This window comes from Vibrio bathopelagicus, from assembly GCF_014879975.1.
In the GTDB taxonomy this organism is placed as follows: domain Bacteria; phylum Pseudomonadota; class Gammaproteobacteria; order Enterobacterales; family Vibrionaceae; genus Vibrio; species Vibrio bathopelagicus.
Window position 1 is genome coordinate 692,060 of the sequence record NZ_CP062500.1, and the last position, 57,671, is coordinate 749,730.

Annotated in this window: 47 protein-coding genes, 1 other RNA gene and 1 pseudogene (2 of these 49 running past the window's edge); 28 read left to right on the forward strand and 21 right to left on the reverse strand. The window is 43.0% G+C overall.

Annotated elements, in window-relative coordinates:
- The 8 genes from ispG to IHV80_RS03145 form a co-directional block, all read left to right on the forward strand.
- Positions 1 to 795 carry the 3' portion of a flavodoxin-dependent (E)-4-hydroxy-3-methylbut-2-enyl-diphosphate synthase gene (ispG, locus tag IHV80_RS03110; RefSeq protein ID WP_009848294.1) on the forward strand. It extends 327 nt beyond the left edge of the window, so 795 of the gene's 1,122 nt are visible here — the last part of the coding sequence; its start codon lies beyond the left edge, outside the window; the stop codon is at positions 793 to 795.
- A 70-nt stretch (positions 796 to 865) separates the two neighbouring features.
- Entirely contained in the window at positions 866 to 2,134 is a 1,269-nt protein-coding gene (gene hisS / locus IHV80_RS03115; protein WP_192890023.1) for a histidine--tRNA ligase, read from the forward strand.
- Positions 2,135 to 2,213: 79 nt separating this feature from the next.
- On the forward strand, positions 2,214 to 2,828 hold the full coding sequence (locus IHV80_RS03120; RefSeq protein ID WP_017106479.1) for a YfgM family protein: 615 nt from the start codon (positions 2,214 to 2,216) through the stop codon (positions 2,826 to 2,828).
- Positions 2,829 to 2,838: 10 nt separating this feature from the next.
- Positions 2,839 to 3,999 carry an outer membrane protein assembly factor BamB gene (bamB, locus tag IHV80_RS03125; RefSeq protein WP_192890024.1) on the forward strand — a complete coding sequence of 387 codons (1,161 nt, stop codon included), beginning with the start codon at positions 2,839 to 2,841 and terminating at the stop codon, positions 3,997 to 3,999.
- A gap of 158 nt (positions 4,000 to 4,157) precedes the next feature.
- Complete coding sequence (der, locus tag IHV80_RS03130; protein WP_102438035.1) at positions 4,158 to 5,639, forward strand: ribosome biogenesis GTPase Der; 1,482 nt, start codon at positions 4,158 to 4,160, stop codon at positions 5,637 to 5,639.
- A 135-nt stretch (positions 5,640 to 5,774) separates the two neighbouring features.
- Entirely contained in the window at positions 5,775 to 6,677 is a 903-nt protein-coding gene (locus IHV80_RS03135; RefSeq protein ID WP_192890025.1) for an alanyl-tRNA editing protein, read from the forward strand.
- Between the two features lie 289 nt (positions 6,678 to 6,966).
- Positions 6,967 to 7,968, forward strand: a complete 1,002-nt coding sequence (locus tag IHV80_RS03140; RefSeq protein ID WP_192890026.1) for a sensor domain-containing diguanylate cyclase — start codon at positions 6,967 to 6,969, stop codon at positions 7,966 to 7,968.
- A gap of 36 nt (positions 7,969 to 8,004) precedes the next feature.
- Positions 8,005 to 8,244 (forward strand): zinc ribbon domain-containing protein, encoded by a 240-nt coding sequence (locus tag IHV80_RS03145; protein ID WP_192890027.1) that lies wholly within the window; start codon positions 8,005 to 8,007, stop codon positions 8,242 to 8,244.
- Positions 8,245 to 8,370: 126 nt separating this feature from the next.
- Here IHV80_RS03145 and IHV80_RS03150 read toward each other — a convergent pair whose 3' ends face one another.
- The 4 genes from IHV80_RS03150 to xseA all read right to left on the reverse strand — a co-directional run bounded on the left by IHV80_RS03150 (position 8,371) and on the right by xseA (position 16,352).
- Entirely contained in the window at positions 8,371 to 11,019 is a 2,649-nt protein-coding gene (locus IHV80_RS03150; protein WP_192890028.1) for an Ig-like domain-containing protein, read from the reverse strand.
- Between the two features lie 21 nt (positions 11,020 to 11,040).
- Positions 11,041 to 12,072: an outer membrane beta-barrel protein gene (locus tag IHV80_RS03155; protein ID WP_192890029.1), complete on the reverse strand. Its 1,032-nt coding sequence runs from the start codon at positions 12,070 to 12,072 to the stop codon at positions 11,041 to 11,043.
- A 473-nt stretch (positions 12,073 to 12,545) separates the two neighbouring features.
- Positions 12,546 to 14,315 carry an EAL domain-containing protein gene (locus IHV80_RS03160; RefSeq protein WP_192890030.1) on the reverse strand — a complete coding sequence of 590 codons (1,770 nt, stop codon included), beginning with the start codon at positions 14,313 to 14,315 and terminating at the stop codon, positions 12,546 to 12,548.
- A gap of 696 nt (positions 14,316 to 15,011) precedes the next feature.
- Entirely contained in the window at positions 15,012 to 16,352 is a 1,341-nt protein-coding gene (gene xseA, locus IHV80_RS03165; RefSeq protein WP_192890031.1) for an exodeoxyribonuclease VII large subunit, read from the reverse strand.
- A gap of 269 nt (positions 16,353 to 16,621) precedes the next feature.
- Here xseA and guaB point away from each other — a divergent pair, with 269 nt between their 5' ends.
- The 5 genes from guaB to IHV80_RS03190 all read left to right on the forward strand — a co-directional run bounded on the left by guaB (position 16,622) and on the right by IHV80_RS03190 (position 24,831).
- Complete coding sequence (guaB, locus tag IHV80_RS03170; RefSeq protein ID WP_192890032.1) at positions 16,622 to 18,085, forward strand: IMP dehydrogenase; 1,464 nt, start codon at positions 16,622 to 16,624, stop codon at positions 18,083 to 18,085.
- 202 nt (positions 18,086 to 18,287) lie between these two features.
- Positions 18,288 to 19,841 (forward strand): glutamine-hydrolyzing GMP synthase, encoded by a 1,554-nt coding sequence (guaA, locus tag IHV80_RS03175; RefSeq protein WP_192890033.1) that lies wholly within the window; start codon positions 18,288 to 18,290, stop codon positions 19,839 to 19,841.
- A 306-nt stretch (positions 19,842 to 20,147) separates the two neighbouring features.
- Entirely contained in the window at positions 20,148 to 21,860 is a 1,713-nt protein-coding gene (locus IHV80_RS03180; protein WP_192890034.1) for a chitinase, read from the forward strand.
- Between the two features lie 275 nt (positions 21,861 to 22,135).
- Positions 22,136 to 23,686 (forward strand): Na+/H+ antiporter NhaC family protein, encoded by a 1,551-nt coding sequence (locus IHV80_RS03185; protein WP_192890035.1) that lies wholly within the window; start codon positions 22,136 to 22,138, stop codon positions 23,684 to 23,686.
- A 551-nt stretch (positions 23,687 to 24,237) separates the two neighbouring features.
- Positions 24,238 to 24,831, forward strand: a complete 594-nt coding sequence (locus IHV80_RS03190) for an acetate uptake transporter (protein WP_192890036.1) — start codon at positions 24,238 to 24,240, stop codon at positions 24,829 to 24,831.
- A gap of 159 nt (positions 24,832 to 24,990) precedes the next feature.
- Here the strand turns inward: IHV80_RS03190 and IHV80_RS03195 are convergent, their stop codons facing one another.
- From IHV80_RS03195 to IHV80_RS03210, 4 genes are all read right to left on the reverse strand, one after another.
- Positions 24,991 to 26,538, reverse strand: a complete 1,548-nt coding sequence (locus IHV80_RS03195) for an alanine/glycine:cation symporter family protein (RefSeq protein WP_192890037.1) — start codon at positions 26,536 to 26,538, stop codon at positions 24,991 to 24,993.
- Positions 26,539 to 26,994: 456 nt separating this feature from the next.
- Positions 26,995 to 28,350 (reverse strand): MBL fold metallo-hydrolase, encoded by a 1,356-nt coding sequence (locus IHV80_RS03200; RefSeq protein WP_192890038.1) that lies wholly within the window; start codon positions 28,348 to 28,350, stop codon positions 26,995 to 26,997.
- A 146-nt stretch (positions 28,351 to 28,496) separates the two neighbouring features.
- Positions 28,497 to 29,264: a 1-acylglycerol-3-phosphate O-acyltransferase gene (locus tag IHV80_RS03205; RefSeq protein WP_192890039.1), complete on the reverse strand. Its 768-nt coding sequence runs from the start codon at positions 29,262 to 29,264 to the stop codon at positions 28,497 to 28,499.
- A 197-nt stretch (positions 29,265 to 29,461) separates the two neighbouring features.
- Positions 29,462 to 30,400, reverse strand: a complete 939-nt coding sequence (locus tag IHV80_RS03210; RefSeq protein WP_192890040.1) for a hypothetical protein — start codon at positions 30,398 to 30,400, stop codon at positions 29,462 to 29,464.
- A 256-nt stretch (positions 30,401 to 30,656) separates the two neighbouring features.
- Here IHV80_RS03210 and IHV80_RS03215 point away from each other — a divergent pair, with 256 nt between their 5' ends.
- The 4 genes from IHV80_RS03215 to IHV80_RS03230 all read left to right on the forward strand — a co-directional run bounded on the left by IHV80_RS03215 (position 30,657) and on the right by IHV80_RS03230 (position 35,304).
- The gene (locus IHV80_RS03215) at positions 30,657 to 31,451 is read left to right on the forward strand and encodes a YeeE/YedE thiosulfate transporter family protein (protein ID WP_192890715.1); all 795 of its coding nucleotides are present in this window, start codon (positions 30,657 to 30,659) and stop codon (positions 31,449 to 31,451) included.
- Positions 31,452 to 31,497: 46 nt separating this feature from the next.
- Positions 31,498 to 32,226, forward strand: coding sequence for a DUF429 domain-containing protein (locus tag IHV80_RS03220; protein ID WP_192890041.1), 729 nt, complete (start codon positions 31,498 to 31,500; stop codon positions 32,224 to 32,226).
- Between the two features lie 82 nt (positions 32,227 to 32,308).
- On the forward strand, positions 32,309 to 33,118 hold the full coding sequence (locus tag IHV80_RS03225) for a M15 family metallopeptidase (protein ID WP_192890042.1): 810 nt from the start codon (positions 32,309 to 32,311) through the stop codon (positions 33,116 to 33,118).
- A gap of 305 nt (positions 33,119 to 33,423) precedes the next feature.
- Positions 33,424 to 35,304, forward strand: coding sequence for an ATP-dependent zinc protease family protein (locus IHV80_RS03230; RefSeq protein ID WP_192890043.1), 1,881 nt, complete (start codon positions 33,424 to 33,426; stop codon positions 35,302 to 35,304).
- A gap of 373 nt (positions 35,305 to 35,677) precedes the next feature.
- On the opposite strand, the gene IHV80_RS03235 is transcribed toward IHV80_RS03230, so the two are convergent.
- Together IHV80_RS03235 and IHV80_RS03240 are read right to left on the reverse strand one after the other, a co-directional pair.
- Positions 35,678 to 35,872, reverse strand: coding sequence for a hypothetical protein (locus IHV80_RS03235; protein WP_102333737.1), 195 nt, complete (start codon positions 35,870 to 35,872; stop codon positions 35,678 to 35,680).
- A 103-nt stretch (positions 35,873 to 35,975) separates the two neighbouring features.
- Positions 35,976 to 36,809: a hypothetical protein gene (locus IHV80_RS03240; protein ID WP_102333738.1), complete on the reverse strand. Its 834-nt coding sequence runs from the start codon at positions 36,807 to 36,809 to the stop codon at positions 35,976 to 35,978.
- Positions 36,810 to 37,022: 213 nt separating this feature from the next.
- Between IHV80_RS03240 and IHV80_RS03245 the strand changes: the two genes are divergently transcribed.
- Together IHV80_RS03245 and IHV80_RS03250 are read left to right on the forward strand one after the other, a co-directional pair.
- Positions 37,023 to 37,367 carry a hypothetical protein gene (locus tag IHV80_RS03245; protein WP_102333739.1) on the forward strand — a complete coding sequence of 115 codons (345 nt, stop codon included), beginning with the start codon at positions 37,023 to 37,025 and terminating at the stop codon, positions 37,365 to 37,367.
- 666 nt (positions 37,368 to 38,033) lie between these two features.
- Positions 38,034 to 38,966: a hypothetical protein gene (locus IHV80_RS03250; RefSeq protein ID WP_108117924.1), complete on the forward strand. Its 933-nt coding sequence runs from the start codon at positions 38,034 to 38,036 to the stop codon at positions 38,964 to 38,966.
- 155 nt (positions 38,967 to 39,121) lie between these two features.
- Here the strand turns inward: IHV80_RS03250 and IHV80_RS03255 are convergent.
- Positions 39,122 to 39,280: pseudogene (locus IHV80_RS03255) on the reverse strand (transposase); the annotation flags it as partial.
- A 74-nt stretch (positions 39,281 to 39,354) separates the two neighbouring features.
- Positions 39,355 to 40,824, reverse strand: coding sequence for a KAP family P-loop NTPase fold protein (locus IHV80_RS03260; RefSeq protein ID WP_108117923.1), 1,470 nt, complete (start codon positions 40,822 to 40,824; stop codon positions 39,355 to 39,357).
- Between the two features lie 170 nt (positions 40,825 to 40,994).
- Between IHV80_RS03260 and IHV80_RS03265 the strand changes: the two genes are divergently transcribed.
- Complete coding sequence (locus tag IHV80_RS03265) at positions 40,995 to 41,837, forward strand: hypothetical protein (protein WP_192890044.1); 843 nt, start codon at positions 40,995 to 40,997, stop codon at positions 41,835 to 41,837.
- A 341-nt stretch (positions 41,838 to 42,178) separates the two neighbouring features.
- Here the strand turns inward: IHV80_RS03265 and IHV80_RS03270 are convergent, their stop codons facing one another.
- The 6 genes from IHV80_RS03270 to smpB all read right to left on the reverse strand — a co-directional run bounded on the left by IHV80_RS03270 (position 42,179) and on the right by smpB (position 47,383).
- A complete protein-coding gene (locus IHV80_RS03270) occupies positions 42,179 to 42,469 on the reverse strand; it encodes a hypothetical protein (protein WP_192890045.1) in 291 nt (96 codons plus the stop codon).
- Between the two features lie 43 nt (positions 42,470 to 42,512).
- Positions 42,513 to 43,565: a helicase RepA family protein gene (locus IHV80_RS03275; protein ID WP_102333742.1), complete on the reverse strand. Its 1,053-nt coding sequence runs from the start codon at positions 43,563 to 43,565 to the stop codon at positions 42,513 to 42,515.
- A 106-nt stretch (positions 43,566 to 43,671) separates the two neighbouring features.
- Complete coding sequence (locus IHV80_RS03280; RefSeq protein WP_102333743.1) at positions 43,672 to 44,910, reverse strand: site-specific integrase; 1,239 nt, start codon at positions 44,908 to 44,910, stop codon at positions 43,672 to 43,674.
- A gap of 176 nt (positions 44,911 to 45,086) precedes the next feature.
- On the reverse strand, positions 45,087 to 46,367 hold the full coding sequence (locus tag IHV80_RS03285) for a site-specific integrase (RefSeq protein ID WP_192890046.1): 1,281 nt from the start codon (positions 46,365 to 46,367) through the stop codon (positions 45,087 to 45,089).
- A 97-nt stretch (positions 46,368 to 46,464) separates the two neighbouring features.
- Positions 46,465 to 46,831: a transfer-messenger RNA gene (gene ssrA, locus IHV80_RS03290) on the reverse strand.
- 66 nt (positions 46,832 to 46,897) lie between these two features.
- The gene (smpB, locus tag IHV80_RS03295) at positions 46,898 to 47,383 is read right to left on the reverse strand and encodes an SsrA-binding protein SmpB (protein WP_004735156.1); all 486 of its coding nucleotides are present in this window, start codon (positions 47,381 to 47,383) and stop codon (positions 46,898 to 46,900) included.
- A 119-nt stretch (positions 47,384 to 47,502) separates the two neighbouring features.
- Between smpB and IHV80_RS03300 the strand changes: the two genes are divergently transcribed.
- Genes IHV80_RS03300 through IHV80_RS03310 form a run of 3 tightly spaced genes read left to right on the forward strand, consistent with a single transcriptional unit; the run spans position 47,503 to position 48,459 of the window.
- Positions 47,503 to 47,931, forward strand: a complete 429-nt coding sequence (locus IHV80_RS03300; RefSeq protein ID WP_004735157.1) for an SRPBCC family protein — start codon at positions 47,503 to 47,505, stop codon at positions 47,929 to 47,931.
- A gap of 3 nt (positions 47,932 to 47,934) precedes the next feature.
- Positions 47,935 to 48,246 carry an RnfH family protein gene (locus IHV80_RS03305; protein ID WP_004735158.1) on the forward strand — a complete coding sequence of 104 codons (312 nt, stop codon included), beginning with the start codon at positions 47,935 to 47,937 and terminating at the stop codon, positions 48,244 to 48,246.
- A 12-nt stretch (positions 48,247 to 48,258) separates the two neighbouring features.
- Entirely contained in the window at positions 48,259 to 48,459 is a 201-nt protein-coding gene (locus IHV80_RS03310) for a hypothetical protein (RefSeq protein WP_192890047.1), read from the forward strand.
- On the opposite strand, the gene bamE is transcribed toward IHV80_RS03310, so the two are convergent.
- Together bamE and recN are read right to left on the reverse strand one after the other, a co-directional pair.
- Positions 48,456 to 48,815 (reverse strand): outer membrane protein assembly factor BamE, encoded by a 360-nt coding sequence (bamE, locus tag IHV80_RS03315; protein ID WP_004735159.1) that lies wholly within the window; start codon positions 48,813 to 48,815, stop codon positions 48,456 to 48,458. The genes IHV80_RS03310 and bamE overlap by 4 nt on opposite strands.
- Positions 48,816 to 48,982: 167 nt before the next feature.
- On the reverse strand, positions 48,983 to 50,647 hold the full coding sequence (gene recN, locus IHV80_RS03320; RefSeq protein WP_192890048.1) for a DNA repair protein RecN: 1,665 nt from the start codon (positions 50,645 to 50,647) through the stop codon (positions 48,983 to 48,985).
- A 326-nt stretch (positions 50,648 to 50,973) separates the two neighbouring features.
- Here recN and IHV80_RS03325 point away from each other — a divergent pair, with 326 nt between their 5' ends.
- The gene (locus IHV80_RS03325) at positions 50,974 to 51,261 is read left to right on the forward strand and encodes a GIY-YIG nuclease family protein (protein WP_192890049.1); all 288 of its coding nucleotides are present in this window, start codon (positions 50,974 to 50,976) and stop codon (positions 51,259 to 51,261) included.
- Between the two features lie 259 nt (positions 51,262 to 51,520).
- Here the strand turns inward: IHV80_RS03325 and nadK are convergent, their stop codons facing one another.
- Complete coding sequence (gene nadK / locus IHV80_RS03330) at positions 51,521 to 52,405, reverse strand: NAD(+) kinase (RefSeq protein ID WP_017106601.1); 885 nt, start codon at positions 52,403 to 52,405, stop codon at positions 51,521 to 51,523.
- A gap of 143 nt (positions 52,406 to 52,548) precedes the next feature.
- Between nadK and grpE the strand changes: the two genes are divergently transcribed.
- From grpE to dnaJ, 4 genes are all read left to right on the forward strand, one after another.
- Positions 52,549 to 53,130, forward strand: coding sequence for a nucleotide exchange factor GrpE (gene grpE, locus IHV80_RS03335; RefSeq protein WP_065104990.1), 582 nt, complete (start codon positions 52,549 to 52,551; stop codon positions 53,128 to 53,130).
- A 391-nt stretch (positions 53,131 to 53,521) separates the two neighbouring features.
- Positions 53,522 to 54,796, forward strand: coding sequence for a dicarboxylate/amino acid:cation symporter (locus tag IHV80_RS03340; RefSeq protein WP_017106603.1), 1,275 nt, complete (start codon positions 53,522 to 53,524; stop codon positions 54,794 to 54,796).
- A 501-nt stretch (positions 54,797 to 55,297) separates the two neighbouring features.
- Positions 55,298 to 57,211 (forward strand): molecular chaperone DnaK, encoded by a 1,914-nt coding sequence (dnaK, locus tag IHV80_RS03345; RefSeq protein ID WP_017110244.1) that lies wholly within the window; start codon positions 55,298 to 55,300, stop codon positions 57,209 to 57,211.
- A 282-nt stretch (positions 57,212 to 57,493) separates the two neighbouring features.
- A protein-coding gene (gene dnaJ, locus IHV80_RS03350; protein WP_192890050.1) for a molecular chaperone DnaJ crosses the window boundary here: on the forward strand, positions 57,494 to 57,671 show its 5' portion. The gene runs 971 nt beyond the window's last position; the window shows 178 of its 1,149 coding nt (coding positions 1-178); its start codon is at positions 57,494 to 57,496; the stop codon falls past the right edge of the window.

A 57,671-nucleotide genomic window follows, 5' to 3' on the forward strand; every position in this document is an offset into this window, starting at 1 on the left:
GGTAACATCGGTAACGAAAGCCGCATTCGCTCTGTTGTGGATTGTGCTCGTGATATGAATATCCCGATTCGTATTGGTGTTAACGGCGGTTCTCTTGAAAAAGAGATCCAAGAGAAATACACAGAACCGACAGCAGAAGCACTTGTTGAATCCGCAATGCGTCACGTAGATATCCTAGACCGTTTGAACTTTGATCAATTTAAAGTCAGCGTTAAGGCTTCTGATGTATTCCTAGCCGTCGGCTCTTACCGTTTACTTGCAAAGCAGATTGATCAACCTCTTCACCTTGGTATTACAGAAGCGGGTGGTGCACGAGCTGGGTCTGTGAAATCAGCTGTAGGTTTGGGTATGCTTCTTTCTGAAGGTATCGGCGATACGCTGCGTATCTCGCTAGCGGCCGACCCTGTTGAAGAGATCAAAGTAGGCTTTGATATTCTTAAATCTTTGCGCATCCGCTCGCGTGGCATCAACTTCATTGCATGTCCGAGCTGTTCTCGTCAAGAATTCGATGTTATTAACACCGTTAACGCTCTTGAAGAGCGCTTAGAAGATGTTATTACCCCAATGGATGTATCAATCATTGGTTGTGTGGTTAACGGCCCTGGTGAAGCTGAAGTGTCTCACTTAGGTTTAGCTGGTAGTGCACGCAAGAGTGCTTTCTACGAAGACGGTAAACGTCAGAAAGAGCGTTTTGACAACGATGACCTTGTCGACAAGCTTGAAGCGAAGATCCGAGCAAAAGCATCGGTGCTTGATAAAGCAAATCGCATTGATGTAGAAAACTTAGAAGATTAATACAACGCGATGAGGTGTGTTTGTCTATTCGCACTAACACCTGGTCGTGAGAAATTACGGAATAAATACTGTGGCTAAAAATATCCAAGCAATTCGAGGCATGAACGACTGCCTTCCAACTCAATCACCACTGTGGCAGAAAGTAGAAAGTGCAGTTAAAAGTGTGGTGAGTGCATACGGTTACAACGAAGTACGTATGCCTATCGTTGAAGAGACGAACCTATTTAGCCGTGCGGTTGGTGAAGAAACTGATGTTGTTTCAAAAGAGATGTACACCTTTGATGACCGTAATGGCGATAGCCTAACGCTGCGCCCAGAAGGCACAGCAGGTTGTGTACGTTCATGTATTCAAAACAGCCTTATCAACCGTGATGAACAGCGCCTATGGTACATGGGGCCAATGTTCCGTCATGAGCGTCCTCAAAAAGGCCGTTACCGTCAATTCCACCAATGTGGTGTTGAGGTGTTTGGTCTAGATGGTCCAGATGTAGACGCTGAACTTATTATGATGACAGCACGTTTATGGCGTGAGCTGGGCATCGACAAGCACGTTCGCCTAGAACTGAACTCAATTGGTTCTCAAGAAGATCGCGTAAGCTACCGTACTGCGCTAGTGGCTTTCCTTGAGCAACACATCGATGTGCTAGATGAAGACTGCAAACGTCGCATGCACACTAACCCTTTACGTGTACTTGATACTAAGAACCCGGATGTTCAAGCTATCCTAGGTGACGCACCTCGACTATCTGAATATTTAGGTGAAGAATCAAAGCAACATTTTGCTGGTTTGTGTGAACTTCTTGACGCTGTTGGTATCGAATACCAAGTTAACGAGCGTCTAGTACGTGGCCTAGATTACTACAACCGCACAGTATTTGAGTGGATCACTGACAGCCTTGGTGCACAAGGTACAGTATGTGGTGGTGGCCGTTACGATGGTCTTGTTGAGCAACTAGGCGGTAAAGCAACTAATGCGGTTGGTTTTGCAATGGGTCTAGAGCGTCTGGTTCTAATGATGGAAACGCTAGAGCTTACAGAAGTTCGCCGTAGCGTTGACGTATACATAGTTGCTGCTGGCGAAGGTACTATGATCGCGGGCATGCAGTTAGCGAATCAATTGCGCGACACCGTTAAAGGCGTACGCGTGATGAACCACTTCGGTGGTGGTAACTTCAAGAAGCAATTCAAACGTGCTGACAAAGTAGGTGCTGTTGTAGCACTTGTACTTGGTGAGAACGAAGTTGCTGACAATACAGTTGTGCTAAAAGATTTGGTTGGTGGCGTGCAAGAAACCGTGTCTCAAACGGAAGTTGCAGAGAAAGTTGCTGCGCTAATCTAGTTAGCCATTGAGCAAACGCTCATCATGAATATTAACGTCAGCACTATGCTGGCGTTTAAAGAATTAAAGAGGACAGGAAGTGGAACTTTACGATAGCGAAGAGCAACAAGTTGAAGCCATTAAAGATTGGTGGAAAGAGAACGGTAAAGCCGTAATCTTTGGTGCGGTTATTGGTTTAGGTGGTCTATTTGGCTGGCGCTATTACCAAGATTCAGTCGTTGAAGCGCGTGAAGCAGCTTCAGAAAGCTACACCTCTGTAATTTCAGCTCTTGATACTAAGGGCGTTGATGCTCAATCTGATATTCAAGCTTTCATCGACGCAAACAAAGATGCTGAATACTCTGTTCTTGCTGCTATGCAGTTAGCTAAAGCACAAGTTCAAGCGGGTGACCTTGCAGCAGCACTTGAACAGCTTGAGTGGGCAAAATCGGCAACTAAGGACGCGGCATTAGCGCCATTACTTACTTACCGTGTTGCTCGTATCAAAGCTGAGCAAGGTGAATTTGACGCAGCGTTGACTGATCTTGAAGCGATGACTGACGAATCTTGGAAAGGCCGTGTTGCTGAACTACGTGGTGATATCTCACTTCGTAAAGGCGATACAGATGCCGCTTACAGTGCTTACTCTGAAGCACAACAAGCTGCTGATGCGAGCCAAACGCTTCAAATCAAACTTGACGACCTAGCTAAATAAGGCGCTTTGAATGAAGAAGATGTTTCCAAAAGCGGCGTTGTGTGCGATTGCTCTTGGCCTGTTAGCGGGTTGTGCGGGTGAAGAAGACACCGTAATCATGGCTCCAGTACCAACAGTAAACAGCGAGTTCACTCCTAAGCAGGAATGGTCTACGTCGGTTGGTGATGGTGTTGGTCATTACTTTTCAAAATTAACGCCAGAGCTTGCTTACGACAAAGTGTTTGTCGCAAGTCGCGAAGGTATTGTTAAAGCGCTTGATCCTGAAACGGGTAAAAAGTTGTGGGAAACCGATCTTGAAAAAGAAGTGCTCGCACGCTTATCAGGTGGCCTAACAGCGGCTTACGGCAAAGTGTTCTTAGGCTCTGAAAATGGCGAAGTGATCGCGTTAGATGAATCGACCGGTGAAGAACTGTGGCGTGTATCAGTGAACGGTGAGGTGCTTGCATCTCCTGCGACTGAAAACAACATGGTACTGGTTCATACCAGTCGCGGCATGATGATCGCTTTGGATCAAGAAAGCGGTGAACAGAAGTGGACGATTAGCACTGAAGTTCCAAGCCTAACATTACGTGGTGATAGCGCTCCCGTTGCTGTTTCTGGTGGTGTTTTCTGGGGAACTGCAAATGGTCGTTTGGCTGCTGCTATCGTTGACCGTGGTCAGCTGATTTGGCAACAACCGGTTGGTACACCAAAAGGCGCAACGGAGATTGACCGCTTGGTTGATGTTGATGCGTCACCTGTTGTTCTTGGCGGCACCTTGTATACCGTTGGTATTAATGGTCAGTTGATTGCTATCGATCTTCGTTCTGGTAAGCCAGTTTGGAAGCGTAACTACTCGTCAGCGATTGATTTGGCGAGCGATGGTAGTCGTTTGTTCGTAGTAACAGACAAAGACCACGTGGTTGCAGTAGATGCGCGTAGCGGCACTGAACTATGGAGCACTCCATTGTTAGAAAACCGCTTACTAACCGCACCTGCTATTATTAATGGTTATGTAGTCGTGGGTGATACAGAAGGTTATCTGCACTGGTTAGATCGTTCATCGGGTGAGTTTGTTGCCCAGCAGTTAGTTAATGATAGCGGCTTTGCGGTTGCGCCTATTGAATTACCTGAAGGCTACTTAGTGACTACTCGCAATGGCGATGTAAAGAAACTAACGATTAGCCAATAAAAGCGTGATACAATTCACAGTCGGCTCCTGGTTGGTAACAGCTAGGAGCCGTTTTGTTGTTATAAATTAATAAACCATGTGGTTATAGGTAAGAGTTTAAACTTGCGAACAAGTGCTTACCTATAACTACATTTAGAGAAGAAATTGTAGAGGTTGTTATGGTACCTGTTGTTGCTCTAGTAGGGCGTCCGAACGTAGGTAAATCTACGTTGTTTAACCGATTGACTCGAACTCGTGATGCATTGGTTGCGGATTTCCCTGGCTTAACGCGTGACCGTAAATACGGTCATGCTCATTTTAGTGAGCATGACTTTATTGTTATCGACACTGGTGGTATCGATGGTACCGAAGAAGGTGTTGAAACTAAAATGGCTGAACAGTCGTTAGCGGCGATTGATGAAGCTGATGTCGTTCTATTTATGGTAGATGGCCGTGCGGGTCTAACACCTTCAGATGTGGCTATTGCTAAGCACCTTCGCCAGCTAGAAAAGCCTTCAATGCTAGTAGTAAACAAGGTTGATGGTATCGACCCTGATGCTGCAAGTGCTGACTTCTGGCAGCTAGGCGTTGAAGACATGTATCAAATCGCAGCGGCACACGGTCGTGGTGTAACCGCACTGATTGACCTTGCACTTAACCCATTCGCTGAAGCGCTAAAAGCTGAGAATGGTGAAGTAAGCGATTTGACTGAGTTTGAAGACGAAGAAGAAGAGCAAGTTGATTTCACTGAAGAAGAAGCGGAAGAAGAATTCAAGCGCCTTCAAGATCAACCGATTAAGCTAGCGATCATTGGTCGTCCTAACGTAGGTAAATCAACATTAACTAACCGTATTCTTGGTGAAGAACGTGTTGTTGTTTACGATATGCCAGGTACAACTCGTGACTCTATCTACATTCCAATGCAGCGTGATGAGCGTGAATACGTTCTGATTGATACTGCAGGTGTTCGTCGTCGTAAAAACATCAATGAAACTGTAGAGAAGTTCTCTGTAGTTAAAACACTGAAAGCGATTGAAGACGCTAACGTTGTTCTACTGCTTATTGATGCTAGAGACAACATCTCTGATCAAGACTTGAGCTTGTTAGGCTTTGCGTTGAATGCTGGTCGTTCAATCGTGATTGCAGTAAACAAGTGGGATGGTCTAGACAGCGATGTTAAAGATCGCGTTAAGAAAGAGCTAGACCGCCGTTTAGGTTTCGTTGATTTCGCACGTATTCACTTTATCTCTGCACTTCACGGTACAGGTGTTGGTCACTTGTTTGAATCTGTTCAAGAAGCTTACAAGTCAGCGACAACACGTGTTGGTACTTCTGTTCTGACTCGTATCATGAAAATGGCAACCGATGATCACCAACCACCTATGGTTCGTGGCCGTCGTGTGAAACTAAAATACGCGCACGCTGGTGGTTACAATCCACCTATTATCGTTATCCACGGTAACCAAGTTCGTAACTTGCCAGATTCGTACAAACGATTCCTAATGAACTACTACCGTCGTTCGCTAGAGATCATGGGTACACCGATTCGCATTCAATTCCAGAACAGCGAAAACCCGTTTGAAGCGAAAACAAACAAGCTAACGATTTCTCAGGAACGCAAACGTAAGCGTATGATGAGCATGATGAAAGGCCGTAAATAACCCTTTCTAATCGATTTGATACCCGAGCCTGTCTCGGGTATTTTTTTAAGTAAAATTTGAGTTAGCCCTTAGCAAATAGGTTATAGATACCATTAAGGGTTAACAAATCAGACTCGATTTCAGAAGAAGAACAATATGACAATTAGCGATTTGATTACATCTGCGCAAGCAATCACACCAACCATCACTCAATTCTGTCATCAGGCTTGGCAACTTAATGCGAAAGCGCTTTATGTTGAGAGCAATGATAGTCAGAGCTACTTGATTACCGATGTGACGCCTTTTCACCCTGTTAGTCATATTTGGCCCGATCACCCAGCAGACCGAGGCTTTGTCAGCGTAAATGGTGAACAGTATATTGTGGAAGGTTGCCTTGTTGGTGCAGTAGAACAATCCACTGGAAAACTTTCTATCGCAGCAGATATCCCTGTTAAGCGTGATACGGAAGGGTGGGCGTTTGTGGTTGTTCACCAACTACCGGCATCGGCTTCTATGATTAATATTGGCGATGAAGTTGAGTTATCGGTTGATAAAGAGTACCAAGCAAGCTTGAGCCGTGGACATAGTGCTGGTCATATCGCTTTCTTAGCGTTGAATAAAGTATTGGCTGAGAGTTACTGGCGTAAAGATGCGGATAGAAAAGACCCACTTGGTAGTTACGATTTCAATAGCTATGCGCAAGTCACCAGCTTTGTGACCCCAGAACTATGCACCGACAAGTATCGTTTGGGCAAAACCTTGAAGAAACGCGGTTTGAACGTCGCAGACATGCTAGCAAACCTTAAAGGGGTTGAAGCCGACATTAATCAAATGATTGCAGGCTGGCTAGCAGAGTCTACTTCAGTCGCAATGAGACTGGAAGGCGAGGCATTAACGGACTCTCGTTACTGGGAATGGCAGCTTAATGCAGACACTCTCGTGTCTATTCCGTGTGGTGGTACTCACATTGAGAATACGTCAGAGCTTAAGGCATTATCGGTTAAGCTAACCCAGTTAGATGACCAACATATTGAAATGCTGACGCATGTAATTCGATGATTTAGGTTACAGATCAAAATGGCTTGTGCTGTTTATTTTATTTTTGCATGTAACTTTTGATATAAATGACTATTTAAAATCGAAATGCAGCATATGTAACTTATGCTTTCGGTGTGTGGTGATATAAATATTCTTTTTGGGGTAGATCGCTGATCAAAATAGATAAAGCGAAAGATCAACCTATGATCTTCGATTGTGTGTACGTCTTATTTAGTGTGTTATTATTAACCAATAGTAAGCTTGCATAAGAACAAGCTGTGCCCAATTACACAATTGAAAGTTTTAGTGAATGGAACAACAATTTTTATTAGAAGGCCACCGAGCAGTCAACAGTTTGCTTCGGAAGCTTGCTCTTGGGATGGATCGTAAGGATTTAAACCATAAGATCATTCAGCTTACCGAGCAGCTTTTTGGCCAACGTATGGCTTCAATATTATTGCTCAACTCTGAGTCAAAGACTTTACACCTAGAATATGCCCCGAACTTGCCTGATTTTTATAATCAGCAGATCGAGGGGGTGGGGATTGGTGTAGGGATTGGTTCTTGTGGCGAGGCGGCTGCGCTTAAGAAAGCGGTTATGGTCTCCAATATAAATGAACACCCTAATTGGGCTCCTTTCTTAGCGCTGACTAATCAAGCTAACCTTCATGCTTGTTGGTCGGTGCCAATTATCTCGTCACATGGTCATGTATTAGGGACGTTTGCAATTTACAGTCAGTATGTCTCTGAACCGCATGAATCTGAGCTAGAAATCTTGGATTTGTTGGCTTCTTTGTATTCAGTCGCATTGGAAAAGTACGAGTTGGAAAACCAACTTAACTTCTTTGCCAATCGCGATTCTCTTACTCATTGTTTGAATCGCCGCGCATTGTTTAACGAAGCCGAAAAGGTCTTAGCCAAGCGATGCTTTGCGCAAAAGGTTATGGCATGCCTATTTGTCGACGTCGATAAATTCAAATCGATAAATGACACCTATGGTCATAGTTTCGGTGATGATGTGCTGTTAGCGGTTGCAAAAGTCCTTGATGAGGCGACCTCAGCATGTGCCAAGATAGGTCGTTATGGTGGCGATGAGTTTGTGGTATTTTCTTGTTTTGATGATCAAAAAAGCGTATTTAACTTTTACCACAACTTAGAAAAGGCACTAGAACAAGCGCTTTACATTAACGGTGTACAGTTTTCGGTAAGTGTTGGACTTGCTTGTGAAGAAGAGCCTCAAGGATTAGAACAGTTGATTGCACAAGCTGATAAGAACATGTATCAAATCAAGCAAGCTAAGTCTCAGCAGTAGTAGATTGTCGAAATAGTAGTGAATTAGGAAATGCTAATGAGTGAAAATATCTGCCCTAAGTGTCAGTCAGAGCTAGGTTGGGATGGCAAGTATCACTGTGAAAATTGTCAGGCTCACTTTACTAAAGTTGGATTTTGCCCTGAGTGCAGCAGCCAATTAGAGAAGCTTCAAGCCTGTGGTGCCGCGAGCTATTTTTGTAATAGTGATTGCAACGAGCTCAAGTCGAAGTCGCGAGTGCGTTTTGAGTTTGAAGTTTCAATTGAAAATGACCAGTAACGAGTTAACAGACCGATTATAGTAAACATTAAGCAAATGGTCTTTGGTATTGTCTTCGCTTGCTTAATAAATGAAGCGCCACTCTGATAGTAAAGTGGCGCTATTGTCTATTATCTGGTGTTCAAGTTATTCAGAAACACAAGACACATAGTCAGCTTCAGAGGTAGGTTGATCAAAACGAAATTGAGAATCTCCAAGATCTAAGTTGTAGTATCTGTCTCCAGATTTAAACGTGGTACTCCAATAGTGGCGATCGGTTGGCCAGCCATAGTTTTGCCACATATTACCTTTGATATTACGTAAACCTTGACCTTGAGTGACACCTAAATCAGTAGAGTCATTTGTATTTAATCCTAGCTCATGCGCGTTTGTTGAGCGCCAATTATCGCGACCTGCATAGTTTATTGAGGCCAAGTGTTTACACCATCGGGCATATTGACTGTTCTCGATACCCACACCGTCATATGAGAGTTGATCAAATCTCGCAAATACACCGCCATTTGGCCCTTGAGAACCTGATTCATTATAACCATCGACGTAGGTAAGACCATTGTTGGTATTGATATCGCCTTTAGAAGTTACAAAGCCAAGTTCTTGTACTAATGCGACACTAGGGCTTGATGTATACCACAACGCTTTACCATCAACTTCGGCTGTAGCAATTTTTAAACAACTACCTTTTGCATTTTCTTGGTCGGTATCATTTAATTGACTACCGCATACAGCGTTGCTGAAGCTAGAGAAGGCGTCATTGATGGTCATTTCGTATGAACCACTTTGACCGTCAAGTCCTCCTTTACCAGTCCACGTTATCGTTACTTTGATTGGCCCTTGTGAAGTATCTGCATTACTTGTATCTATATTCCCATCGCTATCGATAGTGACTCCACTACTGGCTGGGGAAACACTCCATTCAACGAGATCTGGATCTGACGTAATGTACTCGTCACCATTTCCATCGGTTAATACAGCCGCAGCTTTTAAATTATCACCTTTATAAATACTGTCTGTCGTGGACAGCGTCGTACCGTCTTTGCTTAGCGCTACGTTAGTATTAGACACTGTCCCGAGAGTTAGTGAAAAAGTTTCAGACTGGGAGGTTACACCATTAAATATCCCCGCCGATTTATAGGTTGCCGTAGCGGTGATGCTGTTACTTCCAATCAATGCTATGGTTTTATCGTTTTTTCCAACCGTTATCTTTCCTTCGGTATCAATTGAAAGGCCTTCGGTCACAGGGCTTACTGACCATGTGATAGCGTCGGTGTCAGCTATATCTAATGTTGTACGGGTTTGATCACTCCCTTCGACCTTATACTCAACAAAAGCTTGGTTTGTTAACCCGACAGCAACGTGAGTATTTTCAAGTTTTAATAGAACTGTATTTGTTAAAACGGCCCCTGGCTCTGTTACTGTTATTCTGGCCGATGAGGATTTAGATGAACCGGTAGCTGAAATATCGGTTTCTCCACTCGAATTTGCGGTGACATCTACGGTACTTTTATGACCGTCGTAACCCGAATCGGCAGGGTTGTAGACTGATGCAATACTCTCGTTATCACTCAGCCAAGCAACTAAGCCAGATACGTTTTTCTGCATGTCATTAGCAAATGTCGCCGTTGCAGAAAGTTGACCTTTTAGATCTTGCTCTAATCCTAAAGCCGCGGGGGTCACTGTTAAATCTGTTAACGCAGAGCCCTTATTTCCGTCAATCGACCCATCTTCTGCGGGAGATACGTATAAACCATCACAATCAGGTGTATGGTGTTCACCTGCTTCGCAATACCCGTTTAGGTTACTGCTGCCGTTGTCGCCTTGGCCATCGCCATCGTTGTCTGCACCGCCACAGTCAGGCTTTCCATCTTCTTGCGGCATAGAGCAGAAGCCATCATATGGGTCGGAAGGGTCGTTAGGATCCCAGCCTTCGATGGTTTCTTTACCATTTGGGATACCATCACCGTCGCTGTCAATATTGCCATCAACAACAGGGTCATTAGGGTCGTTTGGATCCCAACCTTCGACTACTTCCCGTCCATTTTCAATCCCATCACCGTCATCGTCAGAGGCACCGTTAGCGACAGGGTCGTTAGGATCACTCGGGTCCCAACCTTCTATAGTTTCTTTGCCATCTTTTATTCCGTCGCCGTCACTATCTGAATCGCCCTTGTTTACGGGGTCGTTAGGATCATCAGGATTCCAGCCTTCAACCGTTTCTTTACCATTTTTAATCCCGTCGCCATCACTATCGGAATCTCCGTTCTTAACCGGGTCATCTGGGTTTGTGTCACTCCAGCCTTCAATTTCTTCTAGCCCCTTATTGATACCGTCTCTATCTTCATCGGCATCTCCATCGATTACAGGGCTATTAGGGTCGTTAGAATCCCATCCTTCTATGGCTTCTCTACCATCTTTTATGCCATCGCCATCACTGTCGAAGTTGCCATTGTTCACTGGGTCATTTGGATCATTCATATCCCAGTTAGCTACAGACTCGCGACCATTTTTAATTCCATCACCGTCATAGTCAAGATTGCCATTCTCAACTGGGACATGCGGGTCGTTACTATCCCAGCCGCTTTCTCTCTCTTTACTATCAGAAATACCATCTCCATCAGAATCACAATAGTCGGTATACTTAGTCTCACATGCCTTGGTAGATTGGCGTGCTAATAGTGCATCATCACTGGTTTTATCTTGGCATCCGGTAATGATTAAAGATGATAATAGAATCATTGAAGGTGTTACTTTTACTGCCTTTACTTTCCAATACTGCATAATTAATTCCCTCTATTATTGTTATTTTTTTATAGTTAGCTTTGGTGAGGTCAATTCCACGCGTCGGTTTCTAGCGCGACCACTTTCTGTATCGTTGGAAGATATTGGGTACAGCTCACCATAACCGCGACTGGTTATTCGATTGGTATCGATTCCTTCATCTATGAAGTACTGTGCTACGTTTTTTGCACGCTGCTCTGAAAGGTAGAGGTTATACTTGGAGCTCCCGGTGCTATCGGTGTAACCACTTATTTCCACTGTTGAATATGGGTAGGTTTGCAATCGACTGAGCATTGGCTTCAGTTGTTCACGTAGAGAGAAAGTCAAATTAGCGTTGTTCGATTCAAATAAAGAGTCGTTGCTATAACTGCTCAGTTCTTGGGTAAAGTGCTCTACAACTTGAGGTTGCTTAGGTTCGACAACAACTGGAGGAGGGGGAGTTGGAGCCGTTTCTAACTCACGCTGCGGAGCACTAGTTCCAAAGCGATAATCTATGCCAAGGCTTACAAAGTGAAGGTCGGTGCTACCATAAATATTGTTGATGTATTCGTAGCTCAGCTTAGTATTCCAATTTCGGTTGAGTCGGTAATCTACGCCTGTTGCTAACATTAAGGAGAAATCCGACTCTTTTTCTTCAGAGTTGGAAGTTGCTCCATTTTCAATTGACTTATTAACCATCGAATAGGCAGTTCCGATCTTGCCGTATAGCGCTAATTTTTCAGTTAACCCGTAGTCGGCTTTAATCCCTAAATCAACGTCCTGAACTGTCGCATCTAATTTATTTTGAGATTGATATGTAGCGTCGAAGTTACCTAAGTAGTTATAACCACCTTCGACAGCAAGCCAGTTTTTTATTTGATAGCCTGCATAAATGCCAGCACCTAAGTCATCATCATCACATGAGCTAAAACCATTAGAGCAAGTCATGTTTAGTTTTGTTACACCGGCTTTACCACCAATATAAAATTCATCTTCAATATGAACCCCATCGATGGCCATTGCTCCCGAAGAGAAATGGACTCCAATTAGAAGTATCAACTTGTTTAATTTCATATTTTTCTAGTCCTTTACTTTTAAAATACGCCTTATCACTCGATTCCTATTAACGATTTAACTCTAAATTTTCGGTAATAGTAAAAGCGACAAACTACTTATGCCATAAAGACATATTCATAGTGATGGGGAATACAATTCAATCAATCACGATAAGAATGTTTAATATAAACTTGTTAACAGGTAAATATATAAAATTAGATATTTATCTAAATAAAAGTTGGATAATCTAACGACAAGATTTGGAAGTGATAACGTATTTTATCCAGTGTTTCTGTTTTATGGGAAGTTGAATGTTTTTAGGTGGGAGGTATGTTAACTATCCAAGTTAAATAATGGATAATCCAAGTTTATTGCAGTAGAGGAGGTTTGCGGGTTTGTTGTAATTTGTTGTTAAGTAGTCATTTTTGTTCCACTTTGAATGGTAATTCAGAAGTGGAACTTCATAATTTAAGGGTTAGTAACGAGTCAGCTTAAGCATTAAACATTTTTCCCTGTTGATAATAACCTTCCATTTCCAACAATGAATTTGAAATCGTTTCATTATCCACACCAGTGTAGATGATGAACACATCATACACTTTACATACGGAATGTAAGCTATTTAATACTTCCATATGAATAAGAGACTTATGTTCTTTTTCAGCAGCTTCACATGTTAGATATCTATTGGTTTTAACAAATTCGGGTTTAATTTTGGTTATGTTTTGGATGTTATTATTTTCTACCCCAAAATCAGTCATGGCTATCTTGACACGATTACAGTTCTTTAATCTCTGTATACTCTCTATAGCTTGTTTATTGTAATGGAACCCAGTTTTCTCCGATAGCTCTATAACAATAAGTTCTTGATTCATTTCTGTAATGATATTTTTTACCTTTTCCGACTGTAATCTAGATTCAAATATTGAAGAGCACAGTTTAAAACCAACTTTTCTAGTGTTACTAAAGTTAGATATGGCGTCTAATAGGAATAGATTAAATATATAACTCCAATGTGAAGTATTAATTGGCTTCTGTGAATTGCTATCATCCCAATGGTTCGAGAAGCTCTGTAGTTCATAATACAGTACCTGTTCTGTTGCTCGATCAATAACGGGGTCTAGCGTTATCTCTAAGCGAGTGCATTGAGCAGTGAGATGGGTAAGTGAAATAATCGACTTTCTTTGTTGTATGACTAAGATACACAGTAGGATCAACAAGAACCTCTCGTATAAGCAATCTGAAAATAGCTCAATGCTAGTGCCATTTTTTGCGTTATATTTAAAGAAACTACTTAGGTGGTCTGCAGGTTCAGTGTTATCAAAGGTATTCAATAAGCGACCGTTCTTATATATCTTAACTCTATCTGTTAAGTAAGGGATCATGTACAGCTTATATCGGTCGTGAATTTTTGATCGAGTAAAACGGCCCCATACCACACTATCACCGGATGTTATTTTCGTGTAAAAGAAGTCTTCATGGTTGGAGAACCATTTTAGAAATGAGTATTGAGATGGCTTTAATATTGAGCTTGGGTTGATAAAGCACTTAGAGCCAGTGTTTGATATATAGTAAACCGAATCTATATTTTTTCCTTGCCTCAGGGTGCGATAAAGCAACTCTGGTGGTTTGTCACAACCAAACTCTTGAAATTTTAGAAGGGTATTTGTTGCGTCCATCGAGTACGAGTTAAACATTGTTACGATGAGCAAAGCCTGAAAAGCATATATAGATACCGCGATGACTAGTGGCCATGAGAGTATTTTGATAATGCTACTTGGACTAATATTACAACTAAGTAGAGCAAACAGCTTTCCATAAGTTTTATACCAAGGAGGACGAATAGATAACTGTTCACGGTTTAACCTTGGTATAGTTTTGGCTTCGCTTAAAACCCAGAAATATCCTTTTCGATTCATATTTAAAATGAATCGATCGCTCTTATATGGAATATTCTGATAAAAATAGGTGAGGAGTGTATGAAATTTCTTCCTAAGGGATGCAATGGTGTTCTTTAATGAATTAAAGTGCAGTTCTATCCCTGTCTTGAGTAAATAGTACTGCTCTATTTCGCGTGCGGATACTGGTGAAAGCGGGCAACTGCTACTCAAAATCGCCTCTAGGATCACCGCTTCTTTTTCAGAAATAGTGAGGTTGAAACTTTTCTTCTTCACTTTTGAGGTGATTGAAATTGTTTTGCGTGCAAATTCGGCTTGTACAATGTATTCGTCACTTTCATGGCTAAGTGCATATCTATACATTTGACTCCCCCTCACTTATAAATCAGGTTCTACTTGTAACAGATTGTTAATCGTAAACTAACGATGGTTATAGCTGATCCAGATCACACTTTTGTCAGGGAAGAGTGATAGATTAGGTCAGCATTATATTTGGTTATATTTTTAGCGGATTTGGTTTGAGGGTAGCCCTAGGTATAAAATCAAGTAATTAGACTTTATTTTTGCTAGTGACTTTTAGCTTTGGCACATATGCTTTGCCGCAAAATATCAGCACGAACTTTAGAGTGTTTCATCGAGATAACTATCGAGCGTTGATGTTCAATACAAGCGAACTTCTACATAAAACCTAATTAACTTTAGGTTTATTCAGTAAGCTAATTTTCCAAAGTAATCCCTACCGCCCTTTAGCAACACAATAAAGCGACCATATAAATTTGCCTAAATGAGAGTCGGTTTTTATGGATAATGGGGAGATGTTTTGGATAATCCTGATACTGAAAGAGAAATCAGCAAGAAGAAAGGAGCTTGAACGCAAGTTAAACCGGACATTAGCGAGTCATTGGTGATGTTATGGTTTGATAAGTTGATAGCGAAATTGCTCCTAGTTAGAGCGTGCGCCACGTCCTGTGTTGGAGTCTTATCGCAAAATATAAAAGTCCTATAGAATTGTATAGAGCTTGTTTAGAACTTTACTTTGCTGACGTGCTCCGTAAACGATTATCGGCTTTCTTTTTTAGCCGTTACTTGCGACTCAATTACACCATCCTCTACTTGAGTGGTAATCACTTCGCCTACTTCGACGTCGTTAATTGATGATACAGTCTTGCTCGATGCTGAATGAGTAATGCTGTAGCCACGCTTTAGGGTTGCCAATGGGCTTACGGTTTCTAATTTCTCGGCAGCCATTGCTAGCTGGTGGCGAGTGGTTAGTAATGTCTTATCCATTGCATCTAATAGCTTTTGCTCTGAGCGTTGCAGATGCAGTTTCTGTTCGCCAAGGCGTTTCACTGGCGAGTTCAATTGAAGCTGATGTTGTTTGCGCTCAACACGTTGTGCATGCTGCTTTAGGTATTGAGTCATACCACGACGTAAACGCATGTCTAAGTCATCAAGCTGCTGACTCTGCTTTTGCAGTTGGTAGCTAGGGTGTTGCTTCTCTAAGCGGTATTTCAAGGTTTGAGTGGATTGCGCTTGTTTGATTAGCACATGACGAATCGCACTGACTAAACGAGCACGTTTAGAGGCATAAGCTTGCTCTTTATTACTGTTGTCACGGCTAACCAATTCAGCGGCTGCTGATGGCGTTGGAGCACGCATGTCTGCGACGAAATCGGCGATAGTGACATCAACTTCGTGGCCAACGGCGCTGATAATCGGGATCTGACTTGCTGCAATTGTGCGAGCAACGATCTCGTTATTGAAGCACCATAAGTCTTCCAGTGAACCACCGCCACGACCAACGATCAATACATCACATTCGTTGCGCTCATTGGCACGTCCAATCGCTTGAGCAATCTGAATCGAAGCTCCTTCACCTTGTACCATGGTCGGATATACGATGACTGGCAATGACGGATCGCGCCTTTTTAGTACATCGAGAATATCGAAGAGGGCTGCGCCTGTTTTAGAGGTGATGACACCAACGCATTTAGGGTGTTCTGGAAGAATTTGTTTACTGGACTGAGCAAATAAGCCTTCCGCTGCCAAGTTCATCTTAAGTTTTTCAAACTCTTGCTGAAGCTTACCGTCACCTTCTGGCTGCATGCTTTCGATGATTAGTTGATAGTCACCGCGTGGCTCATAAAGAGAAAGACGAGCTTTGACTAGAACTTGATTACCGTTCTGGGGCTTAAAAGTCACATGACGATTATTACCACGGAACATGGCGCACTTTACTTGAGCGCGAGAATCTTTAAGTGTGAGGTACCAGTGACCAGAGACAGGTGCAGAGAAATTTGAGATTTCACCAACGAGCCAGACTATTCCCATTTCGTTTTCTAATAGGAGACGAACCTCTGAGTTGAGGCGAGAAACAGTAAAGATGTTTGGATTAGTCATAGAAGCACTATCTTTCCTTGAAGGAAGGTCTTTCTTGGAATCTCACAGGGCGTGAGTATGGAAGATAGCGGCAATATAATACATAGCAAGGGGGTAAATGCAAATTAAAAACACAAAAATGTGTAGCCAAGCGATTTCGTTGGCCGTATAATCCGTCCGCAATATCTAATCCAAATGCAGTTTGATTTTCCTTAATTGGCTGCCCTCATTAGGCGAAACGATGAGATTGGATTGTTTCTTTTTACTCCTATTATTGTGAGATATTGCAAATGCTAAGAATTGCCAAAGAAGCGCTGACATTCGACGACGTACTGCTAGTGCCAGCACACTCCACCGTTCTCCCTAATACAGCTGATCTTCGCACTCAGTTGACGAAGAATATTTCCCTAAACATCCCAATGATCTCTGCATCGATGGATACTGTGACAGAAGCTCGCCTAGCGATTGCACTGGCACAAGAAGGCGGAATAGGCTTCATTCATAAGAACATGTCTATTGAACAGCAAGCTGAAATGGTTCGCCAGGTTAAAATTTACGAAGCAGGTGTGGTTTCTCATCCTGTTACTGTAAACCCTGACGCGACAATTGCTGATGTTGTAGCCCTTACTCAAAAACACGGCTTTGCCGGTTTCCCTGTTGTTACTGAAACAAACGAACTTGTTGGTATTATTACTGGCCGTGACGTTCGCTTTGTGACTGACCTTTCTAAGAAAGTTGACGTAGTAATGACGCCAAAAGCTCGCCTTGCTTCTGTTAAAGAAGGTGCAACTCGTGAAGAAGTTCAAGAGAAAATGCACGAAGCGCGTGTTGAGAAAGTTCTTGTTGTAAATGATGACTTCCAACTTACTGGAATGATCACTGCAAAAGATTTCCACAAAGCAGAACGTAAACCAAACGCTTGTAAAGATGAGCGCGGCAGCCTACGTGTAGGTGCAGCTGTTGGTGCTGGTGCTGGTAACGAAGAGCGCGTTGCTGCTCTTGTTGAAGCTGGCGTAGACGTTCTACTTATCGACTCTTCACACGGTCACTCTGAAGGCGTACTTAACCGTATCCGCGACACGCGTGCTGCATACCCTGATCTACAAATCATCGGTGGTAACGTAGCAACTGGCGCTGGCGCTCGTGCTCTTATCGAAGCCGGTGTTAGTGCGGTTAAAGTGGGTATCGGCCCGGGTTCAATCTGTACGACTCGTATTGTTACTGGTTTTGGTGTTCCTCAAGTAACTGCAATCGCAGACGCAGCTGAAGTTGCAAACGAATACGGTATTCCAGTAATCGCAGATGGCGGCATCCGCTTCTCTGGCGATATCTGTAAAGCTATCGTTGCTGGTGCATCTTGTGTGATGGTTGGTTCAATGTTCGCTGGTACTGAAGAAGCACCGGGTGAAGTTATCCTTTATAACGGTCGTTCTTACAAGTCTTACCGTGGTATGGGTTCTCTTGGCGCTATGTCTCAAGGTTCTTCTGACCGTTACTTCCAATCTGACAACGCTGCAGACAAGCTTGTTCCAGAAGGTATTGAAGGTCGTATCGCATACAAAGGTCGTCTAAAAGAGATCGTTCACCAACAGATGGGCGGTTTACGCTCAAGCATGGGCCTAACGGGTTCTGCAACTGTTGAAGAGATGCGTACTAAAGCTGAGTTTGTTCGTATCTCTGGTGCGGGCATGAAAGAATCTCACGTACACGATGTTCAAATCACGAAAGAAGCACCTAACTACCGTTTAGGTTAATAATACGTCCAAACGTTTGAATAATGTGCTGATTGAGTCGGCACATTATTTTATCTAAAGCCTGTTTTGTTGAACGTATGATTTTTGCAAAACATCGCCTTATAGATAACTTACGAAAACGTTTGCTTTATTTCTTGAAGAGTTAATCAGAGGTGAGTAAACTCGCCTCCGTTTTATCACATAGCCAATAAGACTGCTTACAATGACTAAAAATATTCATGACCAACGTATTCTAATTCTGGACTTCGGTTCTCAATACACACAGCTAGTAGCTCGTCGTATTCGTGAGATCGGTGTTTACTGTGAACTTTGGAGCTGGGACGTAGAAGAAGCGGATATTCGTGAATTCAATCCAGACGGTATCATCCTATCTGGTGGGCCTGAAAGTGTAACGGAAGAGAATTCTCCACGTGCACCTCAGTACGTATTTGATTCAGGTGTTCCTGTCTTCGGTATCTGTTACGGCATGCAAACGATGGCTGAGCAACTTGGCGGTAAAGTAGCAACGTCTACTGAGCGCGAGTTTGGCTACGCAGCGGTACAAGTGACGGGTGAATCTGCACTTTTCGCTGACCTTGAGACAACTCAAGATGTTTGGATGAGCCACGGCGACAAAGTGGTTGAAATCCCTGCTGATTTCACAAAAATCGCAGAGACAGACACTTGCCCATACGCAGCAATGGCAAACGAAGATAAGAAATACTACGGTGTTCAATTTCACCCAGAAGTAACACACACTAAAAACGGTCTAAAAATGCTTGAGAACTTCGTTCTTAACGCGTGTGGTTGTGAAGGTTTGTGGACTTCAGCTTCAATCATTGAAGATGCAGTTGCACGTATTAAAGAACAAGTAGGTGACGACGAAGTTATCCTTGGTCTTTCTGGTGGTGTTGATTCATCAGTAGTAGCAATGCTTGCTCACCGTGCTATCGGCGACAAACTAACATGTGTATTTGTTGATAACGGCCTTCTTCGTTTAAACGAAGGCGAGCAGGTTATGGACATGTTTGGTGATCAATTCGGCCTTAACATCATTAAAGTTGATGCTGAAGATCGTTTCCTTAACGCTCTGGAAGGCGAAGCTGAACCAGAAGCGAAACGTAAGATCATCGGTCACGTATTCGTAGATATCTTCGATGAAGAATCTAAGAAACTGAAGAATGCTAAATGGCTTGCTCAGGGTACTATCTACCCAGACGTAATCGAGTCTGCAGCATCTAAGACTGGCAAAGCACACGTAATCAAATCTCACCACAACGTTGGTGGCCTTCCTGATGATATGGAAATGGGTCTTGTTGAGCCTTTACGTGAGCTGTTTAAAGATGAAGTACGTAAGATCGGCCTAGAGCTTGGTCTTCCATACAACATGCTTTACCGTCACCCTTTCCCGGGTCCAGGTCTAGGTGTTCGTGTACTTGGTGAAGTTAAGAAAGAGTACTGTGATTTACTGCGTCGTGCTGATGCTATCTTCATTGAAGAGCTTCACGCTGCTGACCTTTACCACAAAGTATCTCAAGCATTCACGGTATTCTTACCAGTACGTTCAGTTGGCGTAATGGGCGATGGCCGTAAGTACGATTGGGTTGTATCTCTACGTGCAGTAGAAACTATCGACTTTATGACTGCTCACTGGGCACACCTACCATACGATTTCCTAGGTAAGGTATCTAACCGTATTATCAACGAAGTTAATGGCATTTCACGTGTTGTTTACGATATTTCTGGTAAGCCACCAGCAACTATCGAGTGGGAATAATCTCTTAGAGATTTAACCAGCGTTGATTTAGCTACTATTTGATTTAGTTATTAAAAGCCTCGAACTCAGTTCGGGGCTTTTTTCTTTCTGATTCAGGGTATTAAAGAGCTATATCTAACTGCTAGAAACCAAATCAGTTGGAAACTAGATATCAGCTCAAGAAAGTATGAGACGCGTTGTTACGTATAAGTATACATAAAACTATCACTCGCACTTTTTATAAATTCATACCGCAACGGCTAGGCCATTTCACATGTGAAGCATACTCTTTGATGGACTTATTAAGGACAGATAAGAGAATCCATCATGTTAAAAATCAAATATTTGGCGACAGTAGTTAGCTGCACTTTAGCAGCACACAGTTACGCGTCTTTGAACATTCAACCTGATCCGCAAAATCCGAATGGCTACCTTGTTGAAAAGTCGGCATTACAAGCTGCTGAACAAGCGAAAACATCCGATCCTATGTATGCGATCTGGTCACAAGCATTACAAACTCGCCCCAACAGTATTGTTGAAGCGATTGAGCCGGGCTTAGCTTCGAATCCTGAAAACGTGAAACGAGTCGAGCGTGTATTCCCTCAATCTGAATGGGATTTCCTCACTCAGATGGCTGCGCCAGAATACACATACACTCGCTTCTTACGTGCGATTGGTAAATTCCCAGCCTTCTGTGGAGAGTACACCGATGGCCGTGACTCCGACGCCATCTGTAAAAAATCCATTATCACGGCCTTTGCTCATTTCTCACAAGAGACGGGCGGCCACATCGCGATAGATAACACCTCTGATAACCCATTAGCTCTAGAAGAGTGGCAGCAAGCGTTGGTGCATGTTCGTGAGATGGGTTGGTCAGAAGGCCAAGAAGGTTACACCACCGGTTGTGGCCAGAACGATTGGCAAAATGCACGTTGGCCATGTGCCGCGGGGCAGGGCTACTTTGGACGTGGTGCTAAACAGCTTTCTTATCACTTTAACTACGGCGCGTTCTCTGAAGTGATGTTCGATGGCGATGCAACGGTTCTATTGAATAATCCAGGTTTGGTTGCTGATTCATGGTTGAACTTAGCTTCTGCTATCTGGTTCTTCCTTACACCTCAAGCACCTAAACCAGCAATGCTGCACGTGATCGACCGTACTTGGACACCCTCTCAACGCGAATTAGATGCGGGAATTGGCTATGGATTTGGTACCACGATCAACGTGATTAATGGCGGTATCGAGTGTGGTGAGCAAAATAAAGACAAAGGCCAACCCGTTAACCGTATTCGTTATTGGGAAGGGTTAGCAGCGCACTATGAAATTCCTGTAGAGGCGGATGAAGCCAATACTTGCTGGCAACAAACGCCTTATGGAAGTTTGAATCTGAATGGCGCAACTGATGTGTTGTACACCAACTGGGATGGCAACTGGAAATACTACGCAGACCGCCCTGAAGGATACTCATTTGAATGTGAGCTTGTTGGTTTCCAAACTGCATACTCTGCCTTGGTTGCTGGAGATTACGAGAAGTGTGTGACCAACTTTTATGGTTCTCATGCGAGCTGGCCTGAAGTGAAAGTGGTCGATAAGCTGGATCCGGTAGACCCTGGGACTGATCCGGGTGGTAACGGTTGGAGTGCGACTAAGGTTTACAACGCTGGCGACCAAGTCACTCACAACGGTGCAACCTACGAAGCTAAATGGTGGACACAAGGGGATGACCCTGCCAATGGCGGCCCTTGGAAATTGGTTGCTGGAGAGCCAACACCACCCGTAGTGACAGATCCCTCGCCAGTTGAACCTACACCTGTTGATCCTGCTCCGGTAGACCCAACACCGGTTGAACCGCCAGTGACCGAGCCGCCTGTCGTTGTTGACCCATCGGTATTTATTACGTGGCAAGCGGGTGTTAGCCAAGTGAGTAATGGCGACAAGGTGACACATAATGGCAAGTGCTTCGTAGCTAAAAACGGTCCGGGTGTATGGGAAAGCCCTGTTCAATCGAATTGGTTCTGGGATGAAATCAGTTGTAATTGATAGTCTGAATACTGAGGAAGTGACTTAAGTTACGAGTTCAGTAGTACGACCATAGTGATATAAATAATCAAAAGCCGAAAGTTTCTACTTTCGGCTTTTTTTCGTTTCGAACTTGGCTATCTAAGAAGGTCGACTGGTCTATTGGGCTATGTTGAAGCGCATTTAAAGACTAATTACCCAGTTAGAGGATAAAGTTCTGTACAAATGCTTTTTGTGAATTTATATTCAAATTTAATTTATATTTATTCTTTTTATTTTAGGGTTAAGGTGTACCTATGGAACAGACAGATATCACGTCACTCATCCCCATTGTGATTACTTTGGTGTTGTCGTTGGCGACAAGGAATGTGGTGATAGGCCTTTTTGCTGGCGTGCTAAGTGGCGTTGCGATGCTTACTGGTATGTTTAGCGAACTTAACCCGCTTGATACGTTTGGTACCATGGTTAAAGGTTACCTAGTCCCTCAACTTACCGACAGCTATAACGCTGGTGTGATCATGCTGTTGGTGTTCATCGGAGGCTTTGTTGCTCTGATGGAGAAATCGGGTGGTGGTGTTGCGTTTGCAAAACGTGTTACTCAGTGGGTAAGCAACAAATGCCAAGCTCAAATCTCAGCATGGTTTGGTGGAATCGTTATATTTTTCTCAGACTTAGGCACCCCTTTAATTGTTGGCCCTGTTTTTCGTCCTCTTTTCGATAAACTAAAACTCTCAAGACAGAAGCTAGCATTCATCATTGATTCAACCTCATCGCCAGTTGCTATCCTTATTCCTTTTATTGGATGGGGCGTTTACATCATGAGCCTGATCCAGAAAGAATTTACTGCGTTGAGCGTTAACATGTCTGACTGGGATGCTTTCATCGGTGCGATTCCTTTTCAGTTCTACGCATTCCTCGCGATCTTCATCGTGCCTTTGGTGTCAGTCAAAGATTTAGATTTTGGACCAATGGCGAAAGCGGAGCGTGATTGCCAAGCGGGAATCGATGCTGGCGTGAATAGCGACTCACTGAATCCGTTCTCGCATAAAAATGCAAAGGCATCATTTGTTTGGGCTCCGTTGTTAGTGATGCTGGTGGTGTTGTGTACCATGTTAGTTCCACAAGGCTTCCCATTTCAAAAGGTTGCAGGTTCTTCATTCAGAGCGGCTTTATCATCGGCTTATTTCTTTGCCGCGATTACCTTGATCTCGCTAATGGCTTACTACGGTGTAAGAAAGCTGTCTGATGGTGTTTCTGTGTACTTAAAAGGCATGGGAAATATGATGCCAGTAGCGATCATCTTGGTATTGGCTTGGGCGTTAAGCACCGTCGGTAAAGAGCTAGGTGCAGCCGCTTATATTGCCGAGCAAGCACAGAGCGGTTTTCCTTATTGGCTCGTGCCTGCGGTCGCTTTTTTGTTGTCGGCGATTATTTCATTCGCAACGGGATCGTCGTGGGGAACCTTCGCGATAATGATGCCATTGGTTATTCCAACCGCGATTGCGATTGATGCACCGCTACTCGTCGCAATTGGCGCAGTGTTGTCTGGTGGCTTGTTCGGTGATCACTGCTCACCGATCTCTGAAACCACGATTCTTTCTTCTACAGGGGCAGGGTGTGATCAGTTTGAGCACTTTAAAACTCAACTTCCTTACGCATTGATGAACGGCTCTATCGCTTTGGTCAGCTTTGTCGTGGCAGGATTCACGGGCAGTTCATTGGTGGTTTTAGGTGCGCTTGTTGCTCAACTCGTGATTGTGACTTTGTTAGCGAAACGCGATGCAAGTAAGCATGCTCAATCAGAAATTCAATCTCAAGCGTCTGAATCCAAAGCACAACAAGTGTAATTTAAGATTACAGAAGAGGTCGAGATTCCAGTTATCTCGTCCCTCGATTCTGGAATGACGATTTAATCAATAGATCCGAGATGCGAGATGCGAGTAAACGAGTAACGAAAAGCTCGTTCTCTGTTGTTCTTAATCTCACTTATTCGCACCTAAGTAAGCCTCGTCATTCCCTACAGTGAGGAACGAACGTGATAGGGAATCTCTTGAGTGCTCTCGGTGTTTATATCGAAGGGAGATTCCAGATACCTCGTCCCTCAATTCTGGAATGACGATTCAATCAAGAGATGCTCTTCGTATCTCTCATCTCGGTTACTCGTATCTAAGTAAACCCTCATTCCCTACAGCGAGGCACGAGCGCGATAGGGAATCTGCTTATTGATAGTTTCTGTGAATTGATTTGCATTATTATGAAACTAATTTTCCATGTGATCATTTCGACAATCTTAGTTTGCGTTAACTTGATTATCCTTTTTGTCGGTTTATAGATTAAAATTTTCTTACAAATTTTATCGATTTTTTTTAATCAACCACTTTAATAAGGTAAATTCGCAATGTCGACCAAACTAGCTAACCCAGCGCCACTAGGCTTAATGGGTTTCGGTATGACCACTATTCTTCTTAATATCCACAACGCAGGTTTCTTCCCAATGGATTCAATGATCCTTGCGATGGGTATTTTTTACGGTGGTTTGAGCCAAGTTATCGTGGGCACAATGTGTTTCAAACGTGGTGACACGTTCGGTACAACTGCGTTTACTTCTTACGGCCTATTCTGGTTGTCTTTGGTTGGTTTGATTGTAATGCCTTACATGGGCCTACCAGCAAGCCCTGCAGCATTCATGGGTTGGTACCTACTGTTATGGGGCATCTTCACAGGCTTCATGTTCATCGGTTCTCTATGCTACCCAGTAGCGAAGCAGGTAGTATTCGGTTCACTAACTATCTTGTTCTTCCTACTTGCAGCTCATAATTTCACTGGCAGCTCACTGATCGGCACTATCGCTGGTTTTGAAGGTATCTTCTGTGGCGCTTCAGCTATCTACTTTGCAATGGCACAAGTAATCAACAACGAATACGGCCGCACAGTACTGCCTATCGGTGAGAAGAAAGCACCTCAAATGGCAACACAAGAAATCGCTGCTTAATACTCTAACTCGGGAACAGTTAGTTTGTTATAAGCCGTTTATTTGTTATGAATAAAACAAAAGGGGTTAGCCGAAATGGCTAACCCCTTTTTTATGCGTTATTAATAGCGCGAGTTAAATCGAACTACTTATTAAAGCAATCTATTTGTTAAGGCAATCTTACGATGAAGGTTGCTCTACAGGTTTAGTGTCTGCAGCTTCTGCTTCAGGAGATTTACCTGTTTTACGTTTGTACTTCTCTTCCCAGTAAGTAGCACCTTTGATGCCTAGTTTTACAGGGTTGAATGTGTACTCAGTTACGCCTTGTTTCTGTTGCTCTTCATAATCAGCAAGTGCTTTAAGCGCTGGCTTAGACATGAAGAAGATGATCAGAATACCTACGATGTTTAACCATGCCATCAAGCCAACACCAACATCACCCATTGCCCATGCAAGGTTTGCTGTTTTGACTGTGCCATAGAAAACTGCAGTGATAAGAACAAGCTTAAGTACGAACATCATGCCAGGGATCTTGATGGTACGACGTAGGTAAGCAATATTCGTTTCTGCGATGTAGTAGTAAGCAAGAATCGTTGTAAATGCGAAGAAGAACAGAGCAAATGCGATGAATGGCTTACCAATGCCTGGTAGCGCACTTTCAATAGCAAGCTGTGTAAATACAGGACCATTTGCACCAATGTTTGCTGCTAGGTTCTGTACAAGGAAGACACCTTCAGCGCCGCCGTGAACGTTGTAAGCACCAGTGATGATGATCATGAACGCTGTAGCTGAACATACTAGAAGTGTATCGATGTAGATAGAGAACGCTTGTACCAAACCTTGCTGAGCTGGGTGATCGACATTTGCCGCCGCTGCCGCGTGAGGACCAGTACCTTGACCCGCTTCGTTTGAGTAAACACCACGCTTAACACCCCAACCAATTGCAGCACCAAAGCCCGCCATAGGTGTGAATGCATCGCCAATAATCATTCCGAAAACAGCTGGCACTTGGCCTATGTTTAGCAAGATGATAACGAACGCAATAATGATGTAAGCCAATGCCATGAATGGAACAACGATTTGAGTGAAGTTCGCAATACGTTTAACACCACCAAAGATGATGAAAGCAAGGATGATAGCAACAACAGTACCAGTAAAAATTTTAGCGAAACTGAATGTACCGATAGCTGTTTCAATCATGTCGCCTGAGCCAAATGCAGCTTCTACAGCATTACCAATACTGTTTGACTGAACACCTGGAAGCAAAATACCACATGCAAAAATAGTCGCGATAGCGAAGATCCATGCGTACCATTTTTGCCCCATCGCTTTTTCGATGTAGTAAGCCGGACCACCACGGAACTGGCCTTCGTCTTCTTCTTTGTAGATTTGCGCTAGCGTAGATTCTGCGTAAGCAGTCGCGGCGCCAAAGAAAGCTACAACCCACATCCAAAATACTGCACCTGGGCCACCGAAACCGATAGCGGCAGCAACACCAGCAATGTTACCTGTACCGACACGGCCAGATAGCGAAACGGCTAGAGCTTGGAAAGACGAGATGCCTTTTGATGAGCTTTTACCCGATAGTAGCAAGCGCCACATTTCAAAGAAGTGACGGATTTGAACAAATCGAGTCATGATGGAGTAGAACAAACCTGCACCTAAACATAGGTAGATAAGTACTGGACTCCAGATTATTCCATTCAAAAAATCAACGAATGACTGCATGAGTATTTTCCCTGTTAGTTTTGCTTATGATTGTTTTTCGAACAACACAATACTTCACTTGTAACCCAAGTGTTAAATTATTTAACTGCGCATTAGGATTACTGTGACATAAAGCAAGTTACAGAGGGTGTTTGTTAACGCTTAGTGCTAATTCAATAATCGTTCCATTTAGCTTCATATGCAATCAATTGTATTTTTAGGTGTTTGGCTGAGTGAATAAATAGTGATTAATACAAAAAGGGAAATTTGAGGCGTAAAGAAGAAGGAAAATTGAGAAAAACAGCGGTGAACACCGCTTAGCATGAATGGCTATTATGTGAATGGTTGGGTGGAGTAAGCTAGAACATATCACCGACATTGAGTCCATGGGCAGGCCTAAGTGGCTGCATTCTTAAGGATGTGATTATGGCTGTTTTGATCTTTATCAAAGGGGAAGTCGCGAATTTGGTCACAACTTCAAACAACCTTGAATCCTTGTTTCAGCAATTCTTTAGTGAACTCAGACTGAGTATTTGGCTCCCCGTGTATCAAATGTACTTCTTTGGGGGGAACGGAAATTCCTGTTATAAATCTGTTGAGATCCTCTTTATCTGCATGAGCAGAGTAGCCAGACATGCCATGAATTTGAGCATTGACCTCAACCAGTTTGTTATCAATTGAAACCTGTTTTTCGCCTTGTTGGAGTTCACGCCCAAGCGTTCCGTGTGCTTGGTATCCCGCTAAAATCACATCGGTTTGTTTGTCGGGAAGCAAAGCCGATAAGTAGTTCATTATTCTGCCGCCCTGACACATTCCAGAGGCTGCGACCACAATCGCGGGTTCGCCGGTCGAACGTAGGCGATTGACGATTTTCTTGTGCATTCGATGTCCATCAACCGTAATGCATTGCTCAAATGCAAGTGGGTGACGTTTCAGTTCTAGGCGTTGCTTTGCCTCTTGCCCCCATAACTCTTTAAAGCGTCGGTATGAACGCGTCACTTTCTCTGCCATAGGAGAATCGAGGATGATAGGGATATCGGCGCTCAGTCGATGCTCAAAGATCAGGTTTTCAATATCAAACAACAGTTCTTGTGTTCTGCCGATACTAAATGCCGGGATCAGGATTACACCACCATCAAGTAGCGAACGATCTATGATGGTTTTGAGGCGCTCTGCTCGTGTCGCAATATCGTCGTGCGTGCTAGTGCCATAAGTGGATTCAATAAATAGGTAATCGGCTTGTTGTGGTGATTTTGGATCGGGTAGCAGTGGAGTGTTACTTGGGCCCAAGTCGCCAGAAAAGACCACCACCTCTTGGTTGGGTAACTTTATCTCTATATAGGCCGAACCTAAGATATGTCCTGCAGGTTGAAAGCGAGCATACAGAGTATTTAGCCTATGATGATCCTTTCCGTTGTTTTGCTGTTTATAGACAATCGGAAACCAACCCCCATAAGGCTTAGGAGCAATTAACGAATGAATTTTTTTAAGGATGAGTTTGGATTGTTTATGACTGAGCCCTTGCAGTTTTAGTCCGTCTTCAATCATTAAAGGGGCAAGTTCAGCCGTCGCCTGAGTGCAATAAATCGGTTGGTTAAAGCCACTCGCGAGCAACCAAGGTAACCGTCCGATGTGGTCAATGTGAGTATGGGTAAGCAGCAGAGCATTTAGGTGAGAGGTTTCAAATTCAATATCAAGTGGACGTGCGTCTGCACCTTGAGACTCTTTACCTTGAAACAAGCCACAATCGATGAGCACCGATTGGCCTGAATCTCTTAATTCGTGACAAGATCCTGTGACGGTATATTTGCCACCATGGTGAATCATTTCCATCGTTTACTCCCATTGCTTTTACAGCCGTTAGTCCCTGTTTGTATTTTGAGGATAAGCGCCAGCAAGTAAAACAAGAGCAATGAGAGTTGCGATCGTTGAGTGTCTTTTTAAGTAATTGAGCAATGACTCAGTGGGTTCGTTGCGAGTTAGTTCGTAGAAGAACGGTCTGAATCCAGTTCTGGGTTTTGTTGCGTCTCTAAACGAGCCACTTCGGCATCTAACTGTGCTATTTTTTGTGCCATGAGCGCCTGACAGCGATTCGCTAACTCTCTTGCGTCGCTGAGCTTGTATCCAGACACATCGATAGGCTCAAGCATCTCGGTGATCACAATGCCATTGTTAACTCGGTTGAGGTTAATCTTATTGTGCGTGGTGCTGGTACACATCGGGGTGATAGGCACACCGGCTTCAATCGCCATTCGGAAAGCGCCAGTTTTGAAAGGCAGTAGTCCACGCCCTTTACTGCGCGTTCCTTCAGGATAAACCCAAACAGACAGATCTCTCTGATGAATCGCTTCCGCCACTTGCTTGATGGTATCGCGTGCTTTGGACTTATCTTCACGGTTAATCATGATGTTACCAGTGATCCAATACAGCAGGCCAAAGAAAGGTACATACAGCAAATCGCGCTTGCCTAAAGAAACGGTACGAGGCCTTAGCATCCCAGGGTCAGTCACAAAGTCTAATATGCTTTGGTGGTTAGAGATGTAGACGCTTTTTTCTGACGTCGGCGCATTGTCTAGGCCGCGCTGCACCAGTTTTACACCGACGATCTTTTGTAGCTGATTGAACCAACGGCAGAAAACGTACACATGCTTAGGGTTCTTGGGGCTAAACAAGCAGTAAACAAAAGCACAGAGGGTGGTGAAAATAATAAACACCGTAGCCAAAATAATGCGAAGAACAGCAAGCACAATTCACTCCTTACTCACCGCAAGATTGCAGTGATTAAATAGTTTTAGATGCTTGAAGTTTTCACTCTATTTAACCGAATTGCAACAATTAACTGTGATAGAGGATAATTTTTAGATCTTTATATAAAACAATGACTAACAAAGTGTGTTTGACACGGTTATCGAGCTTACACGTGTTCACCGGTAGGGAGGTATGTTCACCAATACTGTTTATTTGGATCCGACTTTTCTACCCATTCAGGATCTTGTCGCGACTCTAAGTAGAGCTGTAGGCCGTTATAAGACATGAAAGCCGCTGGGCCACCAAGATGCTCGAAATAGTCAAAATAATCATCTTCAAGTGCGCAAAGGTGAGCTAAATCTTTAACGTTATTCATCATTGCCCATTGAATAGCGAAAGCCGGAGCTGTCGAACCTGAAATGCTGACCTCTTCGACGTTTGGGTTGAACAGTGAATTGGCTTGTTCAAGCAGTATCTTTTCTTGCTCAGACTCTTGCTGCAAAATCTCTTCGATGATCTCCGAGCGCTTGGTATTGGAGACATTCTTGTTTAGTTTGGCGATTCGCAACGCGTAGCTAAAACGGTCTGATGAAACGATGTCGACAAGCTGCGATAACAGTTCTTTATCCACCCCTGCAGCTTTGGTGAAGTAGTCGATACACGAATTGATTGAAGCATAACGAGTACCGTCGAATTCAAAGCCACTGGTTTCGTCGTAGACCTCGATTACAATGTCATCAACCGACAAAGACCAGCCTTTATAGTCGATTCGCTGCTTGGCTATTTGATACATATTCCAAGCGCTGCGCCCAAACCCGCCAAGTGTCGATCCAGAGAAATCTGAATCAATAAGCTCTTGTTCCGTCCAATTTTCACCAATCCCTAAGTGCTTTGCGTACTTATCGATGAGTGCGTGCTTTATCTGATCGCGCACAGCCCAAATTGAAGTCAGATCTTTTGCATACCTAACACTTGCGCACTCCTTGCAAGCAGGCAGTGCAATCGGTGAATAGTCTATCTTGGCAATAGCTTGTGCAGTCTTAGGGAATTCAACAACCTCATTGGAAGGTTCACCACAAAACCAACAGGTGTGGCGTAGGTTGAATGGGATGTCTATGTACGAGTATGTGGTCATTAGTCTTTTATCGGCTGGGTGCTTGAGGTTGGTTTAATTATCAAAACAATTATCCCTGTTCGGGCTTGTCCTTGCACGCTGTTATTGGATGTTCTGACTATATTTAACCAACGACAATAATAAAATCAACGCAATTCGGAGGCTATGTATGTTGTTTATTCTCGCTTTACTCTGCATATTCTTATTGGGGTATCTCGCTCAAACTACAGGCCTTTGCATGGTTCGGGGAGTTAAAGAGGCGACAAGCGGATCACCAATGTTGATTGTCGCGATTGTGTTTAGTGGCTCATTGGCTTGGGTGTTTATGGCATTAGGATCGGCAGTGGAAGGACGAGCTTTATCTTCTGCGTTTTGGCCGAGTCTGTTTTCATTGTTCGGCGGTTTTTTATTTGGTATCGGAGCTGCGATTAATAGTGGCTGCGGGGTATCGACGGTGAGTCGTTTAGCGCGTGGCGAAGTGGTTATGTTGGCGACCATATTAGGATGGTTCGTTGCTTGGTTGTTGTTTGCTCCAGTGTTGCCTACGGAGTTAAAAGGATCTCGGTTGGTATTATCTGATTTTTCCCGATATGCATTCCTTGGGATCATTTCGTTCATTATTGTGGTGAGTTGCTACTTTATGAATGCGGTAAATCGCAAGTTATGGTTCTCAATGTTGGGTATTGGGTTAATGGCAGGCTTTGTATTCCTGTATGAACCGCACTGGACGCCAAGTGGTTTATTGAAATCTATGGGTACTTCACTCTGGCATGGTAGGGCTGAAGATTGGCCAAGCAGCGAGCGCTTTATATTGATGATCTCGCTGTTAGTTGGAATGGTCAGTGCCGCGTTGTTTACTGGGTCTTTTTCTTTGAGGTTGAGTCCGATACGTCGATTAAGTAAACACTTGGTTGCGGGTGTGCTTATGGGCTTTGGAGCAGTAATGGCTGGTGGCGGGAACGATACTCAGCTTTTAGTCGCGATGCCGGTTCTGTCGTTGGCGGGTGTTTTTTCTGTGTTGAGTATCATTGTGGGTATATATACCGGAGTTAAGTTGATTCAAAGCCGATAGTTAGGGACAGTACGTAAATAACATGGGCATGTAATTTGAGAAAACAATGAAATACATCGGAATTGATGGCTGTAAGACCGGGTGGATCGCTTGGATTGTCTCTCACAATGAGATACCTACGTTCAAAGTAGTAAATACGCTCGATGAGTTGGTTGATGAGCTGACGGGATCAACAACGTTAATCGATATGCCTATTGGTTTTAGTGATTCACTGACTCCAGATAGATTATGCGATAAAGCAGCAAGACGTTTTCTCACCAGCAAGCGTGGTTCTTCCGTGTTTCCTGTACCGTGCCGCGAGGCGGTTTACCAAGCCGATTATATTTCGGCGTGTAGTGCCAATGTGGAGCAACTGAGTAAGAAGTTCTCTAAGCAAACTTGGGGGATTGTTCCTAAAATCCGAGAGTTGGATAAACTTATCGATGATCACCCAAACTTATCGATCAGAGAGTCTCACCCTGAGGTGGTGTTCGCTGCCTTGAAAGGCGAGCCGCTAACCTTCTCAAAACGAGCACAAGAAGGCAAAGAAGAAAGGCTTTCTATTATTCAGCAACTCGCCCCTCGCTGGAGTGACTGCTTGTCGTTAGCAATTTCAAATACCAAGCGCAAAGACGTCGCGATAGATGATATCTATGATGCTTTTGTACTGATGTCGATCGCCTATAACGCTCCGCAATTATCGACCTTACCTGAGCCTTCTGATATTGGTGGAGAAGCCGATGTCGACCAGAACGGACGAGTTCGAGAGATTGTCTATTGGAACAAAACGCGCTAACAAAGCGTGCGTTTAGCTTTGTTTAATGTGTTATTTTCCAACTCCTGCTACTTTTCACTCTTACTATTTTTGAGTCTTTGATATGAAACGTTTTATTGTCGGCTGGCTGGCCACTGTGCTCAGTACTGTGAGTAACGCCCAAGTTGCCCCTATATCTCAATGGCAATGTGACATGATGAAAAAGAACAATGTCTTGAGTCATGGTGCGCCTGTTGGTTGTGAGCGACTATCCAAAGTGGATTTCGATTTCATTAATTTCAACGGGGAAACGCAACAGGGCAATATAATCGTGCTTGATGTTGTTGCGCCTTCCGTTGAACGAATTTTTTCAGAGCTCAAACAACGCAATTTCCCTCTTCATTCCGCTCGCCTAATGCGTGAATTTAACGGTGACGATAACGCCTCAATGGACGCGAACAACAGCAGTGCCTTTAACGCTCGTCCTATTACAGGCGGAGGAGGTTGGTCGAAACATGCCTATGGTGTGGCGATAGACATCAACCCAGTTCAAAACCCTTTCTTAGAGTTCGATAGCAGCGGAACCATCACGGTAAAGCCATCGCAATCGGCTACCCGCTATGTGAACCGTACTCGCTTTCGTGCGCGTGATGAAATTGAACGCAGTGGCATGGCAGAAGATGTGGTTGAGCTTTTTGCCCATCACGGATTTATGATCTGGGGAGGGGATTGGAATAGCCCAATCGATACTCAGCATTTTGAGGTTGGCTCAAGAAAGTTCGTCAATCAACTGCTCTCTAAACCACAACCTGAAGCCAAAGTGTTATTTGAGCGTTACGTCGAATCTTATCGCCAATGTTTTAATCAGAATAAAGGCGAGGGCGCAGAAAAAGCTCGTGCTATCTGTGCAAAGAAAACAGTCGGTACTTTTTAGTGCTATGTTTATCTAGAACCGTTTGTGTTTTAGCAAGTTAAACTCGCTTCAGGTGTGTTTTGAATAGCTAAGGTCAGCGCTTGTCGTTGGCCTTTTTTATATTTGTTTCTCCAATATCACATCGACTATTGAACAGGTTATTGGGTATCCATTAGTCAATAACTGATGAAGTAATGCGGCGCAAAGTCATCGGTTTGTCATTGAAAAAGTCATAACGTAAACGTTATGTGAGAACCATTGCTGGTGGGGGAACTCTTTGCCGAATCGCCAGTATTATTAGTGAACTGATCATAACGGACCAACTAATGAAAAAGATACCTTTGGCTCTAACTCTTTTAAGCACTCTACTTTTTTCACAATATTCTTTGGCTACAGACACTTCACACACTACTCAAAACCCGACTTACGAAATCGATGGTAAGGCGGTACTAGGCCGTACAGAGAATGTGTACCTCTCTAGCGTTCAAGGGCTTAAAGACGTTCCTTTCATTGGCAAAATCGACACTGGTGCAGAAACGACCTCTATGCATGCCGAAGACATTCATGTGAAGAGCTCGAATGCCGATTACAAAAATCTTAAAGACAAAGAGTTGATGGCGGCGTTAACCGAAGATCTGTTGAACAATAGCGATGTTGATTACGATGATTGGGAAGGCAGCACCTTTGCGAAATATGAAGCGGTTGTGTCTTTCAAGGTTCAAAACCCACGTACGGGTGACATGGTATTAATCGAAGCGCCTTTAGAGCGTGTCAGCATGATACGCAGCCGCACCAGCAGCACGCCTTTACTTCGTCCTACGGTTAAGATGTCGCTGACCATTGCTGATCAAGAATTAAAAACAGACGTTAATCTGACCGACAGAAGTCACTTCTCTGCGCCAGTGCTGATCGGCAAAACCTTTCTTGCTGATAACGCCTTAGTCTTTGCTGGCTACGACTATTTGCAAGAGCAAGAAAACGCGACGGTTGTTGGACGTAAAGAGGTGGTGTCTATTTCGGGCATGGCGATGAACGCGACCTTCTCTTTAAAGAATCGCTACAGCATTTTGCATGCAAAAGACATCGATATAGATAAGAAGAACAGTGAAGTGACGTTTGATATGTTCGACAACGATGGCAAGCAGAAAGAGATGACACTGCCATTAGTTCGTATGTTAAGCGTGAGTGGTAAGAAAAGACCTTTGGTGTATGTGCCGGTTCAACTCGATGAAAATACAACTAAAGACGTTCTGGTGTACCTACGTGAGCGCTCGAGTAGTGAGTCGCAGTTGAGATTTGGAACCAGCACAGCCAGTGAGCTCTTCATGATTGATACCAATGCAGAAAATATTCTTTCTGAAGGTTCAGAGAGCTTTAGTGATGTAGCTAAAAAGAGTGAACCTTTGGTTATTTCTCCAGAAGAGGACATCACCCTTGATGACTTCCCGCTAAAGGCCGTTGCTTCTTTCACTGTCAACACGCCTTTGTTGAAGGTCGACAGTTTTGAAATGACAGGTAAAGGCAAAGACGCATCCGTTGAATTTTACCTTACGGATGTAAACGGTGAGAAGCAGAAGGTGACCAAGCAAATTATTAAGAAGCTTAAAGTCGGTGATGATACTCGTCCGGTAGTGAGTGGTGAGTTTGCGGTCTCTGGTAAAGTTCGTCAGCAAGACTTCGCGATTGATGTATTGGATAGCAACGAAAAAGAGGCCTACTTCATTCTAGGCAAGAAGATGGCGAAAGAAGGCGTGTACGTGAACACGCGTTCTGACTACCTATTGAAAGCGGAACCTCTGTTTAAAGTAGGGCACATTGAAGTCGTTGAAGTGAATGGCATGACATTCCCTGCCAAGCTAGACACAGGTGCCGATGTGAGCTCAATGAATGCCGTCAACATCAAACGATTCAAGAAAGATGGCCAAGACATGGTGAGCTTCACTTATCAAAACAACCAAGGCGATAAGCAAGATTTCACTAAGCCAGTGATTGATGTAATGCGCATTAAAGCCAAAAAAGGCGAGAAGGTGAACATTCGTCCTGTGGTCGAAATGAACGTTAAGTTAGGCGATTTAGAGAAGAAGGTGAGAGTGAACCTTCAAGATCGCTCACGCTTTGAATACAGCATGATCCTAGGTAAGAACTTCCTAAAGCATGGCGCGGTAGTCAGCAGTGATGAAGATTACTTGCTGGGCGAGATGGAGTAACACCTAAACTTATCTAAGTTCGTAATAGAATCGTTCTAAACAGCCACACATTTCAGCAATGGGATGTGTGGCTTTTTGTTGAGTATCTGTTTTTGAAGTTGATGTACTAGCAATTAAGTCACTGCTCTCTATCAACTTCTGTATCTTAAGATAAAAAAAAGGGCCAACTCTTTCGAGTTGGCCCTTTCCAAACGTTTGGTGGAGCTGGCGGGAGTTGAACCCTCTCGCCTTGCAAGTCGTTGATTTAATTGATTTAGGTTGCTTGTGTTTATCAATGAAATTCAATTAGTACCTTATCTTAGTACCATTTTTGCATGGCTTCAAGCTACCTCGGTTCAGTTCCTCATTTGGGAGTTGAACCGAGGTTTGAGTTTTACATTAGAGCCATCTTTTTCTTTTGTTGCTTGGCAACACGTGCTGCCATCATAAGTTGAAACTTTTCCGTTTTCTCGATCCTTTCAATCAAGGTGCGTCGATAAGCGGGTATTTTCCCTGAGTTTTCGGCTTTACCATCAAGGAAGAGCTTTATCATTGAGTCAGTTGCTTTAATCCAGTTTTCGAAATCCATGTTTTGTGCCACATTTGGCTAAGGTGTTCACGCTGTTGGCGACCGTATTCGCGTCTTTCCGCTTCTGAATGTAAGTGCCACTTTCCGTTGTAGTAAGGCATATTTAAATAATTTCGGTTTTAATTTTATTTATATTTTCTTTTTGTGCGGGTGAGGTACTTTTGGTTTTTAGTTCCTCATATGCTTTCAGTAACCTATTTTCCTGTCGCTTCAATTGCCTTTCATCACGCGCTTCTTTTGCTTTTAACCACTTATCAAACTGTGTTTGCATCTTCTCAATTAGTTTTTCAATCTCTAATGCTTCGGTCGCTTTTTGATGTTGATATTGCCAAGTTGATAGCCGACGTCCTTTCTCTCTTTCAATTGGATCATAGCTTCGGCAATCAATACCAACATGTTTAAGAACGGATTGATTAAAAGCCAGTTTGATAATTTTGGTCGCTTTCTTTTGTTGAAGTTCTTTCAACACTCGATTACCCACAACCTTACCAATAATTAAATGCACATGATCGCCACTGCCTTTGGTGTCCGTCTGAGCTTGTTGATGCAGTACGGCTCGAATTTGTTGTCTGTATTGAGCGAACTCAGATTTATTTAGTTTGCAGAGCTTCGTCAGCGCGAAACAGCAATCTTTTACGATGGACTGCCATTGGGCAGTGGTAGGTCTGTAGCCCTTTGGTAACGTAAGACAATACTCCATCGCATAGCTTGATAGTGGGCGACCGCCTTTGCGGTTATAGAGGTGCTGGTTGAGTCTGAATTGCTCACCAGCAAGTGCAATGCGGTTGGAGGTTTCTGCGCAACCAAAAATAGAGATGAGAGTTTCACTGTGCTTGTGGTTTGCGTGTGTTTTATTTAGTAGATAGCGCTCGCGCATCATGACACCGTCTGATGCATGTCGCACAGGTTGAGTGGTAACAGTCCAGTTTTTAATCATGAGATATGTTTTCTATAAACATAGAAAATTATTTTTGCAGATTCAAACAACCTCGAATTATCCGTTGATGTCGATAGGTGGTTCCAGATAGGACAACCGCTGCGCTGCTCGTTATCCACTGGTGAGATGGGAGCGCCCCTCTCAACTCCCCCTAATAGGTTTCGAGTATATTTGCAGCTAACAATTATAATTATTACTCTTTAAATAAACGTTATGGCTGAACATATTCCAACCAAAAAACTTTTTTGGTATTGCTACGAACTTGAGAAATATGAAAAGACGACACTTGAGCAACAGGTGATAAAAAAAGCAAAGCAAGCTGGCTTTATTACTAATGCTGAATCTGCTGACAATCTCTCTAAGCTTGCATGGATAAAGAAAATGACTAAACATGCTGAAGATGCTTTCAAGTTGGAAGATGTGGCAGAAGGAGAGCCGCTTGGGGTTTCGATTGATAACTTTAAACAACTTGTTGAGCGTAGAGATAAGCGAGTGAGCGATGTTCTAGAGCTGCTTGCTAAGTATATTTTGGATGCTTCGCCAGCATACAAGAATTGATGTGATTGCGTTCCTTTAGAGCACCTAAATTGGTGCTCTTTTATATTCCTCAAAATTTAGTTCAGTGTTTAACCGGATTAATGTACAAGTGGGTTAGTCTGAACTGAATCTGTCAGAGCTGACATAATGATGTAACCGATCTTACAGATTGCTCTATCACGCTTATGCCCCATTCCAATTTAGAGTTAATACCTATCACAGCCCTGATGATGTACGTTTGACTAAAATTTCATAATAAACCAATATGCCCTTGATTGAGTAATGTAAGATTGTTTTGGGTTTACTGGTTACTCAGTAACCGTTCGTATCACACATTATGTAATTAAAGCTAATGTACTTAGGCCGATAGGGGTAATAGGTGGGGGCCTGACAAGCCTCATGATGATTGTTGGCTCTGTAGTCCTTTTGTTGTTTGTGTTGCGTTACGTAAGTATTAGATTGGTTCCATCGGATCAAGACAGCATTAAGGAGGTATCTATGGATAAAACATTAAAAGCTCGTACTCGTATTTTTTTAAGCTCGGTTTTTGAAAGTATATGGGCTACAGGAGTCGGGGTCATTGCAGGACACCTATCCGCCTAAGTACATTATTTATAACAGTGCGCATTAATTGCCCCCGTACTGTGCTTAGCGTTATAAATCGCAGTATTTTGAAGGTTTTTGAATATGTCGACTTTAGAATTAAGTAAAACGGCAATGTATCACGGAGAGTTTACTGACCGTAAACAAGAGTTCTCTGACGCATGCGAATGGTTATCCCAAGAGATGGGCTTCCCTTACAAGAGCACTAGGATGGGCGACTACGAGCGGTTGCTAAAAACGTTTGTTAATCCCGGAGCTAAAGCTCCTACTGATCGCGACCTGATTGATGATTTTTATAACTTCATGCAAGCAGCGACCGAGGCGTGCCAGATAATCCGTTTATGGAATACTTTTAAAGATGGTAAGCACGAAGGTTTAAAAGATCGTATTAAGCATGTTATGTCAGGTAAGAGCATACGTGCCGAAGCAATCAAAAAGAACAGTAAGGGGCAAAATGATGACCCTGCACGAGACTTTGCGTTTGAGCTGAATATTGCGTCTAGGTTTATTAAGGGTGGCTATGAAGTTGACTTAACAGATGATTGCGATGTGGTTGTTATTATTGGTAAAGACAAACTGTACGTAGAGTGCAAACGTATAAAATCTATGAAAAAATTAGCGCCTCGTATTAAAGAAGCATCAAATCAGATTGATACACGCATTGGCACAAATCGTAAAAATAAGTATGGCATGATAGCGTTGGATGTGACTGACTTACTTTTGCCTGAGGGTACTGTGACAGCAACTAGCGATGTGCGTTTGTATGATATGGAAATACAAAAAGCAATTACAGACTTCACTAAAGAACAGCAAGATGTATCAGCAAAAAACGCAGGTCGTAACGTAGCAGGAACTCTATTTGAATTTAGTTCAAGCGCATTCTTTTCTCATGAAGAAGAGGAACCTGCATTGGGCTTTGGACGTGCTGCATGTATGTATAGGCAGGCTAGCCAAAATAAAAAGTCGTTGGCTCTAGTTTCTGGCTTTATGAACAAAATTGCCAACCAAAATCTATAGAGTCCAGATTTATAATGCGACGTTACTGAGCTACAGTCCTAAATCGACCCAGCCCCATTTCTACTTAGTGCTTTACCATTCATATCCTGTTAATGGGGTTTTGCCTTACTAAAACGAATCGAGGCAAAAGGAAAGACCTGACCCTATCGATGGTTGCTAGTGTCGCTCTTAGCTGCCTTACGCCAACCATAGGTCAGGGACTCGTGTAACGACAGTTGCCTCGCTGCCGCAGTTCCCCTCACTTTTTCTGCTAGCTTTAGTGCTTCTGCTTTAAATTCAGGGGAGTGGATAATACGTTTCTTCTTGCTTGTCATGGTTCACCTCGTTAGTGATTGTACTCACTGAACTCGGTGTCCAAAACTGCTGGTGTAGATCACCCTTCTCTTCATTATTCAATGTTGCCTGCAAGCTCAACTACTCTCGTGTAATCATCCCAAAACCAGTATTTAGGTGTGCCATCGCGAGGTTCATACACATAAGTTCGTAGTGAATTTAGTAAACTACTTTCGACATTGGCTAATGCGGAGTTAATTGTATCGTTGTTCCTTGTGTAGCGATAAACATCTTCTGGATACATCGGCTCCATCTGAAAAACTTGCCTACGCCATCTATCTTCAGTTTCTTTATACAGCTTAGAACTGGATTCTAGGAACAGGTCAAATAGCTTTTTGTTGACGACTTTACCGCTGTTTTGGTGGTAGTCAGATAAAGTGACGACATTACATCCGATGAAGTTATTCCTTTGGTTATTGTCTTGTTTTCGGTTTTTGTATTCATCTGCATTTCTATCAAACTCTACAAGAGCAATAAGTAGGGTAAAAGTGTTAATCACTTGTTGTTTAGGTGAGTTGTTTGCGGTTCTGAGGCATGCAAAAAACTTGGCTGTGAGTTGGTCTACGGATCTTACGTCGAGGTTGTAAGCCTTAGCTACAAGTTCAATGTGCACATGAATGTCGACGTCAATACCATTTAAACTCGGGATCAAAATTAGATTCGCCAAGCTATCTCTCTTCTCATTTAAACCCATTGCGTTGAGGTAATGCTTTAGATCTGGCATAGGTAACTGTGCCTTCCGGTGGAAGAAGCGTTTGAGGTACTTTTCAGAATCGAAATCATCGCCATAAACAGCCTTGATTGAGCAGCATAACTGTTCAGTATCGGTAGCTATGATGAAAACAAAGTGCTTAGTATCAAAGAAGTGTTTAATCACCTCTAGCATTTCAATAGCGTAATCAGGTCTGCATCTATCAAGCTCATCTACTAAAACAACAATCGGCAGCTCTTGGCCATGGTTTTGTTTGAGAACTTCAGCGAGTAGAGATAGCTTTGTTCTTATTTCTTTTATTGCGTCAATTTGTTCCGTGTATCCTTTTTGGATTGAAGAGATGTAGTCAGCGTCAGTCTTTTCAAATAGTGTCTTAACAGCTTCAATACCAGTTGCACTGTCATCTAATAGTTTCTTGGACACATAACCGCTTGCAGCTATTGCTGTACCTTTAATGAACTTACCTAGTAATGATTTGACTGCATCGAAGTCAGAACCAGTAATGGCTGAATATTTTTCTAGCTGGGAAAGTAGCTCACTACTTACAACAGTCAGTGGCTCTTTCGTGAAGTCGCTTTCCCAAGCGTCAATGTAGATTGTTGGGTGGCTTTGGTTGTTTAACAGGGTGTATAAGCGCTTAAGGAACTGTGTTTTACCGCTCCCCCAAGCTCCATTCAGGTTTAGTACGAAGCCTTCATTTTCTTCTGTAATGTAATCTGCAATGAACTGACCATAGTCATTACGGTTTAAGCGGCAGTTTTCGAAAGTGAACTCTTCGAGCCAATTGTGGTGCTTGATTTGTGTTTCTGGCATTTAAAATAACCCTAGCTAAATCAGTGATGTAATCAAATAAGAGTAACACGGCTGAGATCGTAAAGATGAAAGCTAATTAACAGTATTATGGGAGGATTAGAGTTCTAAAATAAGCATTTAGTGTAGTATTCAATTGTTTGAGCAATATATACCAATAATAGGCTAGGCAAATGAACCCAAGAATCATTGAGTTTCACCTTAAATACAATCCTAATAGGAAGAACCCTGCTGAAGTGTTTCATGCAATGGGAGACTTTATCTCTACCTATCAGGAAATGGGGCAGTTAATCACTCAATCGATTGGCTATGAGGCTGATTTTGAATTGGAGATGAAAGAGGTAGTGCATGGTTCTATCTTGGCTCGTTTGATGATTTGGGTGGATGAATGGACTCAACCTAATTCGTTGCTTCGTGAGTTAACTGGTGAGTTTACTGAGAAAGAACAGGTTAGTGAGGTGTTAGCTAGAGAGAAAGAGCGTCTGATTGTCGAAGCTACTACTTGTGGTCATCACAATAAGGTTAGGTTAGAGCCTTACTTTGATGAGCGTGAGGTTGCTATGACTATGGATAAATGGTCTGAAGCCAACAAAAAGCTAATGCCTGATGAAAAGCTGACTATTAGTGAAGAACATGAAGATCGTAACAATGTCGTTCCTTTCGATCCCAACTTTCGTTTTACTGGGGACTTGAAGCAAATGTATTCAAGTCTAAAAGGTCGCCATGATGGACCAGAAGTCGTGAGAGTCTTTAGACCTTGTAATTTGGGGACAGCTAAATGGGAGTTTATCAGTGAGAAAACCGGTAAACGTTATAGTGCTGAAATCACTCACAAGGAATGGTTAGAACAGTACCAGAACAATGAAGTAAATCCTGGGGCTAAAGATTCGCTGTTAGTGCACTCGGAGTATGATGTTGTATCTATCGATGGGGAAGATAAGATTAGAAATGCGCAGATCAAAAAGGTCATAGATATTATTCGTTACACTGGAACTCAAAATGAACTGCCCGAATGATCTTAAATCGGCGCTCACATCCTATTCATTTATAGCGACGCCCTTCATTCTGCTGATAGTCGTCAAAGTCCTAACAGGTAAGTTCGAGGAGCTAATCCTAACTGGAGATTGGTCGATAGCTAGTGCAATGATTTACTCTAGTGCTGCATTTAATGTTAGGAGCGCAACAAGAGATTATAAGGGGAGGTTGAACGAAGTGGGCTTAGATGGCTTCATGGCTCGAACAATGATCATGTCTTCAGTCAGCGTTACTATCTATGTGTTAGCTCTTACTCAAGACCATAATTATTTGATAGGTGCTCTCCAAATAGCTCTATTTATCGTAGCGTCAATTGCACACATTAAATACAGTCGTTTGGCTTATTGCTTGAAGGGTTGCGATTAGTTTGACAAACAAAGCGTTTAGGAGAAGTTAGGTTAGCCACCGCAACCAATGGGGTCGCGTCTTGCGCTTTGCATAACAAAGTCTTCAATACCTGAGTTAATCCGTAATTTGCTAATTTAGGAAAGTCACTGACAAACTTTTGTCCAGAACCTTCACAACGAGCACTTTCTAACGAAACGGGTTTGATGCAATAAGAGAGGGTGACAGGTGACAGGTAACGTACATGTACATGTACGTCACCTGTCACCCTCTCTTACTATCTAATCAAACGCAGGTCAGAAAAACACTAACTACTCCACGGCGGTGATGATGTCGCTTCTGTTAGCTGTTTCTCCCTGTTGGTGAACAAAAACAAGATTCTTATCTAGCAGTGCTGTAAGAACACGTTTGAATTTTTGATTTGTCGTGTTTGCAGCTACACCTTCTTTGGGCGGGAAGCAGTGCTTACGCAAATCATCTCGTGTACAGCTCCCTCCAAAAACGTCACGAAGTGCTTTCAGAATAGGGTTATTATCGTCGTTGGTATCGCTTTTGTTGTTTTTGATCGTTGCTGGCGTCAACAATGCGAGTGAAGAGATTGGCTCGCCTTCTTCGCACGTAATACCTAAATCGATCGGCTTAAAATCAAAGACTAAGTCAGGTGCTTCCTCAGCATCTTTCATTTTTGTGTTGCTGAGTGTTGTCAATCCGGTCTTTGAGTCGTGGCTTACTTGAAACTCACAATCAATTGCAGCATTGAGAGAGGAGTGCCCACGACCACCTTTCGATACATCTTTGCCACTGTGGTGTATAGCAACTACAGAAGCACCCGTCGACATTTTAACCAAATCACAGCCACGAATAAATTTTCCCATCGCATCTCCACTATTTTCATCGCCACCGAAGTTTCGAGCGAGAGTATCAAGGACGATTAGTCCCACTTTTATATCATTATATTTTTCAAGCTCGTGAATAGCTTGAATTAGATTACTCTGTGCCGTTGTGTCTGACATCACAACTGCTTGCCCTAAGGTATATAGCTGTTCCACTTGCTGACCAGTTGCAATTTCCCATGCTTTAATACGTTTTGATATGCCAATTTGACCTTCCGCAGCAACATAAACAACGGCACTTTTGAGTGTGCGGTGATTATGCCACGATGAACCAGTTGCGATGGCACAACTGATATCAATAGCGATAAATGATTTACGAGAGCCAGGTTTTCCGTAGATAACCCCAACTGACTCTTTTGGAATGAAGTCAGTTAGTAGCCATGGTTGAATATTATCGAAGCCAATTGAACCGCGTGTGAATTCTAAGCTGCCATATGTAGAGACATTTTCTTTAATTTTTGTATATGTCATTTTATATATATCAATGGGTAAATTTAGGGTGAGCGAAATCGTTCACCCAAACATTTGGGTTAATAAAATCGTGTCTAGGACTGTGGTGGTGCCGCTTAAATAGCTGTCACGCTAAATTATAGGGGCGAATATGTGAGGTATGGCTTGCATCGATCATGTTGATGATAGGTGCCAAAATACGTGGGCTGTATTGCTCACCATACGTATCAAATGATTCAGAGTTGTGCTTTTGTCCAATGATGCTACTCACAAGCTCATTGGGGTGCTTGGTAATCTTTTCGGCATGTTCATGCCCGACTATATTTTCAACAAGGCTCTTGGTGACCAGTTTCTGCTTTAGTTCATTGATAAAACTACGTCGAAAAGAATGCCCATTGACGCCACGATCGAAGTCCACCCCAAGCTTTTCTCGGCGGCGAGCAAACCATTTTGATGCATTATGAGAATAGTAGCCATTCACCAGCGGTAGCTCTGGAAAAAGGCGAACATCAGTCCTTGAATTTACAAATTCAATAAAGCCCTTTGCTAGTATTTCATCATGCAGAGGTATCAATCTCATCTTCCCTGTCTTAACTGTTTGGTCATCAGCCCCTTCGCGAATCCAAATGCAATAAATGCCATCAGCAAGAACAACATCTGCTTTTCTGAGTTGGCATAGTTCGTTCATTCTTGCCCCTGTGTAACGCAATAGAATTGGCAACCAATAATAATAAGGATGTAGGTATTTATGGCTCATATAATCAGGCATTGAAAAAATGGCAAACAGTTGCTTGCTATTAAAAGGAAATACCGACTTACCTTTGGTACCGTTCTTTAGAGATAGCCTATAGAACACGTTATCAGCCACGTACCCACGCGACTTAGCCCAATTAAGAAAAGTAGACATTTTCTCTAAATGCCCTAATGCAGTCGCCAATGTGATGTACTGCTTCGGGTGTTTTAAGGATTCATTTTTTGCGATTAATTCAAATCCTTGAAATCCTTTCAGCTCAGGGTATTTATCTGGGTTCTTTGGTCGGTAGCAATATGCATTGGCGATTTGCTCAGCACCTTCCCGATCGAGTTCAGAGAGGTCAAGGAAGCCCATAAAGTGGAGAATCCGAGTAAGGATCTGACATGTTTGATGAACATTTTTTAGCTGACTTGGTTTTTTACACAGTTTGATGCTGCATTTCGTGTATTCAGCAAGAAGTTCAAAGCATGTTTTAGGCTTGACAGTCTTGTGGCTCTTTGGCGTTGGGCGCTCAAATGAAAGTGGAGTTGAACCCGAATTTGTAATCAAATTATGTGCATTAATAATTTGATTAGCAGTGTTACTAACAGGATTCATAGTTTTAAGAGACATTAATACCTCGTTTGTTTCTAACGTGTTTCGATAGAACTAATGTAAGGTGAACACCGATTTGTTGTATAGTTTCTCACGCCCGTTTTTTCTGTCATTTCTTGCTAAATTTGATGGTAATGCTATGTTTTTAAATGATTTATTTTTTTTGGTTTTTTTCGAAAAATGCACGAACTAGTCTATTCACGCTGACTTTTTAGTGCTTTTGACACAGGAGTGGTATCAATCATGTTGATGATCTCTTGAAGTTGATTCACATCTAACCCCTTTCCATATCGCGAATATGTGATGTTATTCTGGGCGTGTCCAAGCAACTCGCCAGCGACGATATGTGATACCTGATGGCGCTTGAATTGGGTAGCAACAGTGTGCCTGAATGAATGGAAATCGTGTCCTTTGTCGAATCCTAACTTGGTTTTGAAGCGTCCGAACCACTTTGATGCAGCGGAGCCAAAGCCATCTCTAGACTCTTTTAGTTCCGGAAATACTCGCTCATGCTGCACTGATTGCACAAATTCAATAAAGCCAAGGGTAAGCAGTTGAGCGTGGATTGGTACTATACGGCGGCTTGTTAAGTTCTTTAGTTTTTGTCCCTCAAACTTGTCATCGATTTGAATGACCCAGATGCCCTCAACTTGAAAAATGTCGGCTCTATAAAGCTGGCAAAGTTCGTTAAGTCTTGCTCCAGTGAAGTATGCCAGCAGTGGTAACCAAAAATAATAAGGGTGTTTGTGCTGGTGTTTAGTGCTAACGATGGCACTGAAAATTTTCTCAAGATCCGTGTCAGTGTAAGCACACTTGGCTTCGCTATCTTTACGTTGTTTACGAAAGCGAATCGCTTTAAATGGGTTGATGTCAGTGAATTCGTTCAAGTGGCACCACTCAAAGAAGCCTGACATTTTTTGGCAGTAGTCTTTGACGGATTCATCACTTAATGTCGGTAGCCCCAGATCTTTATTTAGCTTGATCGCGTCATGCCCCGATAGTCCGTTAAATTGTTTATGTTTTTTTAGATTGGTTGGATAGTTGCGTAGGAGAGAGGCGACCTCTTCAGCGTCAGAACGCCGAATGGCTTTTAAGTATGGTTTTCCAACGAGGTCGAGAACAATCTTGCACTTAGCTTCTAGCATCTTTACAGCTTTGGAGGAGATATGCTCAGTCTTGTACTTACAAAAGCGTTCTAGTGCCTTATAAGGTGATATTGCTTTGATTGGTGCTGCTTTTGCAGTCGAGATAGGTGAGATTAGCTGTTTCTCAATTGAAACTGCTGATGTTGGTGTCATCATCGTTTTACGGAGTTCAACTTCAAGCTCTAGGGCTTTTATCGTTGCTTCCGCTTTGTCTGATGTTTTGAGTGAGCGTTTAATCTCACGACGTTCACCAAATAGGTGACGATGGTGCGGAGGAACTTGGTAACGAAATTGCCAAGTTCCTGACTTTGAGATGTTTAGATAGCGCATGTTTTAGTACCAAATGTTAGTACAAACAGCCTAAATCCAAGTGTTAAATATACAAAAAGGGTGACAAATCAAAGACTTGTCACCCTTTCCAAACGTTTGGTGGAGCTGGCGGGAGTTGAACCCGCGTCCAAAAATCATTCATCATTGGTACTACATGCTTAGTCGATCTTTAATTTCACCAGCAACCTGCGAACCGACACGCTAGTTAAAGGCTAACCTGAATTGTTATTCGCGCTTTTCCTCTCAGGTGGGAGAATCCGCGCTAGCTAGTTTGGGTTTGATCTCTTATTGGTCCCCGTCTTACGAGCGGAAGCTAGGGTAAGAGAGCTCTGAGCAGGTTATTAAGCTGCTAGTGCGTAGTTTTCGTCGTTTGCGACTATTTTTTTGCGGCTTTTAACGTGGCCAACCGCCCCACGGCATGCACCTCAGACTTCAAAATTCCTGTCGAATCCTAAATCAGCCCCAAGTGTTATTTGCATAGTACCAGAAAAGCTTTGCCTGTCTAGCACTGTGCGTTTAAGTGCTTAAAATTAACGCAAATTACTCTTCATAATTCGTGCTTTATCTCTCGCCCAATCTTTTTCTTTCATATCAGTACGTTTATCGTGCAGCTTTTTACCTTTCGCTACACCAACTTTAATCTTCGCCCAAGAGCGAGACCAGTAAAGTGCGGTTGCGACAAGTGTCATGCCTTCACGGTTAATACGACCGATAAGGTTGTCGAGCTCTTTTCTCGACATAAGTAGTTTACGAATACGTGTTGGGTTCGCCACGATATGAGTACTCGCTTGAGTTAGCGGAGTAATCGTCATACCACTGATGAATGCTTCGCCATCTCGGATGTAGACGTAGCTTTCTGCGATATTGGTTTTGCCTTCACGTAGGGATTTTACTTCCCAGCCTTGTAGCTCAAGCCCCGCTTCTATCTCATCATCGATGAAATATTCGTGGCGAGCTTTCTTATTAAGCGCAATGGTATTACTACCGGCTTTTGATTTTGATTTATTCTTTGCCATAATGGCCTCATTATACGGATTGCACCCTAGTTGGGGAATCCTTTTTATTTGCGCTCTGGCCCAATACAATTAAAATTGCAGTTTGTGTTAATGTAACGCTGTCTTTAACAGGAGTCTATATGCCAAAGGTTACTCGTTCAGCATTAGTGTCGTTTAGTGCCGACCAGATGTTCAGCTTGGTCAATGATGTTGCTCGTTATCATGAGTTTTTGCCAGGGTGTTCTGGTTCACGTGTGATCGAATCTTCAGATTCAACTATGGTGGCTTCGGTTGATGTCTCTAAAGCTGGTATCAGCAAAACATTTACCACATCGAACCGCTTAGCGGATGGTGCTGAGATCTTGATGGAACTGGTGGACGGTCCGTTCAAAAAGCTGCAGGGCGGTTGGTATTTTACTCCACTCGATGAGCAAGCGTGTAAGGTTGAGCTTAAGTTGGAGTTTGAATTCTCTAGCCGAATGATTGAAATGGCATTTGGTAAGGTTTTCAACGAGCTGACAAGCAATATGGTCAGTGCTTTTACTCAACGAGCGAAACAGGTTTACTAAGCCATGACTATTGAATCAGATATGATCCACGTAGAAGTTGTGTTTGCGCTTCCGCACGAGCAGCGTGTGTTTACCTTGGTGGTGAACAAGAACGCGACCGTTGAAGAGATCATCGCACAGTCTGGTGTTTTGGAATTGTATCCAGAAATCGATTTAGCGAAAAACAAGGTTGGCGTATTCAGCCGCAACGTTAAGTTAGATGCGACGGTTCGTGATAAAGACCGTATCGAAATCTATCGAGCACTGTTAGCTGACCCAAAAGAGATTCGCCGTAAGCGTGCTGAGCAAGCGAAAGCAGCAGCTGCTAAATCGTAACGCTAAACAAGTTTGACTAAGAAGAGAGCTCGCTATATTGGCGAGCTTTTTTGTGCCTGTTGGTTAGACAACGCACCTAATTTGTTAGCAGATATTAAAAAGCCTGCTCATGAGCAGGCTTTTGCGATTCTTGCTTGTTGCTTGTTGCTTGTTGCTTGTTGCTTCTTGCTTGAGAGCCTTGCTGACTGGAAAGCTTTGTTGGTTGAAAGCTAGCGAAGGCTTTCGAAGAACTCATCACTGGCTTCAAAATCACCGTTGATCGTTACTAGAGTGCCAGTGGCATCAAAGTTAACGACTAGATTTTTCTGAATAGGGTCTTCATGGCCTTTTTGGTGGTGGTAAATGTAATACCACGTATCTGGGTAGCCGTTTTCGATAAGCATTGGTGAGCCCATAACGTAACGAACTTGTGTTTTTGTCATGCCAAACTTGAGCTGATCGACAGCTTCTTGTTCAACATAGTTACCCTGATTGATGTCAATTCGATAAACCAACTTCTCTAATAGAGAGCAACCGGTCAACATTGTTAGTGCAAGTGGAACTGCAACTAACCACTTTTTAATTCGCATAGTTTGAGATCTTTCTTCGCTAAAATACTGCCTGATAATAAACAAGCTCCAGCAAGAAGTAAAAAGCTCCTTGCGCTTTGAGCTTGTTATGACTGGCAATTTTGAATTAAGTTGCAAAATTGCCAAGAATTTTCGGTAAATTATCAGAAAGTTGCTGAATATGTAACCTAAGCTGCGATTAATAACTCTTTTGCGTTGGCCAGTGTCGACTCGGTAATCTGGCTGCCACCAAGTAGTCGAGCAAGCTCTGAAATGCGTTGTTGCTCATCCAAGGTATGCATTTGGGTCTCTGTTTTACCGGATTTAGTGTTCTTAGCAACGAAGAGTTGTTGGTGCCCACAACCTGCCACTTGAGGTAAGTGAGTCACACACATCACTTGGGTTGATTCACCCAGTGTACGTAGCATTTTTCCGACAACTGCAGCCGTTGGGCCACTGATACCCACATCGACTTCATCGAAAATCAGGCTTGGTGTATCCACTTTTTGCGCCGTGATTACCTGAATCGCTAGTGAGATTCGTGATAACTCACCACCAGAGGCCACTTTCGCAATGGGCTGCATTGGTTGACCTGGGTTCGTCGAAACAATGAAGGTCACGTTATCCATGCCCAATGGAGAAGGGTGCGTGTTGGTGTTGTTCACTTCAATGGCAAACTGCGCTTTTTCCATGCTCAGTTCGTGCATGCTTTGCGTGATCAGCTTGTTGAGCTCTTTTGCGTAACGAGTTCGAGATTTATGAAGCTTCTCTGACTTGGCAACGAATGATTGGTATTGGTTTTCTACCTCGTTTGCTAATTCTTCCAACTTTTCATCAGAGCAATCCAGCGCTTCAACTTGTTGTAATAAGTCTTGATGGTGCTTATAAAGCTCTTCAGGTAACACGTGGTGTTTACGAGACATCGACATCACTTTCGAGAAGCGTTCTTCAACGTAAGCCATACGACCTGGATCAACATCAATGCAGTCTAGGTATGTTCTTAATTCGTTGTTGGTCTCTTCAATCTGAATAATGGCTTCAGAGAGTAAGTTCGGTAATTCCGCTAATCTTTCATCAAGCTCAGCTAACTGAATTAAGGAGTTATTGGCCGATTGCAGAATACCAAGCGCATTAACTTCTTCGCCTTCATAAATAAGCTCGATAGCTTGTTGGCAGGTTGAGGCCAGTTCTCCGCTATTGGAGAGGCGCTTATGCTCTTGTTCGAGGTCTTCATATTCTTCCTCCCCAATAGACAGCTCATTTAACTCTTTAATTTGGTATTCAAGAAGTTGTTTTTGAGCTTGGTTTTGCTGACTGTTTTCACGTAACTCTTTTAAGTGGTTATCGGCTTGTCGCCAGGCTTGGTAAGCATTACGTGTCGATTTCAACAGGTTCAAGTGGCCTGCGTATTGATCAAGCATGGCCATTTGGTAATCGCTTTTCATTAACTGATGGTGCGCGTGTTGACCATGAATGTTGATCAACAGCTGCCCAAGCGATTTCAATTGTGAAAGAGGGACAGGACTGCCGTTGATGAATGCGCGAGAGCGACCTTCTTTAGAGATGGTTCTGCGTAGGATGCATTCACCGCCATCAAGCAGTTCATTGTCTTCTAACCAGCGGGTAGCATGCAGATTGTTCTCAAGTAAAAAAGCAGCACTGACTTCGGTTTTCTCTTCACCTTGTCTTACCATTCCTGCATCTGATCTTCCCCCAAGACATAAGCCTAAGGCATCGATCGCGATAGATTTACCCGCCCCCGTTTCACCGGTGATTGTTGTCATGCCTTTAGAGAGTTCTAGCTGTAAAGACTTAACAATAGCGAAATTATTAACACTTAAATGAGCCAGCATTTTTATTTACCTGTATAACTGAACAATACTGTATATAAGCTCAGTATATACTGTTTCTTTATACAGTAAAGTCGACAGGTGAAATTTTTTTGTGACCGCTCTCAGAATTGAGGTTGTCTGTAGATTACTGAAAGCAATATAGATTCCCAACTCAGTCGTTTCTCCCTCTTGGGAATGACGGTGTCTTGAGGATTGCTAGTAGTCGTCATTCCCTACGGCGACGGAGGAGTCTGAGAGGGAATCTGCTTTTGTTAGCTAATTCTTATTTAGTGCTCTTCGTGATTTTTGTTTTGGTAGTTTTAAGAGCTCAATATCAAGGGGGAAGAATGAAGCAACCTGCAATTTATATTCTAGCTAATCGTTCGAATTCAGTTTTGTACATAGGCGTTACTGGGAACCTCAAGCAAAGGACCTGGCAGCATAAAGCCGGAGATTTAGAGGGTTTTACTAAGAAGTACAATGTTGACAAGTTAGTCTATTTTGAAGTTTTCGAAGACTTTAGAGCAGCGATTGAGAGAGAAAAACAGCTAAAGAAATGGAATCGTTCATGGAAGGAAATATTGATTAGTGAGCTGAACCCTAGTCGACGTGATCTCTACGACGAAATATTATGAGATTTCCAATTCAGTCATTCCCTACGGCGACGAAGGAGTGTGATAGAGAATCTGCTTTTGTAGTTTGTTTCCGTGTCAGAGATTCCAGATAACTCGTTCCTCGTTTCTGGAATGACGTTTGTTTTTGAAGCTTGGTGTTCGCTGTCGTCATTCCCTACAGCGACGAAGGAGCGTGATAGGGAATCTTTTAGGCAATAAAAAAGGCTGACAAATATCGTCAGCCTTTTTTATTTCGGTTATTACTAGAGTCGCTTTTCTCTTAGAACAGCTTACTCGACCAGCCTAGTTTGTTACGTAGAACATGGTAGTAGTTGTAGTCTTTAGGGTGGATCAGCTTGAGCACGTTAGGGCTTTGATAAATGTGGATCTCATCACCAGGAGAAACAGGTAGCGAGATTTGACCATCGCAGCTAACTTCTTGGGTTCCACGGTTATCTGGCGATACGATAAGCTTGATTCGACGCTTTCCATCCACCACCAGTGGTCGGCTTGAAAGGGTGTGCGGGAACATTGGCACTAATGAAATTGCATTTAGGCTTGATGACAGAATAGGGCCGCCGCCAGAAAGCGAGTAGGCCGTTGAACCTGTCGGTGTTGAGACTATCAAGCCATCAGAACGCTGTGAAAAGGCGAAGCTGTCATCGATATACACTTCAAACTCGATCATGTGCGCAACTTGACCTGGGTGAAGTACGGCTTCATTGAGTGCCGCGTTGTGGCTTTTTATTTGGCCGTGACGATGTATCTCTGTTTCGAGTAGGAATCGCTCTTCTTCCATAAACTCACCTTTAAGTACATCGGTGAGTGAGGTTTGGAAGTTTTCAGGGTTCAGGTCTGTCAGAAAACCTAAATTGCCTCGGTTAACACCGATGACTGAAATATCGAAACGCGACAAAATACGAGCGGCACCCAGCATATTGCCGTCGCCACCGACAACAATGGCGAGATCAGCACGTTTTCCTAGTTCAATTAGGCTAGAAAAATGTTCTTTAGGGATATCGTCTAAAATAGTGGCGAGCCTGTCATCAACAAACACTTGATAACCCTCAGCACTTAACCACTGATAGAGCTCTCTATGAGTCTGAATTGCTTGCTGATCTCGAGGTTTACCAATAATGGCGATGACTTCAAATGGCTTTTTCATAACGTTTCCAAACGAATTAGGCTTGAATCAAAATTCTTCATCCCCATAATAAAGGCAAGTTGAACGTCTATGCGAGTGTTTTATATCAATTTGGGGTGCAAACACACCTGTCACTTGCATTGAAAACGAATTCTGGAGAGATCATGAGCAACGAAGAAAACAAAGTAACGGAAGAAGAGCTAGATCAAATCATTGCTGAAGCTGAGAAAGTTGAAGAAGCTGAGCTAAATGAAGAGTCTGTTGATGAGCAAGAAGCAAAAATCGCTCAACTAGAAGCTGCACTGCTTTCTAGCGAATCTAAAGTGAAAGAGCAGCAAGATTCTGTACTACGCGCTAAAGCTGAAGTTGAGAATATGCGTCGTCGTACTGAGCAAGAAGTGGATAAAGCACGTAAATACGCGCTAAACAAATTCGCTGAAGGCCTACTACCCGTTATCGATAACCTAGAGCGTGCAGTACAAGCTGCAGATGCTGAGAACGAAGCGGTTAAGCCGATTCTTGAAGGCGTTGAGCTAACTCACAAAACGTTCGTAGACACAGTGGCTAAATTTGGTCTTACAGAGATCAACCCTGAAGGTGAAGCATTCAACCCTGAATACCACCAAGCAATGTCTATTCAAGAAAGCCCAGACCACGAGTCAAACACTGTGATGTTTGTTATGCAGAAAGGCTACGAGCTTAACGGCCGTGTTATTCGCCCTGCAATGGTAATGGTTGCTAAGTAATTGAGTTGCCGTTTGCTGAGCAGTTGATTGTTGCAATTGTGAAGTAAGAAAGTAGCGGCGACAAAATAATTCACTGGTTAACGTGAAATGAAAAGAGAGGCATATGCCTCTCTTTTTTATGCCTGTAACTTGAGAGTCCTCGTAAATAGTCATCAAAATCGCATTAAGAATGTCGTTCTTTTTATTTTATCCAGATCAACGATTTAGAGTTTTATGTTATGAAACTGGTTGTTAATTAAGAAATGTTCCGATGTCACACTTGTAATGTTTTTGTAAATAAATGCTTTTAATTGTTATCTTTGTATGTAAAATCCACTGCGATATAGCGATTTTAGTCGCATATATAACTATAAAAGTACAAAATTTAAACACAACAAACTGGAGAAGAACGATGGATAAATCGCTCTCAAGTAAGATTTTTGTAGGCTTGTTTGCTGGCCTAATTATTGGTACTGCTATTCAGTACCTATTCAGCGGCATTGCTATTTTCGATACGTACCTACTCGGCGCTGCTGAAGGTGCTGGTGGTATGTTCGTATCACTTATCAAGTTGCTTGTAGTACCTCTTGTATACGTATCTATTGTTTGCGGTATCGTTGAGCTAAAAGATATTCGTTCATTTGGTCGTCTTGGTGGTAAAACCTTTGGTCTTTACATTATTAACACCATCATTGCGATTTCAGCAGCTCTAACGATTGGTCTTATTTTCCAACCGGGTGCTGGTGCGAATCTAGCTGGTACAGTTTCTGAGACAATTGCGCTTACAACAACTGAAACGCCAGATATCTTCTCTCTTGTTGTTAACATCGTTCCTAGCAACCCTGTAGAAGCATTTGCAAGTGGCGATATGCTACAAATCATCTTCATGGCTATTCTGACTGGTCTTGCTATCCAAGCTCTTGATTCTCGTGGTGGCCCAGCTATCAAGACGTTCAAGATGGCTAACGAAATCATGATGAAGCTTATCGGCCTAGTAATGAGCCTTGCGCCATACGGTGTATTTGCTCTGATGATTCAACTAGGTGCAACACTTGATGCAAACACGCTAATGTCAGTTGCTGGCTATGTAGCGCTTGTTGTGGCAATGCTTGTGTTCTGGATCTTCTTCTTCTACCCAATGATGGTTGGTTCATTCACTGGTATTTCTCCAAAGCAGTTCCTACGCGCAACTCGTGAGCAAGTTCTATTCTCACTATCGACTGCAAGTTCGAACGCGACGATTCCAGTAACAATGCGTACTCTTACTGACAAGCTGAACGTATCTAAGTCAGTAGCAGGTTTCGGTGTACCACTAGGTGCAACAATGAACATGTCTGGTGTATCTATCTACATCGCACTAGCAACTATGTTCGTAGCAAACGCATTTGGTCAGCCAATCAACACTGCTGACATCTTCACTCTAGGTCTAACTATCTTGCTACTGTCTATCGGTGCTGGTGGTGTTCCTGGTGGTGGTGTGGTTATGGTTGGTGTTCTATTGCATCAACTAGGTTTGCCACCAGAAGGTCTAGCGATTGTTGCTGCTGTTGACCGTATCTGTGACATGTTCTGTACTTCTTCTAACGTTGTTGGTGATACTGCGGTTAACACAATCGTAGCGAAATCTGAAAATGAAATCGGCGTTGAAGCTAACGAAGAAGCTGAGCTAAAGAAAGCAGAAGCATAATCAGAGACTTTTCCTCTATAGATGAAATCTAAGTGGAAAACCTGAATAGATAAACGGAGCCCAAGTGGCTCCGTTTTTTATTGGGGGAGGAGAACACTTTATCTGCTTTAGCTGAGAGTGAATGGCTTTGTGAGGGAAATCTGTCTGACTAGCCTTCTTACAGATACAGATACAGATACAGATACAGATACAGATACAGATACAGATACAGATACAGAACTTTGCTATAGCAACGGGTAATCGAAAGTTGATAAACCCAGTTATGGGGCTTATATGGAGGTAATGATATGTATTCGTGTCTAATCATTCCTTTTATTAAAATAAATGTGAAAAAATCCAGTATCCCCCTTGAAAAGGCTTCGTGAGCCCTTATCTATGGTGCATACGAAAGCAAATTACATTTGCACTTAAATTTGTGTATTAGGGTTGAATCCCTGATTACTACCCCCCACATAGTGGGTATAGCAAAAAACTAAATAGAATTTATTCGGAGAAAGCCTGATGGGTCGAATCATTGGTATTGATTTAGGTACTACTAACTCTTGTGTTGCTGTTCTTGACGGTGACAAACCACGCGTATTAGAAAATGCTGAAGGCGAACGCACAACAGCATCGGTAATCGCATACACTGAAGGCGAGACGCTAGTTGGTCAACCGGCGAAACGTCAAGCAGTTACTAACCCTCAAAACACGCTATACGCGATTAAGCGTCTAATCGGTCGTCGTTTTGAAGATGAAGAAGTTCAACGCGATATCGAAATCATGCCTTTTAACATTGTTAAAGCTGATAACGGTGATGCATGGGTTGAAGCGCAAGGCCAAAAAATGGCTGCTCCTCAAGTATCTGCTGAAGTTCTTAAGAAAATGAAGAAAACAGCTGAAGACTTCCTAGGCGAAGAAGTAACTGGCGCAGTAGTAACTGTTCCTGCTTACTTCAACGATGCTCAACGTCAAGCAACGAAAGATGCTGGCCGTATCGCTGGTCTAGATGTTAAACGTATCATCAACGAACCTACTGCTGCTGCTCTGGCTTACGGCCTAGACAAGCAAGGTGGTGATCGCACTATCGCTGTATATGACCTTGGTGGTGGTACATTCGATATCTCTATCATCGAAATCGATGAAGTAGAAGGCGAGAAAACTTTCGAAGTTCTTTCAACTAACGGTGATACTCACCTTGGTGGTGAAGATTTCGATAACCGCATGATCAACTACCTAGTAGATGAGTTTAAGAAAGAGCAAGGTATCGACCTTAAAGCTGATCCACTAGCAATGCAGCGTGTTAAAGAAGCAGCAGAAAAAGCGAAAATCGAGCTTTCTTCTACTACTCAAACTGACGTAAACCTACCTTACGTTACTGCTGATGCGACTGGTCCTAAGCACATGAACATCAAAGTGACTCGTGCGAAGCTTGAGTCTCTAGTTGAAGACCTAGTTCAACGTTCTCTTGAGCCACTAAAAGTTGCTCTAGCAGATGCAGACCTATCTGTAGGCGAAATCACTGACGTTATCCTAGTTGGTGGTCAGACTCGTATGCCTATGGTTCAAGCTAAAGTAACTGAATTCTTCGGTAAAGAGCCACGTAAAGACGTGAACCCTGACGAAGCTGTTGCAATGGGTGCTGCTGTTCAAGGTGGTGTTCTAGCTGGTGAAGTTAAAGATGTTCTTCTTCTAGACGTTACTCCTCTATCTTTCGGTATCGAAACGATGGGCGGCGTAATGACTAAGCTTATCGAGAAAAACACAACTATCCCTACTAAAGCGGATCAAGTGTTCTCTACAGCTGAAGACAACCAAAGCGCAGTAACTATCCACGTTCTTCAAGGTGAGCGTAAGCAAGCGACTTACAACAAGTCTCTTGGTCAGTTCAACCTAGAAGGTATCCAACCAGCACCACGTGGCATGCCACAAGTTGAAGTAACATTCGACCTAGATGCTGATGGTATCCTGAACGTATCTGCTAAAGATAAAGCGACAGGTAAAGAGCAGAAGATCACTATCCAAGCATCAGGCGGTTTGTCTGAGGAAGAGATCGAAGCAATGGTTCAAGAAGCAGAAGCTAACAAAGAAGCTGACAAGAAGTTCGAAGAGCTAGTAACTGCACGTAACCAAGCTGACCAAATGATTCACGGCACTAAGAAGCAAGTAGAAGAAGCTGGTGAAGCTCTACCTGCAGACGAGAAAGCTAAAATCGAAGCAGCTATCGAAGCTCTAGAATCAGTTAAGTCTGGTGACGACAAAGAAGCTATCGACGCTAAAGTTCAAGAACTTATGCAAGCAGCTCAAAAGCTAATGGAAATTGCTCAACAGAAAGCTCAAGCTGAACAAGCTGGTGCTGACGCTGGTGAACAACCTAAGCAAGACGACGATGTTGTTGATGCTGAGTTTGAAGAAGTTAAAGACGATAAAAAATAATTTCGTCGCAGAGTAGCCTGATTTCGTTGTCGGAAGTGCTCACCTACTAACGTAGACTCCGCGCTTCCTCCTAAAACTCAAGCTATCTGCTTAGAAATTTGTCTCGAAGACTTATTAATACGGGCGTCAGAGGTAACTCTCACGCCCGTAAATTTGTATTTAGACTTGTCGATCTAGATAATAGCTTTATTCGGTGTTCAGCCGGCAGAACTTTTATCTAGATTGATACACAGACTACTGAAGTGATCATTCGGTAGTAGCAATTATTTGGTGACCTAGAACATGTCAAAACGTGATTTTTACGAAGTATTAGGCGTAAGCCGCGATGCATCAGAGCGCGATATTAAAAAAGCGTACAAACGCTTAGCGATGAAATTCCACCCGGACCGTAATCAGGGTGATGACAGCGCAGCAGACAAATTTAAAGAAGTAAAAGTAGCGTACGAGATCCTAACCGATG

Coding starts and splice junctions, on each gene's coding strand:
- bamB (WP_192890024.1), top strand. CDS start 2,839: ATGAAGAAGATGTTTCCAAAAGCGGCGTTGTGTGCGATTGCTCTTGGC.
- der (WP_102438035.1), top strand. CDS start 4,158: ATGGTACCTGTTGTTGCTCTAGTAGGGCGTCCGAACGTAGGTAAATCT.
- IHV80_RS03135 (WP_192890025.1), top strand. CDS start 5,775: ATGACAATTAGCGATTTGATTACATCTGCGCAAGCAATCACACCAACC.
- IHV80_RS03140 (WP_192890026.1), top strand. CDS start 6,967: ATGGAACAACAATTTTTATTAGAAGGCCACCGAGCAGTCAACAGTTTG.
- IHV80_RS03145 (WP_192890027.1), top strand. CDS start 8,005: ATGAGTGAAAATATCTGCCCTAAGTGTCAGTCAGAGCTAGGTTGGGAT.
- IHV80_RS03150 (WP_192890028.1), bottom strand. CDS start 11,019: ATGCAGTATTGGAAAGTAAAGGCAGTAAAAGTAACACCTTCAATGATT.
- IHV80_RS03155 (WP_192890029.1), bottom strand. CDS start 12,072: ATGAAATTAAACAAGTTGATACTTCTAATTGGAGTCCATTTCTCTTCG.
- IHV80_RS03160 (WP_192890030.1), bottom strand. CDS start 14,315: ATGTATAGATATGCACTTAGCCATGAAAGTGACGAATACATTGTACAA.
- xseA (WP_192890031.1), bottom strand. CDS start 16,352: ATGACTAATCCAAACATCTTTACTGTTTCTCGCCTCAACTCAGAGGTT.
- guaB (WP_192890032.1), top strand. CDS start 16,622: ATGCTAAGAATTGCCAAAGAAGCGCTGACATTCGACGACGTACTGCTA.
- guaA (WP_192890033.1), top strand. CDS start 18,288: ATGACTAAAAATATTCATGACCAACGTATTCTAATTCTGGACTTCGGT.
- IHV80_RS03180 (WP_192890034.1), top strand. CDS start 20,148: ATGTTAAAAATCAAATATTTGGCGACAGTAGTTAGCTGCACTTTAGCA.
- IHV80_RS03185 (WP_192890035.1), top strand. CDS start 22,136: ATGGAACAGACAGATATCACGTCACTCATCCCCATTGTGATTACTTTG.
- IHV80_RS03190 (WP_192890036.1), top strand. CDS start 24,238: ATGTCGACCAAACTAGCTAACCCAGCGCCACTAGGCTTAATGGGTTTC.
- IHV80_RS03195 (WP_192890037.1), bottom strand. CDS start 26,538: ATGCAGTCATTCGTTGATTTTTTGAATGGAATAATCTGGAGTCCAGTA.
- IHV80_RS03200 (WP_192890038.1), bottom strand. CDS start 28,350: ATGGAAATGATTCACCATGGTGGCAAATATACCGTCACAGGATCTTGT.
- IHV80_RS03210 (WP_192890040.1), bottom strand. CDS start 30,400: ATGACCACATACTCGTACATAGACATCCCATTCAACCTACGCCACACC.
- IHV80_RS03215 (WP_192890715.1), top strand. CDS start 30,657: ATGTTGATTGTCGCGATTGTGTTTAGTGGCTCATTGGCTTGGGTGTTT.
- IHV80_RS03220 (WP_192890041.1), top strand. CDS start 31,498: ATGAAATACATCGGAATTGATGGCTGTAAGACCGGGTGGATCGCTTGG.
- IHV80_RS03225 (WP_192890042.1), top strand. CDS start 32,309: ATGAAACGTTTTATTGTCGGCTGGCTGGCCACTGTGCTCAGTACTGTG.
- IHV80_RS03230 (WP_192890043.1), top strand. CDS start 33,424: ATGAAAAAGATACCTTTGGCTCTAACTCTTTTAAGCACTCTACTTTTT.
- IHV80_RS03235 (WP_102333737.1), bottom strand. CDS start 35,872: ATGGATTTCGAAAACTGGATTAAAGCAACTGACTCAATGATAAAGCTC.
- IHV80_RS03240 (WP_102333738.1), bottom strand. CDS start 36,809: ATGATTAAAAACTGGACTGTTACCACTCAACCTGTGCGACATGCATCA.
- IHV80_RS03245 (WP_102333739.1), top strand. CDS start 37,023: ATGGCTGAACATATTCCAACCAAAAAACTTTTTTGGTATTGCTACGAA.
- IHV80_RS03250 (WP_108117924.1), top strand. CDS start 38,034: ATGTCGACTTTAGAATTAAGTAAAACGGCAATGTATCACGGAGAGTTT.
- IHV80_RS03260 (WP_108117923.1), bottom strand. CDS start 40,824: ATGCCAGAAACACAAATCAAGCACCACAATTGGCTCGAAGAGTTCACT.
- IHV80_RS03265 (WP_192890044.1), top strand. CDS start 40,995: ATGAACCCAAGAATCATTGAGTTTCACCTTAAATACAATCCTAATAGG.
- IHV80_RS03275 (WP_102333742.1), bottom strand. CDS start 43,565: ATGACATATACAAAAATTAAAGAAAATGTCTCTACATATGGCAGCTTA.
- IHV80_RS03280 (WP_102333743.1), bottom strand. CDS start 44,910: ATGTCTCTTAAAACTATGAATCCTGTTAGTAACACTGCTAATCAAATT.
- IHV80_RS03285 (WP_192890046.1), bottom strand. CDS start 46,367: ATGCGCTATCTAAACATCTCAAAGTCAGGAACTTGGCAATTTCGTTAC.
- smpB (WP_004735156.1), bottom strand. CDS start 47,383: ATGGCAAAGAATAAATCAAAATCAAAAGCCGGTAGTAATACCATTGCG.
- IHV80_RS03300 (WP_004735157.1), top strand. CDS start 47,503: ATGCCAAAGGTTACTCGTTCAGCATTAGTGTCGTTTAGTGCCGACCAG.
- IHV80_RS03305 (WP_004735158.1), top strand. CDS start 47,935: ATGACTATTGAATCAGATATGATCCACGTAGAAGTTGTGTTTGCGCTT.
- bamE (WP_004735159.1), bottom strand. CDS start 48,815: ATGCGAATTAAAAAGTGGTTAGTTGCAGTTCCACTTGCACTAACAATG.
- recN (WP_192890048.1), bottom strand. CDS start 50,647: ATGCTGGCTCATTTAAGTGTTAATAATTTCGCTATTGTTAAGTCTTTA.
- IHV80_RS03325 (WP_192890049.1), top strand. CDS start 50,974: ATGAAGCAACCTGCAATTTATATTCTAGCTAATCGTTCGAATTCAGTT.
- nadK (WP_017106601.1), bottom strand. CDS start 52,405: ATGAAAAAGCCATTTGAAGTCATCGCCATTATTGGTAAACCTCGAGAT.
- grpE (WP_065104990.1), top strand. CDS start 52,549: ATGAGCAACGAAGAAAACAAAGTAACGGAAGAAGAGCTAGATCAAATC.
- IHV80_RS03340 (WP_017106603.1), top strand. CDS start 53,522: ATGGATAAATCGCTCTCAAGTAAGATTTTTGTAGGCTTGTTTGCTGGC.
- dnaK (WP_017110244.1), top strand. CDS start 55,298: ATGGGTCGAATCATTGGTATTGATTTAGGTACTACTAACTCTTGTGTT.